The sequence below is a fragment of the Shewanella sp. Scap07 genome (assembly GCF_013394145.1).
Classification (GTDB): domain Bacteria; phylum Pseudomonadota; class Gammaproteobacteria; order Enterobacterales; family Shewanellaceae; genus Shewanella; species Shewanella waksmanii.
In genome coordinates this window covers 3,898,186-3,954,905 of the sequence record NZ_CP041329.1, presented here as the reverse complement: position 1 = coordinate 3,954,905, position 56,720 = coordinate 3,898,186, and the positions used below count along the sequence as shown (strand labels likewise).

At 46.6% G+C, this 56,720-nt stretch carries 55 protein-coding genes (1 of these 55 running past the window's edge); 24 read left to right on the top strand and 31 right to left on the bottom strand.

The features are described from left to right. Both FLM48_RS17325 and FLM48_RS17320 read right to left on the bottom strand, forming a co-directional pair. Positions 1-317 carry the 5' portion of a TetR/AcrR family transcriptional regulator gene (locus FLM48_RS17325; protein WP_028771527.1) on the bottom strand. 259 nt of this gene lie to the left of the window's left edge, so only the first 317 of its 576 coding nucleotides appear in the window; it begins with the start codon at positions 315-317; its stop codon lies beyond the left edge, outside the window. Between the two features lie 33 nt (positions 318-350). Further along, a complete protein-coding gene (locus FLM48_RS17320; protein WP_179025508.1) occupies positions 351-1,769 on the bottom strand; it encodes a coniferyl aldehyde dehydrogenase in 1,419 nt (472 codons plus the stop codon). A gap of 232 nt (positions 1,770-2,001) precedes the next feature. On the opposite strand from FLM48_RS17320, the gene FLM48_RS17315 reads away from it, so the two are divergent. Then, the gene (locus FLM48_RS17315; RefSeq protein WP_028771525.1) at positions 2,002-2,433 is read left to right on the top strand and encodes a universal stress protein; all 432 of its coding nucleotides are present in this window, start codon (positions 2,002-2,004) and stop codon (positions 2,431-2,433) included. 2 nt (positions 2,434-2,435) lie between these two features. Here FLM48_RS17315 and FLM48_RS17310 read toward each other — a convergent pair whose 3' ends face one another. Next, on the bottom strand, positions 2,436-3,023 hold the full coding sequence (locus tag FLM48_RS17310; protein ID WP_179025507.1) for a TetR/AcrR family transcriptional regulator: 588 nt from the start codon (positions 3,021-3,023) through the stop codon (positions 2,436-2,438). A 130-nt stretch (positions 3,024-3,153) separates the two neighbouring features. Between FLM48_RS17310 and FLM48_RS17305 the strand changes: the two genes are divergently transcribed. The 4 genes from FLM48_RS17305 (at position 3,154) to FLM48_RS17290 (ending at position 6,471) form a co-directional block, all read left to right on the top strand. Then, positions 3,154-4,209 (top strand): alkene reductase, encoded by a 1,056-nt coding sequence (locus tag FLM48_RS17305; RefSeq protein WP_179025506.1) that lies wholly within the window; start codon positions 3,154-3,156, stop codon positions 4,207-4,209. Between the two features lie 251 nt (positions 4,210-4,460). Next, positions 4,461-4,961 carry a hypothetical protein gene (locus FLM48_RS17300; protein ID WP_179025505.1) on the top strand — a complete coding sequence of 167 codons (501 nt, stop codon included), beginning with the start codon at positions 4,461-4,463 and terminating at the stop codon, positions 4,959-4,961. 88 nt (positions 4,962-5,049) lie between these two features. Beyond that, positions 5,050-5,745, top strand: coding sequence for a HupE/UreJ family protein (locus tag FLM48_RS17295; protein ID WP_179025504.1), 696 nt, complete (start codon positions 5,050-5,052; stop codon positions 5,743-5,745). 30 nt (positions 5,746-5,775) lie between these two features. Then, on the top strand, positions 5,776-6,471 hold the full coding sequence (locus FLM48_RS17290; protein ID WP_179025503.1) for a hypothetical protein: 696 nt from the start codon (positions 5,776-5,778) through the stop codon (positions 6,469-6,471). A gap of 104 nt (positions 6,472-6,575) precedes the next feature. Here FLM48_RS17290 and FLM48_RS17285 read toward each other — a convergent pair whose 3' ends face one another. From FLM48_RS17285 to FLM48_RS17270, 4 genes are read right to left on the bottom strand one after another with little or no spacing between them, the layout of a single operon-like run. Further along, complete coding sequence (locus tag FLM48_RS17285) at positions 6,576-7,334, bottom strand: sulfite exporter TauE/SafE family protein (RefSeq protein WP_179025502.1); 759 nt, start codon at positions 7,332-7,334, stop codon at positions 6,576-6,578. 18 nt (positions 7,335-7,352) lie between these two features. Beyond that, positions 7,353-7,907: a DUF924 family protein gene (locus FLM48_RS17280; protein WP_179025501.1), complete on the bottom strand. Its 555-nt coding sequence runs from the start codon at positions 7,905-7,907 to the stop codon at positions 7,353-7,355. A gap of 10 nt (positions 7,908-7,917) precedes the next feature. Further along, the gene (locus tag FLM48_RS17275) at positions 7,918-9,432 is read right to left on the bottom strand and encodes a PH domain-containing protein (protein WP_256870964.1); all 1,515 of its coding nucleotides are present in this window, start codon (positions 9,430-9,432) and stop codon (positions 7,918-7,920) included. Further along, entirely contained in the window at positions 9,413-10,159 is a 747-nt protein-coding gene (locus tag FLM48_RS17270; protein WP_179025500.1) for a PH domain-containing protein, read from the bottom strand. The genes FLM48_RS17275 and FLM48_RS17270 overlap by 20 nt, the downstream gene beginning before the upstream one ends. Positions 10,160-10,358: 199 nt before the next feature. On the opposite strand from FLM48_RS17270, the gene FLM48_RS17265 reads away from it, so the two are divergent. The 4 genes from FLM48_RS17265 to torR all read left to right on the top strand — a co-directional run bounded on the left by FLM48_RS17265 (position 10,359) and on the right by torR (position 13,465). Then, positions 10,359-10,664 carry a winged helix-turn-helix domain-containing protein gene (locus tag FLM48_RS17265; protein WP_179026413.1) on the top strand — a complete coding sequence of 102 codons (306 nt, stop codon included), beginning with the start codon at positions 10,359-10,361 and terminating at the stop codon, positions 10,662-10,664. A 223-nt stretch (positions 10,665-10,887) separates the two neighbouring features. Beyond that, on the top strand, positions 10,888-11,670 hold the full coding sequence (locus FLM48_RS17260) for an ion transporter (RefSeq protein ID WP_051484384.1): 783 nt from the start codon (positions 10,888-10,890) through the stop codon (positions 11,668-11,670). Between the two features lie 124 nt (positions 11,671-11,794). Continuing rightward, positions 11,795-12,532, top strand: coding sequence for a TorF family putative porin (locus FLM48_RS17255; RefSeq protein ID WP_179026412.1), 738 nt, complete (start codon positions 11,795-11,797; stop codon positions 12,530-12,532). 222 nt (positions 12,533-12,754) lie between these two features. After that, a complete protein-coding gene (torR, locus tag FLM48_RS17250) occupies positions 12,755-13,465 on the top strand; it encodes a two-component system response regulator TorR (RefSeq protein ID WP_179025499.1) in 711 nt (236 codons plus the stop codon). On the opposite strand, the gene torT is transcribed toward torR, so the two are convergent. Continuing rightward, entirely contained in the window at positions 13,462-14,526 is a 1,065-nt protein-coding gene (gene torT, locus FLM48_RS17245) for a TMAO reductase system periplasmic protein TorT (RefSeq protein WP_256870963.1), read from the bottom strand. The genes torR and torT overlap by 4 nt on opposite strands. Before the next feature lie 218 nt (positions 14,527-14,744). Here torT and torS point away from each other — a divergent pair, with 218 nt between their 5' ends. Continuing rightward, a complete protein-coding gene (torS, locus tag FLM48_RS17240; protein WP_179025498.1) occupies positions 14,745-17,765 on the top strand; it encodes a TMAO reductase system sensor histidine kinase/response regulator TorS in 3,021 nt (1,006 codons plus the stop codon). A 99-nt stretch (positions 17,766-17,864) separates the two neighbouring features. On the opposite strand, the gene FLM48_RS17235 is transcribed toward torS, so the two are convergent. Then, positions 17,865-18,062: a hypothetical protein gene (locus tag FLM48_RS17235; RefSeq protein WP_179025497.1), complete on the bottom strand. Its 198-nt coding sequence runs from the start codon at positions 18,060-18,062 to the stop codon at positions 17,865-17,867. A 275-nt stretch (positions 18,063-18,337) separates the two neighbouring features. On the opposite strand from FLM48_RS17235, the gene FLM48_RS17230 reads away from it, so the two are divergent. Next, entirely contained in the window at positions 18,338-18,874 is a 537-nt protein-coding gene (locus FLM48_RS17230) for a hypothetical protein (protein ID WP_179025496.1), read from the top strand. A gap of 83 nt (positions 18,875-18,957) precedes the next feature. On the opposite strand, the gene torD is transcribed toward FLM48_RS17230, so the two are convergent. Genes torD through torE form a run of 4 tightly spaced genes read right to left on the bottom strand, consistent with a single transcriptional unit; the run spans position 18,958 to position 23,488 of the window. Next, on the bottom strand, positions 18,958-19,593 hold the full coding sequence (gene torD / locus FLM48_RS17225) for a molecular chaperone TorD (protein ID WP_179025495.1): 636 nt from the start codon (positions 19,591-19,593) through the stop codon (positions 18,958-18,960). Continuing rightward, positions 19,590-22,082: a trimethylamine-N-oxide reductase TorA gene (gene torA / locus FLM48_RS17220; RefSeq protein ID WP_179025494.1), complete on the bottom strand. Its 2,493-nt coding sequence runs from the start codon at positions 22,080-22,082 to the stop codon at positions 19,590-19,592. Before torA ends, torD begins: the two co-directional genes overlap by 4 nt. 15 nt (positions 22,083-22,097) lie before the next feature. Beyond that, entirely contained in the window at positions 22,098-23,276 is a 1,179-nt protein-coding gene (torC, locus tag FLM48_RS17215; RefSeq protein WP_028771506.1) for a pentaheme c-type cytochrome TorC, read from the bottom strand. A gap of 41 nt (positions 23,277-23,317) precedes the next feature. Further along, positions 23,318-23,488 (bottom strand): trimethylamine N-oxide reductase system protein TorE, encoded by a 171-nt coding sequence (gene torE / locus FLM48_RS17210; RefSeq protein ID WP_028771505.1) that lies wholly within the window; start codon positions 23,486-23,488, stop codon positions 23,318-23,320. Positions 23,489-23,785: 297 nt separating this feature from the next. Here torE and FLM48_RS17205 point away from each other — a divergent pair, with 297 nt between their 5' ends. Further along, a complete protein-coding gene (locus FLM48_RS17205; RefSeq protein WP_179025493.1) occupies positions 23,786-24,160 on the top strand; it encodes a hypothetical protein in 375 nt (124 codons plus the stop codon). A 106-nt stretch (positions 24,161-24,266) separates the two neighbouring features. Here the strand turns inward: FLM48_RS17205 and FLM48_RS17200 are convergent, their stop codons facing one another. Continuing rightward, a complete protein-coding gene (locus FLM48_RS17200) occupies positions 24,267-24,758 on the bottom strand; it encodes a MarR family winged helix-turn-helix transcriptional regulator (protein ID WP_179026410.1) in 492 nt (163 codons plus the stop codon). A 349-nt stretch (positions 24,759-25,107) separates the two neighbouring features. Between FLM48_RS17200 and glnD the strand changes: the two genes are divergently transcribed. Then, entirely contained in the window at positions 25,108-27,693 is a 2,586-nt protein-coding gene (gene glnD, locus FLM48_RS17195; RefSeq protein WP_179025492.1) for a [protein-PII] uridylyltransferase, read from the top strand. Between the two features lie 29 nt (positions 27,694-27,722). Here the strand turns inward: glnD and FLM48_RS17190 are convergent, their stop codons facing one another. The 3 genes from FLM48_RS17190 to FLM48_RS17180 all read right to left on the bottom strand — a co-directional run bounded on the left by FLM48_RS17190 (position 27,723) and on the right by FLM48_RS17180 (position 30,173). Next, positions 27,723-28,049: a DUF2956 domain-containing protein gene (locus FLM48_RS17190; protein ID WP_179025491.1), complete on the bottom strand. Its 327-nt coding sequence runs from the start codon at positions 28,047-28,049 to the stop codon at positions 27,723-27,725. A gap of 104 nt (positions 28,050-28,153) precedes the next feature. Next, the gene (gene hutW / locus FLM48_RS17185) at positions 28,154-29,521 is read right to left on the bottom strand and encodes a heme anaerobic degradation radical SAM methyltransferase ChuW/HutW (protein WP_179025490.1); all 1,368 of its coding nucleotides are present in this window, start codon (positions 29,519-29,521) and stop codon (positions 28,154-28,156) included. A gap of 118 nt (positions 29,522-29,639) precedes the next feature. Further along, a complete protein-coding gene (locus tag FLM48_RS17180) occupies positions 29,640-30,173 on the bottom strand; it encodes a dihydrofolate reductase family protein (protein ID WP_179025489.1) in 534 nt (177 codons plus the stop codon). A gap of 132 nt (positions 30,174-30,305) precedes the next feature. Between FLM48_RS17180 and FLM48_RS17175 the strand changes: the two genes are divergently transcribed. After that, positions 30,306-30,866, top strand: coding sequence for a TetR/AcrR family transcriptional regulator (locus tag FLM48_RS17175; RefSeq protein WP_179025488.1), 561 nt, complete (start codon positions 30,306-30,308; stop codon positions 30,864-30,866). Between the two features lie 344 nt (positions 30,867-31,210). Here the strand turns inward: FLM48_RS17175 and FLM48_RS17170 are convergent, their stop codons facing one another. The 6 genes from FLM48_RS17170 to FLM48_RS17145 form a co-directional block, all read right to left on the bottom strand. Continuing rightward, positions 31,211-32,020, bottom strand: a complete 810-nt coding sequence (locus FLM48_RS17170) for a heme ABC transporter ATP-binding protein (RefSeq protein ID WP_179025487.1) — start codon at positions 32,018-32,020, stop codon at positions 31,211-31,213. A gap of 2 nt (positions 32,021-32,022) precedes the next feature. Then, positions 32,023-33,039 carry an iron ABC transporter permease gene (locus FLM48_RS17165; protein WP_028771498.1) on the bottom strand — a complete coding sequence of 339 codons (1,017 nt, stop codon included), beginning with the start codon at positions 33,037-33,039 and terminating at the stop codon, positions 32,023-32,025. A gap of 21 nt (positions 33,040-33,060) precedes the next feature. Further along, positions 33,061-33,969, bottom strand: coding sequence for a hemin ABC transporter substrate-binding protein (locus FLM48_RS17160; protein ID WP_179025486.1), 909 nt, complete (start codon positions 33,967-33,969; stop codon positions 33,061-33,063). Between the two features lie 45 nt (positions 33,970-34,014). After that, on the bottom strand, positions 34,015-34,428 hold the full coding sequence (locus tag FLM48_RS17155; protein WP_028771496.1) for a biopolymer transporter ExbD: 414 nt from the start codon (positions 34,426-34,428) through the stop codon (positions 34,015-34,017). Further along, on the bottom strand, positions 34,428-35,180 hold the full coding sequence (locus FLM48_RS17150) for a MotA/TolQ/ExbB proton channel family protein (RefSeq protein ID WP_179025485.1): 753 nt from the start codon (positions 35,178-35,180) through the stop codon (positions 34,428-34,430). Before FLM48_RS17150 ends, FLM48_RS17155 begins: the two co-directional genes overlap by 1 nt. Positions 35,181-35,311: 131 nt before the next feature. After that, on the bottom strand, positions 35,312-36,058 hold the full coding sequence (locus FLM48_RS17145) for an energy transducer TonB (RefSeq protein WP_179025484.1): 747 nt from the start codon (positions 36,056-36,058) through the stop codon (positions 35,312-35,314). Between the two features lie 284 nt (positions 36,059-36,342). Between FLM48_RS17145 and FLM48_RS17140 the strand changes: the two genes are divergently transcribed. The 5 genes from FLM48_RS17140 to FLM48_RS17120 all read left to right on the top strand — a co-directional run bounded on the left by FLM48_RS17140 (position 36,343) and on the right by FLM48_RS17120 (position 42,316). Next, positions 36,343-38,394 (top strand): TonB-dependent hemoglobin/transferrin/lactoferrin family receptor, encoded by a 2,052-nt coding sequence (locus FLM48_RS17140; RefSeq protein WP_179025483.1) that lies wholly within the window; start codon positions 36,343-36,345, stop codon positions 38,392-38,394. 133 nt (positions 38,395-38,527) lie between these two features. Next, positions 38,528-39,037, top strand: a complete 510-nt coding sequence (gene hutX / locus FLM48_RS17135; protein ID WP_037470261.1) for a heme utilization cystosolic carrier protein HutX — start codon at positions 38,528-38,530, stop codon at positions 39,035-39,037. Positions 39,038-39,072: 35 nt separating this feature from the next. Beyond that, positions 39,073-39,621, top strand: coding sequence for a heme utilization protein HutZ (gene hutZ, locus FLM48_RS17130; RefSeq protein WP_179025482.1), 549 nt, complete (start codon positions 39,073-39,075; stop codon positions 39,619-39,621). A 236-nt stretch (positions 39,622-39,857) separates the two neighbouring features. Further along, positions 39,858-41,711: an ABC transporter transmembrane domain-containing protein gene (locus FLM48_RS17125; protein ID WP_256871145.1), complete on the top strand. Its 1,854-nt coding sequence runs from the start codon at positions 39,858-39,860 to the stop codon at positions 41,709-41,711. An 86-nt stretch (positions 41,712-41,797) separates the two neighbouring features. After that, complete coding sequence (locus tag FLM48_RS17120) at positions 41,798-42,316, top strand: lipocalin family protein (RefSeq protein WP_179025480.1); 519 nt, start codon at positions 41,798-41,800, stop codon at positions 42,314-42,316. A gap of 60 nt (positions 42,317-42,376) precedes the next feature. Here FLM48_RS17120 and FLM48_RS17115 read toward each other — a convergent pair whose 3' ends face one another. The 3 genes from FLM48_RS17115 to FLM48_RS17105 form a co-directional block, all read right to left on the bottom strand. Continuing rightward, positions 42,377-43,975 carry an AMP-binding protein gene (locus FLM48_RS17115; protein WP_179025479.1) on the bottom strand — a complete coding sequence of 533 codons (1,599 nt, stop codon included), beginning with the start codon at positions 43,973-43,975 and terminating at the stop codon, positions 42,377-42,379. Between the two features lie 264 nt (positions 43,976-44,239). Beyond that, positions 44,240-45,712: a cytochrome c oxidase accessory protein CcoG gene (gene ccoG, locus FLM48_RS17110; protein WP_179025478.1), complete on the bottom strand. Its 1,473-nt coding sequence runs from the start codon at positions 45,710-45,712 to the stop codon at positions 44,240-44,242. A gap of 193 nt (positions 45,713-45,905) precedes the next feature. Beyond that, positions 45,906-47,312: a sigma-54-dependent Fis family transcriptional regulator gene (locus FLM48_RS17105; RefSeq protein WP_256871144.1), complete on the bottom strand. Its 1,407-nt coding sequence runs from the start codon at positions 47,310-47,312 to the stop codon at positions 45,906-45,908. A gap of 528 nt (positions 47,313-47,840) precedes the next feature. On the opposite strand from FLM48_RS17105, the gene FLM48_RS17100 reads away from it, so the two are divergent. After that, entirely contained in the window at positions 47,841-50,501 is a 2,661-nt protein-coding gene (locus FLM48_RS17100; protein ID WP_179025476.1) for a TonB-dependent siderophore receptor, read from the top strand. Between the two features lie 58 nt (positions 50,502-50,559). Here the strand turns inward: FLM48_RS17100 and FLM48_RS17095 are convergent, their stop codons facing one another. Then, positions 50,560-51,099, bottom strand: coding sequence for a thioredoxin family protein (locus FLM48_RS17095; RefSeq protein ID WP_179025475.1), 540 nt, complete (start codon positions 51,097-51,099; stop codon positions 50,560-50,562). A 133-nt stretch (positions 51,100-51,232) separates the two neighbouring features. Between FLM48_RS17095 and FLM48_RS17090 the strand changes: the two genes are divergently transcribed. Continuing rightward, entirely contained in the window at positions 51,233-51,847 is a 615-nt protein-coding gene (locus FLM48_RS17090) for a LysE family translocator (protein ID WP_179025474.1), read from the top strand. A gap of 72 nt (positions 51,848-51,919) precedes the next feature. On the opposite strand, the gene FLM48_RS17085 is transcribed toward FLM48_RS17090, so the two are convergent. Then, positions 51,920-52,240 carry a DUF3144 domain-containing protein gene (locus FLM48_RS17085; protein ID WP_028771483.1) on the bottom strand — a complete coding sequence of 107 codons (321 nt, stop codon included), beginning with the start codon at positions 52,238-52,240 and terminating at the stop codon, positions 51,920-51,922. Positions 52,241-52,364: 124 nt separating this feature from the next. Next, positions 52,365-52,904 (bottom strand): type II secretion system protein, encoded by a 540-nt coding sequence (locus tag FLM48_RS17080; protein ID WP_179026409.1) that lies wholly within the window; start codon positions 52,902-52,904, stop codon positions 52,365-52,367. A gap of 206 nt (positions 52,905-53,110) precedes the next feature. On the opposite strand from FLM48_RS17080, the gene ung reads away from it, so the two are divergent. Continuing rightward, positions 53,111-53,773 carry a uracil-DNA glycosylase gene (gene ung, locus FLM48_RS17075; RefSeq protein ID WP_179025473.1) on the top strand — a complete coding sequence of 221 codons (663 nt, stop codon included), beginning with the start codon at positions 53,111-53,113 and terminating at the stop codon, positions 53,771-53,773. Between the two features lie 152 nt (positions 53,774-53,925). Then, the gene (locus FLM48_RS17070) at positions 53,926-54,504 is read left to right on the top strand and encodes a hypothetical protein (protein WP_028771480.1); all 579 of its coding nucleotides are present in this window, start codon (positions 53,926-53,928) and stop codon (positions 54,502-54,504) included. Positions 54,505-54,521: 17 nt separating this feature from the next. Here FLM48_RS17070 and FLM48_RS17065 read toward each other — a convergent pair whose 3' ends face one another. Further along, the gene (locus FLM48_RS17065) at positions 54,522-54,989 is read right to left on the bottom strand and encodes a copper resistance protein NlpE (protein WP_179025472.1); all 468 of its coding nucleotides are present in this window, start codon (positions 54,987-54,989) and stop codon (positions 54,522-54,524) included. A 264-nt stretch (positions 54,990-55,253) separates the two neighbouring features. Here FLM48_RS17065 and FLM48_RS17060 point away from each other — a divergent pair, with 264 nt between their 5' ends. Continuing rightward, positions 55,254-56,027 (top strand): ABC transporter substrate-binding protein, encoded by a 774-nt coding sequence (locus tag FLM48_RS17060; protein WP_256870962.1) that lies wholly within the window; start codon positions 55,254-55,256, stop codon positions 56,025-56,027. Between the two features lies 1 nt (position 56,028). Here FLM48_RS17060 and FLM48_RS17055 read toward each other — a convergent pair whose 3' ends face one another. Then, positions 56,029-56,634 carry a 5-formyltetrahydrofolate cyclo-ligase gene (locus FLM48_RS17055; protein WP_179025470.1) on the bottom strand — a complete coding sequence of 202 codons (606 nt, stop codon included), beginning with the start codon at positions 56,632-56,634 and terminating at the stop codon, positions 56,029-56,031. Positions 56,635-56,720 lie beyond the last annotated feature (86 nt).

The window sequence follows — 56,720 nt, the reverse complement described above, 5'->3', positions numbered from 1 at the left end:
GAGTATTGACTAAAAAACTCCTGCTTTAACGGGTTCTCCATGGCCCAGCCAATGGCGCCCAGCCACAAGGTTCGTGCGTCGGCTTGTAAATCGCCACTGGCTTGCAAATTGTCGACCATGGCGTCAGCAAACTGCTGCTTTATTGACAAATATAAGTGATTCATCAGTGCATCTTTCGATGCAAAATGATGAAACAAGGTCCCTGTTGCGACCCCTGCTTGGCGCGCGATTGAGGCGGTAGATGTAGCATAAAATCCCTGCTGTACAAAGAGTTCAAGGGCAGTATCGAGCAAGGCCTGTTTTTTATCTTTTGCCATAGTTTGTTTACTTCTTTAACGGTGACACAGCGCTTAGCGCACGAAAAATTTCATCAACATTTGCTGCAGTTTATTGCCATAAGGTGGATGAACTATCTTACCTGTATTGAGCTTACCGCGTTGTAAAATGGTTTTGGCATGGCTCATGGTCAGGAAACCTTCTTTACCATGATAATGCCCCATACCTGACGGACCGATCCCGCCAAATGGCGCATCGTCAGCAGCCACATGGAATATGGCATCATTGATACATACGCCGCCGGAATGAGTTTGGTTGAGGATCTGTTGCTGTACTCCAGAATCGAAACTCATGATATATAAAGCCAGCGGTCGTGGGCGTTGATTTACATATTCAATGGCTTGAGCTAGACCGTCGTATTCGATAATTGGCAGTATCGGGCCAAAGATCTCATCTTGCATCACCAACATGTCATCATTGACACCACTGATAAGTTGGGTGGGCATTTTTCGGTGAACGGCGCTTTGAGTTTCATTGCTAGCAGCGACCACCGTTGCGCCTTTGTCTTTCGCATCTTGCAGTACCGCTTGCAGTCTATCAAATTGGCGTTGATTGATAATGGCGCCGTAATCGTCATTATTAGCGACTTGGCCATACATGCTGGTAAATTTGGCTTGGTAGGCTGCAATAAAACTTGCCGTTTTTCCTCGTGGTACCAGTACATAGTCTGGTGCGACACAGATTTGTCCCGCATTGAGACACTTTCCATAAATCAAACGTTCGACCGCTGTCGCTATCGGCATATCTTCGGCAACTATCACCGGTGATTTGCCCCCAAGCTCTAACGTGACCGGAGTGAGGTTATCTGCGGCAGCGCGCATTACGTGACGGCCTACAGTGGTTGAGCCAGTAAATAACAAGTGATCGAACGGCAGCGCTGAAAATGCCGCAGCAACATCGGCTTCACCTTCAATTACCGCCACGCTATCTTGCTCAAACACTTCTTCGAGCATTGCGATGAGTGCTTTGTTGGTTTGCGGTGTAAATTCAGACAGCTTCAACATGGCTCGGTTGCCGGCTGCAATAGCAGTGATTAACGGGCCCACTGAAAGCATGACCGGGAAATTCCACGGCACAATAATTCCTACTACTCCAACTGGTTGATACTGAACCTTTATTTTTGCAGGTGCCAGCAGCAAGCCGGCATGGCGACGGCTAGGTTGCATCCACTTTTTAAGATGTTTAAGACTGTAGTTAATGTTATTGATGCAGGGCATGATGTCGGAAATCATGCTGTCATCCACCGACCGGTGACCATAGTCTTGTTTGAGTGCGTTGGTGAGTTTGTCTTGATGGGCAATCAGCGCCTGCTTTAGCGCTTGAAGTTGAGCGACACGCTGCGAGTATTGCGGCGCTGGGTCAGCTTGAAATGCTTGACGTTGGCTCTGCAAAATAGCGGTTAAGGTTTGTTGAGCTTCAACGGGCATATTCATAGCATCTCCTGAAAATCTTATAACCAATATTGACTAGACTGACTAGTTAGTCGGTTTATATTAAGCGACAAATAGCTTGTGGTCAAATTTAGATCAATTTGCACTAATTTTATGCGCCAAGATCATAATTTTGTCACTTATATCGGCTACAATTACATTGAATCAAAGAGTACTGTCTGGGGGAGACGGCGGAAACTCTAGCAATCAAACCACTATGGTCTAGGAGGTTGTTATGCGTACAGGTCAAATACTATGTCCTACTGACTTTTCAGAAACTGCATCACATGCACTAAGGTATGCGGTTGAAATGGCAAACTTTTATCAAGTAGGTTTTAGACTGCTGCACGTCGTTGAGCAGCCAATCGGTGATGAAGGTTTTCAGATATTGGCAATAACCCCAGAAGAGCTAGCGCAGAGCATGGAAGCGGAAGCAGCTGAAAAAATGCAGCAGCTGCTGGCACAACTTGATAGCGAACTCACCATAGAAACTGTGGTACGCCGCGGCGATCCTGCTGAGCAGATCATCAACGAAGCAGTGGACAGCAAAGCGGGTATGATAGTGATGGCAAGCCATGGCCGCAGTGGACTCTCTCATTTTTTGCATAACAATGTGGCTGAAGCTGTGGCTAACCGAGCGGCTTGCCCAGTATTGGTTGTCAAATAAGTCTAACGATTAGCACAAATATCCTTGAGCAACTGGGCGGCCAGTTGCTCAAGCTCGCAAGCCTTAGGGTGTGTGTGGGCAAAGGTGCGTAAGCCATATATTCCCATCACAATATAGCGACCCAGATGTTCAGTATCTTTGCTTGGGCTTATGTCGCCTTGCGACTGAGCCAAGGCGATTTGCGCCGCGATTGCCTGTTGCCACGTGGTGAGATGTGAGCAGATAACCTGTTGGACTTCTTCATCTTGCTCGGCAATTTCATTCAGCGCTTTGGTGAGTAAGCACGCCTGATTAGTGTCACAGCTAAGGCACTGACTCACAATGAAATCGAGGTAGTGTTTTAGATTGATAATCGCCTTGTTATCCGCATCAAAAAACTGTTCAAATTCGCTATTTCTGTCAAGGCGGTATTGCTCCAATGACGCCAGCAGCAAACCACGTTTATTTTCAAACGCGCAGTAGATAGAACCAGGATGTAACCCCGTTGCTTTAGTGAGGTCTTGCATGCTGGTCTTGCTATAACCTTTAGCTGAGAACGCGGTCATTGCTGAGCGCAACACTTGCTGTCTATCAAATTCGGCTTGGCGCATAAATTTATGTTGGCTTCCTATGGTGGCTTAAAGGCGATTGTACTTAATTTTGAATGTTTGTTCAAAAAATACTTGAATGATCATTCAAGTAAGTTTATCTTGAATGAATATTCAAGAAAGGGACAGCACCATGACGCAGCAACTATTTGATTCATACCAACTCAATGACACCTTAACGCTTAACAATAAAATTGTGATGGCACCACTGACTCGCTGCATGGCCGATGATGATTTGGTGCCGACAGCGGCAATGGCCGCTTATTACGGTCGCCGTGCACAGGCTGGACTGATTATTTCTGAAGCGGTGGTGATCCGCCCAGATGCGCAGGGATATCCCAATACTCCTGGTTTGTTCACCCCGCAACAAATTCAAGGTTGGCGTAAAGTGACTGATGCAGTTCATGCTGGAGGCGGTAAGATATTTGCTCAACTTTGGCACACAGGTCGTGTGGCTCACCCGCACTTTTATCAAGATGTCACCGGTTATGATGCGGTTATGGCACCTTCGGCAGTCGCAGTGGAAGGCAGTGTGCCGCGCATGCGTGAATTAACCTATCAAACCCCTACGCCAGTTAGTCATGAACAAATTGCTCAGTTAGTGGCTGATTATTCTCAAGCTGCAGCAAATGCCATAGATGCCGGGTTTGACGGTGTCGAGATTCATGGTGCCAATGGCTATTTAATTGATCAGTTTTTGCATCATGACAGCAATCGTCGTGAAGATGAATATGGGGTTACACCAGTCAACATGGCGCGTTTCCCTCTTGCTGTGGTTGACGCTATTTGTGAGCGAATTGGTGCCGATAGGACGGCACTGCGAGTATCGCCGGGCGCATATTTTAATATGAGTGGTGATAGCCGCGACCGCGAGGTATTCGACTACTTACTTCCTGAGTTAGAGCTACGTAACTTAGCTTATCTGCACATTGGTATTTTTGATGATGCGATGGAGTTTGACTATTTAGACGGTAGCGCGTCTAGTTATGTGCGTAAACACTATGCCAATACCTTAATGGGTGTGGGCAGCTACAGTGCTGAAACAGGGGCAGCCGCTATTGCCAATAACCAGTTTGATTTGTTAGCTATTGGCCGGCCGTTTATTGCCAACCCTGATTACGTTGAGCGAATAGAGCAAGGTTTGCCAGTGGTTAGTTATAGCGAAGAGATGCTGACTTCACTGGTTTAATGTTTGATTGAATGGTTTTTTCACCTCGTTGATCCTCATCATCAACCCTTTGCCACTGACTTGCACTGTCGCTAGTCAGTGGCTTTTTTGTTATTAAGCATTCGATGAATCTTTGGTTAGTAACTAGTAGTTAAGTTAATTATCTGTTTTAATCTTGGCTCGCATGTTCGACGTCAAATTCATTTTTGTAGGTATTTATCATAACGTCCCTAAGGCAATCTAACCGAGAATTTCGGTCAAAGAGATCAACGATGATGCTAACGTTATTGTTAGTGGTATTGTTGTGCCAATTACTGGCGACGGGAATGAAATTGTCATTGCAGTATCCCAGTGGTGAGCACCCGCTAGGCAGCGAAATTAGCCATCATCACAGCCATGAGCTAGGCAATAGCCATGAGCTAGGCAATAGCCATGAGCTAGGCAATAGCCATGAGCTAGGCAATAGCCATGAGCGGGATAACAGCCATGGGCGGGATAACAGCCACAATACTCAACATCATCATCCCATCGCCTTCAATGCTGTCGAGTCAGTCGATACCTTGGCAGACTTTACCACTACAACGTTAGATGCTGCCGGTGAGCAGATAGAACATGAGCACCAAAACCATTCCCACATGCCATCACATCCACCGATGGAAGTGCAGTTTGTCAGTTTGTTTGCCCAAATCGACATATTAAAAATTGTCGATGTAGCCCATCAATATCGTCGCGACCCGCCGCCCGTTCGTCCGCCTTTTATCCAATTAGTTTAAATCTATTTTCGATAGCTAGAACCCTGGGTTCTATCTGCAAGATATTGCTATGTCTAACGCGGCATAGCCTAATTGGAGTATTAAATTTATGAGCCGTTCTTTAGCGACTGCCGTTATGGCATTGCTGACGCTACTGTGTCTGTTGACCTCATGGTCCATTGCCGCCCACGGTGTCGATGAGACTACTGGGCAATTTCTCACTGTCAATCAAGGCGTGGCCATCGTGCCATTTATCTATATTGGCGCCAAACACATGGTGACAGGTTATGACCACCTGCTGTTTTTAGTGGGGGTAATTTTCTTTTTGTTTCGTGGCAAAGATGTCTTGCTGTATGTGAGCCTATTTACTCTCGGCCACAGTATTACTTTGCTTTTTGGGGTGTTAAATGAGGTGCAGCTCAATGCCTATCTCATTGATGCCATTATTGGTTTTTCTATTGTCTATAAGGGGTTTGATAACTTAGGTGGATTCCGGCGAATGTTGGGGTATCAACCTAACACTAAGTTGGCGGTCATTATATTTGGCTTGTTCCATGGGTTTGGCTTAGCAACCAAAATCCAAGAGTTTCATTTGCCGCAACAGGGGCTGGTGAGCAATATTCTCGCTTTCAATCTCGGTGTCGAAATTGGCCAGTTTTTAGTGTTGGCAGTGGTGCTCATTGGCATGAGTTTTTGGCGTCGCCATCGCAGTTACCTGACTTTTTCTGTGGCGACTAACACGCTACTGATGAGTTGTGGCTTGATGTTGGTGGGCTTTCAGCTAACCGGCTATCTACTGAACTAAGCTAACAAGCAATTTGCAAAGGATAATATTATGAATTCGATACACCAAGAACAACACTCTCACATCCCGGTACACACAACAGCAACGCTAATCAAAGCCAGTATCATTGCCCTTTTGGTGGCCATAGTGGTGTTGCTGCTGGCCATTTTGCCCGCTGAGTACAATATCGACCCAACTGGCCTTGGAAAAGTGGCTGGATTGACTCAACTGGCCCAAGCCGCAGAGCAGCCAGCAACCGCTTCCCAAGTAGACAAACCCACCGCGCTAGCAAGTACCTTGGTACAGTCTCCCACAGCATCGACAAAGCTGATGGCAAATGAAGAAGCGCCGTTATTGTTTGCCAAACCAGCAACTCACTTGGCCGATGCCCCTAGTGTGGCGGACATCAAAGCCGCGCGGCAAACAACTGGGGTACGCACCGATACAGTCAATATTACTATTGCTGCAGGTAAAGGCTTGGAATATAAGTTGTTGATGGATGCAGGGATGCATTTAACTTACCAGTGGCGCAGTGATAGTGCAGCACTGTATTTTGATTTTCATGGCGAGCCTCAGGGAGATAAAACCGGTTATTATGAGAGCTTTTCACTCACCACAGCCAAAGAGATGAAGGGGTCGTTGACCACACCGTTTGCTGGCTCTCATGGATGGTATTGGAAAAACAAAACCGACAAAGCAGTGGTCGTTACTCTGACCACCACAGGAGACTATCGCGTTAAAGGTTAGTGGCTTAGCAGCTAGCTATTTTAAGGTACTCACAGCGCTATCGGTGGGCAGTACGCGCCGATAGCGTTGCGGGTAATTGTTTAAGGTAGCATTCGGGCTGGCGTTTAAGACAGCATTGCCGCCACACTGCCGCATAAGGTCATAATAAATAAAAACCACTTTAAGGTATCAGCTTTGACTTTAATGGCCATTTTTACCGCCAGATGAGCGCCAATCATGGTACCCGCTGCGAGTATCAAGCCCGGTAGCCACAAAATGAGGTCTTCAATAATAAATATCACCACCGAGGCTAAGGTAAATACCAAAGTACACAACACTTTGAGTGCATTGGCTCTAACTAGATCGTAGCGTAAAGAGCCAGCTAAAGCCGCGAGCAATACAAAGCCAACCCCGGCTTGAACAAATCCGCCATAAATACCCGCAATTAATAACCACCACCAGGAACTCGGGGTATCTTTTACGCGTTTGTTGGGGGTGCCTAGCTCAGGTGAGATAAGCGCTGGGCGCACTAATATAACGGTGGCCATTGCCAGCATAGTGCCCAGTAATAGTGGTTTAATCCACTCAGATGGTGCGTAGGCTGCGGCTATGGCACCAATAATGCCGCCCACAATGGTGGGCAGCAAAATAGGCCCGGTATCTTGGCTATCAAGTTTGCCATGTTTTTTAAAGCCAAATAACGCGGTGACTGATTGCATCAATACCGCGACTCGGTTGGTCGCATTCGCGACCTCTGCCGGCATGCCCATTACCATTAAAGAGGGTAAGGTGAGGTTAGAGCCGCCCCCTGCAAGGGTGTTAATGATTCCGGCTAAAAAGCCGGTGACAAGAAGCAAACAACCATAGGAAAAACTGACATCCATATACTGCTCTCAATTTAGTTAGAAGCTTGATCCCGGTTGCGATAAAAACACTAACTCATCTTCGGTAGAAGGGCGGTTAAGAATGTGGTTGCGATGTGGATAGCGGCCAAAACGATCGATGATGGCCTTATGGCGTCGCTCAAACTCTAAGTTGCCCTTAGCGGCATCACGGCTAAATAGCACCATGGCAATTTCATGAATTTTGACCGACTCACTGTGCATGTAAGGCATATACAGAAATGGAACTTGATTTGGCTTCAGCTCTTTATCTGCGCCTTGAGCGACCGCTTCTTGTGCTAAGGTTAGCGCCATAGGATCGGCGGCAAACGCACCTGGCGTGTCGCGATAGATATTGCGACTAAACTGGTCGAGCACAATGATCTCTGCCAATCGACCTTGTGGTGTGGTGCGCCAATGATAGAGTTCAGCCTTTTTGGCTTGCTCAAGCAGTCGTCCAAAACGTTGGCTTAACTGTTGATCAAACGCTGTGTCTTTCACCCACCAAAGCTTTGGATCTATTTCATCAAACCAAAATTGAATAATGTCATCTGGGGTGTATGGCAAATTCGTCACAGGCGATCTCCTATATCCAGTTATTGTGGTCTTGCTTGGTTAAATAAAGCGCGCGCTCTGCAATATAGCGCGCATCAGCCAGAGGGATGTAGGGAATAGTTTGCTCGCCGCTGGCTAAACCTAAGGTAATGGTGGCGAGTTGTTTTTTCCGTTGCCCCTTAGTTTGGCTTATTTCAACATGCTGTACTTTACGCAGTGCCACTAAATTCCAGTTTTGACTGAGCATACCGCTGTGTATCCAACAGTCATCACCTTGCAGTAAAAAGCCCCACTGACGATAACGCAAGTACAACCCCAGTACAAACAGTGCTGCCACCGTAGCCATGACTTCTGTAACGGGATTAATGCCAATACCCAACATATTCACTAGTACAATCACCGGCGGTAACCACATCCGGCGCCAAAACCAGCCAATATCAATGGATTGATACTGTTTTGGTAATGATTTCGCTTGAGCACATAGTCCGCTAAGTCGCGGTAGCAGCGTATCGATTTGGTCGCGACTCATACTGGGGATCAACATATGTCGCTGATTGACTTGCTCAATTTCGTTGCCTTGAACTTGTTTGAAGCTGACGGTCCAAAGCTTGAGCAGTCGGCCGATGAGTGGCTGATGAAAGCGTAGCAGTTGCACCCGAGGCAGGCCAAGAGCATCGTTTTGTTTGGCAATGATGCCGCCGGTGCGGTGCACGGTTTGCTGCTTCAGGCTGAGCTGGTAAGGGTGGTATTTTAAAATCGCTGCGGCAATGGAGATCAGCGATAGTAACAAGTAGATGATGATGAGACCCACTAAGGTGATAGCTACCTGGCCTAAAATACTGATGGCCGCAACTTGATCGTACCAAGCCTGAAGTTGCAGCAATAGCGGACTAAACTGTGATGACTCCCAATCTAGCTGCCCCAATATGGAGCCGGAAATCACCGAAAACCAGATTAGGTTGTTTTGATAGAGCCCAAATAAGATTAAATCCTTTACACTTTTTTGCACCACAGGCGTTTGCTGATTGTGCTGGCTGGTTGGGCTTTCAATGTCGCCGTCTTCAACTGCGCTAGCAGGCTGCTGTTTTTGCTCAAACAGTCGCTGTTTGAGCTGCAAGGCTTGCCGATAGTTAACTGCGGCTAGCACGGCTTCATCTTGTTTCGAGCCGGCGGTCTCAACCACTAAACTGTATAAGCCCATAGGTCGGAAATAGAGCGGCTGCTCCAGGCGAACATTTTGAATTCTGTTGAGGGGAATTTCGTGAGTACGTTTGAATACCAGCCCTTGGTTAATGCCTAGCTTGCCGTCATGCAGCCGGTAGCGATATTTGAGCCATTGGGTAATTGCAAAGCTCAAGGTTAGCAGTATTACCGCGACAATGGCGACTATTATCCAAGGTGAGTCAAAGCCTTTTTGCCAACCGGTATAGACCACGGGGATCAGGGCGTAGCCATTACTGAGCATCGCTTTTATGGTGCCTAGGCTAAAACTGATAATTGACCAGGGTGATAGTGCTGACCACTGGCTAAAGCGGCTTGTTGTCATAGTCACTATCCTTGTCACTGTCCTTGTCACTATCTTTGTCATCCTGAACGCTTGGCTCAGTTGCTGGGGCATTCACTGTATTGTCTGCTGGCACCTGTGCCTTTGGTGGTGGCATGTGGGTTGGTGATTGAGTGTCAGACTGGCTCGTCAGCTCATTATGCGGTTTCTCTGCCAGAGGCAAATTGGTTTTTTGTCGTAGCGCCGCTTTTGCCAGTAAGTGCTGGCGCATGGGCTCAGCACTTGTGGTGTTGATGCCGGGTAAACTAATTTCCGCATGGCCGCTACCGGCACTAAAACACTTTAAAGTATGTTGGGCAAAGTGACGCTCTATCGGGCCTTGGCTTAAGGTCACGTGTTGCAAACGACTATAAGGTAGCGCCGTTTTTTTGCGCCAAATGACGCCTTTTTGCATCACAAGCTCATCTTCAAAAACACCAAAATGAATGGATTTAGCGTGGCAAAAACGCAGGTAACTTATGGAACCCAAAACAATAAGCATGAGGGTGACTATTACCAGTAACACGAGTATCGGTACGTTAATCAGCACAGGTACTACAATCGCAAGGGTTAATAGTGGCAGCGCGACTATCAGGTTTTCAGTATTGACCTGCTTGATATAATCTTGGTCGACAGCGATTAAAGGTAACTGGTCAAAACTCAGCCATTGTTGCTGTGGTTGCGGTGTCTCATTGGCTCTTGGTGGGGTCGGCATCGACTCACTGTGCATATGTAGCGTCCTTTTCTGCTTGCCTTAAACCACTATATCAGCATTAAAATCAAGGATGCCATAGGCAGACATATTGGCTAACAATATCTTTGAGACGCTCAGGTAGGACCGCTAACGGTGATTAACATTGTGGCTGATAACTGCTAAATTAGGCGCTATATCAATACTATAATTGGACTGTCAGCGCGTGAACACCCTGATGCAACACCCAACGAAACAGAAAACCGCCTTTCTGCGTAAACTGTATTTAGCTAATCTTATCGCCACGCAGCCACACAACTTGTTGTCGTTAAACAAGCTTACGGGGATGCCACGCAGAACCTTGCAAGACGCCATTGCTGCCTTTGCTGATATCGGTATCGAGTGTCAGTTTGTGCAGCAGGGCGAGCGTAATAACGCCGGTTTTTATCAGATCAATGCTTGGGGACCTATTGATCCTCAATGGCTATTGGCGCATCAAGATAGTTTGCAGCAGTTGTTTGCGCCCGTTGACGAAGCGCAGTAATAAACAAGATTAAACTTGCTTCACATACTCCCAAGGCAATTGTGTTCAGGCCTTGGGTTAAGCGATACTTAAGTCTATTTTGTTAGCGTAACGCCCTTGCGGCAAAACGTGATTGTCATCCCCCCTTTATTTATTACCCACTACTACCTTGGTTAAGGAGAATATCGTGCTGGCGAATGTTTCTGGCATTCAGGAAAAACTCAAAGTGATTGATAGCAGTAAAATGTTTCAAGGCTTTGTTATTTTTGTGATTATTGTTTCAGCTCTATCTATTGGTGCGCATACCTATCATCTACCTTCATGGATGGAGCAAGGGCTATCGCTGCTTGATATTGGCATCACCGTATTTTTTGCCATCGAAATTGTGATTCGCTTCTTGGCCAGTGATGGACCGAAGAAGTTCTTTAAAAATGGCTGGAATATTTTCGATACTATCATTGTTATTGGCAGCTTAATTCCTGCTGGTGGCTCAGCCGTATTGCTTGCGCGTCTATTACGTATTTTCCGCGTACTGCGTTTGGTATCGATGATCCCTGAACTTCGTATGCTGGTTAATGCGCTACTCAAAGCCATTCCACGCATGGGCTACATCGCGTTATTAATGTTTGTTATTTTCTACATTTACGGTGCTATCGGTAGCATGTTATTTGCCCACATCAACGACTTTTTGTGGGGGGATGTATCGGTGGCGATGCTGACCTTGTTTAGGGTATCGACCTTCGAGTCCTGGACATCGGTGATGTATGAAACCATGGCGGTTTATCCATTGAGCTGGATTTACTACCTGAGCTTTATCTTCTTAACCGCATTTGTGTTTCTCAACATGATGGTTGGCGCTGTGCTTGATGTTATGACCCAAGAAACCGCTGTGATGCGTGCAGAAGAGGAGCAAGATGAAACTGAGCAGCAAGATGCCAGTGACAAGCCTGCCAGTGCAGCTGATGTTGCTGAGTTGAAAGCGCAAATCGCCGAGCTAAAAGGCTTGCTGACGCAAAAGGCCAGTTAGTTAAGGCTGTTCATATCCTTTCATATAGTTAGTTTATCGGTTCATATCTACTCCCAAGTTCATTAATAACTTGGGAGTAAGCTTTCCCCCATACAAAAAACGTTTATTAGATGGGGTAAAGATGATGAACAAATCCGTAACGGCGCTGCTTACAAGTGCTCTGTTAGCCACTGCAATACCGGCCAGCGCCAACGATGATAGCCAGCTATTTGGTGGGCAAATCAGCGGCAATGTGAAAATGGCCACCGACTATGTTTTTCGTGGCGAGTCAGAAACCATGGATGGCGAAGTGCCCGTAGTTCAGGGAACGCTAGGTTGGAGTAATGATGACGGTTGGTACACCGGGGTATTTGCTTCAAATATTAAGTTTGCTGACCCCAATCTAGAGATTGTTACTGCGCCTTATATTGGTAAAGCTGGCGAATTCGGCAACAGTGGCTTTACCTATGATGTCATGGTGTTCTCCTACCTTTATGCTGGCGCATCTTATTCAAACTATACAGAATTGTGGATGAAAGTTGGCAAGCAGTTTGGTCAAGCCCATGTGCAGCTGGAAGTCACGCCGACACTAGATGATTGGTTTGGGGTGTCTGGTTGGCAAGGGGTTAACTATGCTATCCACCCGAGCTATGATTTTAACAATGGGGTTAAAGTCTCAGGCTCGTTTGGTTATCAAGACTTAGATGGCGAAGGGGCAGAGGGCTGGACTCACTGGAACTTAGGTGTTGAAGCCCAGTATGTTGGCCTTAATTTCGACCTTCGCTATCACGGAAGCTCAGTTGATGAGAGCCATCTTGTCTACGGCACTCAAACAGAGATTTTTGACGACCGCGTGGTATTCGGCGTCAGTAAAAGCTTCTAATCTTATTGTGAATAGTCAGTGTAAAGCCAGCATGTAAGTGTTGGCTTTTTTATTGAACGATGACCTAAGTTTAGCTATCGGTACAGTGAAAAAATCACCCAAGCAGTATATTATGGAGCGCTAAAGCCTGGGTTTAGGCTAGGTGACTGTCAGCGTCACCACAGTGTGGTAAATGTAAGCCGGATTAATCAATAAAGTGTTAGGCAAAACATAGGGTAAGTTATGGGCTATCGAGTGCTAGTGGTTGATGATGAAGCGGTAATTCGCGCCAGACTTAAAGGTTACTTTGAGAAGGAAGGTTATCAAGTTGTCGAAGCACAAGATGGTGAACAAATGTGGCAGGCTTTCGAGGCACAAGCCATTGATTTAGTCATGCTAGATATCAACTTACCGGGTACCGATGGTTTGAGTTTGGCACGGCAACTGCGCAGCAAAAGCGATGTGGGGATCATACTGGTAACCGGCCGCGATGAAACCATAGATAAAATTGTGGGTTTAGAGATGGGCGCAGATGACTATGTGACTAAACCCTTCGAGTTGCGTGAGTTGTTAGTCAGGGTGAAGAACTTACTGTGGCGTATATCGTTAGTGAAAAAGGCATTAGCCGAGGCCAGTCAGCCCGTCGATGCTGATGACAATATTATCGCGTTCAATGACTATGTATTGGAATTAAACAGTCGTCAGCTAACCTGCAATGGTCAGCCTATTAAGCTAACCAAAGCGGAATTTGAGCTACTTACCGCTTTCTCTTTACACCCACAACAAGTGTTATCGCGGGAGCGTTTGATGTTGCAAACCAGCCATCGCGATCAAGATGTCAACGATCGTACTATTGATGTGATCATTCGACGCCTACGTAACAAGTTAGCTGCAGAGCTATTTGTGACTGTGCATGGCGAAGGGTATTTATTTGCCGCAAAAGTGAAGGACTAGTCGCCGCTATTGACGCGGTATAGTGGGTAATAATCTGCCGGTGCCAAGCTTTGGCTCAAGACGTCCTCACTGATATGGTCGATACGCTGCTGATTAATCCGTGGGCCGATATCACCAAAGGCCGGCTCTCCCTGAAGTTCACGAACCGTCACATCAATGGCGAGCTTACCCTGTAGTACCACACTGTCATCGTTACTGTACGCAATGCGCTTGCGGTAGATCCCGCGTAGCACTGCGGGTGATAAATAACTGCTTAATAGCTGCACTTTTTGTTGTAACTGACGCTGTTGGACGATGGCGACCGCTGCCTCTATGGCCACCGCGCTACCTAATATATAATCTGGCGTTGCACTGGCAAGTAATTGATTAATTTGGTCTCGGTATAGGTTGCGGTTATTGTCAGTATGATGCACTGACATGATTTTCACCGTACTTTCAGCCAAGGCCGCTGTTAAGCCTTGCTCGACAAGATCGCTGCCACCTTGTTTATCTGGGCCTGTAAATAGCGCAACCTGACTATTATCTGCTGCATGTTGCCGCAGATACTGACCCGCGTGATAACCCATTTGGTACCAATTAACGCCGATACGAGTGTTGATTTGTGGGTGGTTAACTCGATTGACTAACGCTATCACTGGTTTGTTGATTGGTGGCTGGTATCGGTCCAGTAAATCGGGCACGACGCTGCCCAATAAAATCGCATCAAATTGATGCTTTAAGCAGTAATCTAGCTGGCTCAATTGCTTGTCGACTTGATAATAACCACCGGCTTCAAATAGCTGCATATCAAGCTCAAGGGCTTTTGCTTGCTGGACCAGTCCATAATTGATTCCGGTCCAATAGGTGTCTTTAAGGTGGGGCATTAACACGCAGATACGCCAATGTTGTTGAGCCGAAGTCAACGGCGTGTATTGTAATTCGCGAGCTTGCTGTAACTGCTGATCAAAAGGGTGACGTTGTTCAACCGGCCAGGTGTTTGCCGATGAGGGTGTTACCAGCAAAGCAAGTAATACAATCAATGAGCGTATAAACAACTTACCCATAAATAACAACTTAGCCATAAATGTGGCATCCCTATCAATGACAGCAATGAATGATGAATACAGGTCAGTATAACAATCTAGCCACTGCCTAAGCCGCTGGAATAGTGAGGTATTGGTCTATCGCAGCAATGATTGACTAGTCGTAAAGTTGCTGGGTAAAAAACACGTGTAGCCAGTCAACTTCTTATACTGATTGGTATAATATTGTAACAGCTTAACGTAAAAGAGTGATCGCCTTGTCGCTACCGCAACTGTCTTTGTTTGCACTTCCCTTGTCTCGCAAAAGCTTGATTGGTCGACTACTGCTGGCATTTGCCTTATTAGCGGTGTTGTTATTGCTGCTGATTAGTTTAGGCAGTGTCAGTTTGCGCTGGGTACAACAAGCTGACAAATATCTGTATGAACAAGCGTTGCCAGCCTCAGAGGCGGCGCGTAAATTGGTGCTGTCGAGCAATGCGCTGGCTGACAATGCCAAGCAACTTGGTTTGTCAGATGAAGAAGCGCAGCGACAACTTGTGGGGCGCAAGTTATCACTCAATAGTGCTTCGATGCTGGCCGCTATTCGCGCGCTTAAAGCCAATGATGTCGATTTTGATGTCAGCTTGGCACAAAGCGCAGCCGAAATTATTGCCGATCTCACCCAGCTTGGTGAGCTAGTGGGTGAGCGTATTCGCAGTGCGTATCAATTGGAGTTACAGGGCGAATCATTGGTGGATGCCGCCGCAGACAGTACCCGGCTGTTGCAAGCTGAGCTGGCAATTGTAGATTCAACTATTTTGTCAAAGTTAAGCTTGGCCTACCCGCAAGCGGTAGGGGAAGCACAGACGGCTGCGTTATTGGATAGCTTGATAGAGCAAGATCTTGACCGTCAAGAACAGCTCAATCGGGGCTTAAAAATCATTCATAATGTGGCGTTGCTGGGGCAAATATTTCAGTCTCCTGAGTTAGATTCCGGCCTCATTGCTGGCATAGAGCAAGTTGAGGTTGCCCAAGGTGAATCGCAGCCCTTAGCACTAGTTGGTGCCGACTCAAGTTTACGCTACTTAAATTCGTTGCAGCAGCTCAGTAGTATTATTCGCGATCCGGTGAGAGCCAAGGCATTGCAAAGTACCATCACCGAACTTTTACAGGTGCCACAAAGCTTGGCATTACAACAGCAACATAATCAGCTCTACCGTGCCCAAGAATTGCAGCTGCAAACCCTGATGGACAAACTTAGTCGCTTGAATCAGGCGGTAGACAGTGCCATGCGCAATCAAGCCTCTGAGGCTGATAATGCTCGCCAAGCCTATTTGCAGCAATTACGCTGGGCTAAGTGGGGACTGTGGGTGACTGGACTTTTGATTTTACTCGTCATTGCCACTGTGGTGTATCGGGTGATTTACCGAGGCATCGCCCTTAAGCTCGATGCCGCCACCAAAGCCTTAGCCCAGTTAAGCTTAGGCAATACCAATGTCACCATTGATACCCAAGGTGACGATGAATTAGCAGCGATGGCTAGCACCATTAAGGCGTTTAAACAAAAAACCGACCATAACCTTAAACTACAAGCACAGTTGCGGGATACCGCTGCCGAGTTATTCGAACATAAACAAGCGCTTGAGGCCAAAGTTGAAGAACGTACTTTGGCACTTGCTCAGGCTAACGAGCAGTTAGATAAAGAGGTTAAGGGCCAAGAAATCGCGCGGGAGATGGCCGAGCAAGCCAATCAAGCTAAGTCTCTGTTTTTAGCCACTATGAGCCATGAGATCCGTACCCCTCTGAACGGGCTATTGGGCACGTTGACCTTGCTAGGCCATGCTAATTTGCCCGCCGCACAACAGCGGTTGTTGGCGTTATCACAATATAGCGGCACCTTGCTGCAAACAGTGCTGAATGACATTTTAGATTTCTCGCGGCTAGAACAAAGTAAATTGGCCAATGAACCACGAGCAGTGGATCTCAATCAGCTACTAGATGAAGTGACTGCGATTATGTTGGCCGGTGCAGGGCTAGCGGGATTAACCCTGCGAGCTAATCATGACAACCTGCCTAAGTGGGTGTACCTCGACGGCCCCAAATTACGTCAAGTATTGTTTAATCTGCTGGGCAATGCGATTAAGTTTACCCCCCAAGGCCGCATAGAGTTGTCGGTGATGCAGCAGGGACAAAGGCTGGAATTTACTGTTACTGATAGTGGCATTGGGATTGACCAACAAGCCATGAGTCAGCTGTTTAAAGCCTACAGTAACGAACCCTCTAAAGGCCGCGATCGTGGTACTGGATTAGGCTTGGCGATCAGTAAGCAGTTAGTGCAACTAATGGATAGTGACAGCCCATCGCAAAACCATGGTTTGTGGGTGCGCAGTGAGGTGGGTAAAGGTAGTTGCTTTGGCTTCTCTTTGCCGCTAATTGAGTGCCAAGGGCCGCAAACCGAGCAAGATGAGCAGGTACAGTTGGTCGAACCCAAGCGGGTACTGGTGGTTGAAGACAATAAAATCAACGCCATGGTTGCTCAAGGATTCTTGGCCCATCTTGGCCATGATTCGGTGTTAGTGGGCAGCTGTCAGCAAGCACGTCAATGCTACACCGCAGAATGTGCCGCGCAATTCGATGCCATTATGTTGGATATTCAATTGGGAGATGGCTCCGGCTTAGATTTGCTCAAACAATTACAGCAAGTCAATCAACATGCTCAGCTTAGTACCCAAATCGCCGCATTTACCGCGCAGGTGCAACCTCAAGATATGATGCGTTATCAGCAGTTGGGGTTCGATGAAGTGTTAATGAAGCCTCTCGATATGCAGGCATTGCAGAACTGGCTTGGGCGCGGCAAAGCGCTTGCTGATGTGACCGATGTGCCAGGCGACGGTGTCGATATACTTCGCAGTAATGTTGAGGTACGACAAGATGACGTGCTGTTAAATGAACAGCCGCAATCTCTATACGCGAACTTACTGGATTTAAGCCAGCTTGAACAAGATGAGCAGTACTTGGGGATTGACGCCATAGAGGAGATTTATCAGCTGTATCTTGTCTCTAGTGAGCAACATATTGCCAGCCTAGCCAGTGGTGAGAGTGACTATCTTAAAGTTATCCACGCCCTGAAGGGCAGCAGTGCCAGTATGGCTATGCAGCAATTAGCGCAGGAGTGTAAACAGGTTGAGTTACTTGGCCTGAATGCACAGCAATATGTGAGTGAGCAACATGAGCGGATTTGCCAAGTTTGGCAGCAGTCAATACAAGCGTTAGCAGCTTGGTTAGCAGACAATAGATAGTTGATTGTATAGCTTTGATTAATAAGCTTGGTAGAGTTGCAGGCTACTGCTAAAAAGCCATCTACTCCAAGCTTAATATGGTAGATCACATATTACCGGTTAGCATTTAGCAAGGCATTGTTGGCGTTTTTGCTCACATACTTGTGGTGAGCTCCATGGTGTAGCAGTACAGTAGCCGTAGCCACGATTGCAATCAACCGCACATTGAGAGATTTCAGCGACCACAGAAGTTGATGCCATAGACATCCCAAATCCCATAGACATAGCAACCAGGGCAAACTTAAGTTTATTTTTCATTATTCATCCTTACGTATTATTCAATCTATCGCTCTTCAGTGAGCAACAATCAACCTAGCAAGCTGCTTTTTAGCTGACAACACAGGTGCGAGTAAATCATCATGATTGCTTTGAAACGTATCTGTTTTTTCTTGGCTTTTTGAAAAAATACTCGGTTAATCTAGTACTTTAAGTTAATTGCGCTGCTGTTGAGGCATGGATAGGATCCATTCATCGATATACTAAGGTCGTCATTGCCCTGAACGTCGGCTGAAATTAAAAGGAATTAGGGATTAATGGCTAACTTATTAAAACTTTTACTACTACTTGGTTTAGCGCTGCTGGGTTATCAGCAGTGGTTTGCCGCACTGCCGCTGCAAACATACTCTTTTACTAATGTGCCGGTCACAGTGGCGATGTTAGAAGGTGCCCACATTAAGCGAGACACCGATAGCCGTACGGATATTGAGTCAATCATTTCACAGGGTAAGTTCACCATGGCCGCGTTGTCAGTGAGCTCTGAAATGGAGAAGTTCGAACAAGCTGATATGGAGTTTATCGCTGACGATTTTGATGAGTTCGAGATGATAAGCTCAGCTTATACAGGCTTGAAAAACGGTGCCGCGACTGAGATTGACCGTGGTTATATCTCTCATAATGGCAAGCGTGGTTATCAAATGACATTACAATTCTCTAATGGCGAAGATGAGATCACCATGCAGCAGCGCATTTTTATCGTCAATGACTATTTATTGGTCTTTATCGGTGGCTACAATAGCACCCAGCAGCAACGAACTGTGTCGCAGTTTCTTGATTCAATTAGTTTTGGCTAACGGTGGCATTTAAGCAAAGGCCAACCGCTATTTAGGGTTGGCCTTTTCAGTGGAGATACGGTGATACAAACCGTGTGTAAGTATTACAACTCGCCTTGCATCCATTGCAGATCTGATTCCACCCATGACTGAGTCAGCCGCGCTAGTGGAAGGTAGAAACTGCCTTGATCGACTTCTGCAACTTTATTGACAAAATTGGCCAGCCAATTTGCCAGGTTATGTTGCACAAACTCGCACTGCTGCGCTAAGTCTTGGTTCACACAGATGTGTGCAACGTAGGCAAGCATTACCGCAATGTGATCAGCTGGCTCTGGAAATACACTCTGAACCTGCAATTGGCTCTGTTTGAGAAATTGACTCATTTGCTGATGCTGCTCACCAAACAGTAATGGTTGGTCATCATCGCTGCTCGCTTGTTTTTGTAAGTACAAGCTGGCGTAGGGTGAGGCGCTATGCTTGGTGCCCACCAAAAATAAGCCGCAGTAATCTGCTGCCAGTTCTAGCAATGCTTTATCGGATGTCAGTGTTTGCAGCTTGGCGACAATCATCTCAACATCTTGACTAAAGCTAGGCTCACTGCCGAGCTGTTGCCAAAATGCCATTGCCTGAGTACTGGTTAGCTCATGCAATATTTGATGATCGACCTCTTTGGCAAATAAAGATGACAGTAGCTGATAGATACTGGCTCTAGCTTGGTTCACTGATTGTTGTTGGCTCATAGTGCAATCTCTACTGGGCCGCTAAAAGCACTCACTTGAGGTACTTTGCCGCGATACTTTTCAAACTCAACTAAACAGGTATAGGCAGCACATGCCTGCGCTAATTTAGATGTACCGATATCCTGAGTTAGTGTATTGGGGTCGCCGTAACTACACAAGGCGCCAATTTCTGCTCCGCCTTCTTTGCTGCCATCTTCACCTACTGGGCCATACCATGCGCCTTCGTGGATACGAATCACACCTTGCGGGAAGTTATCAGAGACTACGGCTCCGGCAAGCAACTGACCACGGTCATTGAAAACCCGCACGATATCCCCTGATTGAATGCCGCGTTGTTTGGCGTCAATTGGGTTAAGGTAAACCGGCTCACGGCCATTAACCGCATAAGACTCACGGTAGGCTTCAGATTCACACATTTGTGAGTGCAAACGTTTATCTGGATGGCAAGACTGCATCCACACCGGGAATTTATCCGAGCCTGGGCCACCATGACAGCGCTCAGATTTCTCCATCCAAGTAGGATGACCTGGGCAATCGTCATAGTTGTATTGGGCTATCTTGCGGCTGAAGATCTCAATTAGCCCGGACGGTGTGCCCAGTGGGTTAATCTCAGGATCTTCCCTAAATGCGGCATGACGAGTCCAAGGCTTACCTTCACCAAAGTGCACATAACCTTGTTTCCAGAAGGTGTCAAAGTCAGGCATGTCGAATTTTTCAGCATTGGCTGCCTTGCAGTCATTGTATAGATTAGCTATCCATTCACGTTCAGTCAGGCCGCGTGTGTACTCCTTCTCTTTGCCAAGAAGACGGGCAAAGCGAGTGAAGATCTCAAAATCAGATAGACTTTCAAATAATGGCTCCACCATTTTCTGCATCGCTAAAATGCCACGGTTGGCATAGCTACCATAAACATCAATGTCGTTACGCTCAAAGGTGGTACAAGCTGGCAATACGATATCTGAGAATCGGCAAGTAGCCGTCCAGTTCATATCAATGGTCACCACGCACTCTAACTTATGGAAAGCTTGCTTCATGCGATTGCGATCTTGGTGATGGTTCCACGGGTTGTTGCCGGAGAACACCATCATTTTGATATCTGGATAGGTGACCTTGCTACCATTGGCATCGATAGTTTTACCAGGTTCCAAAATGGCATCAATCCAACGTGCTACTGGAATGGTGCTGCTGGTGCCTTTAAAGTCATTGTTATCGAAAATGGGCTTTTGGCCTTCATCTAAGTTGCGCGGGAATGCGCCCGGCGCGGCGGCGCCTGATGATGGTACACCAATACTTGAGTAATGGTGACCATAGCTAATTCCCCCACCGGGTAGTCCAATTTGGCCAATCATGGTGGCCAGTACAGCCGCCATCCAATAGGGTTGTTCGCCATGTTGCTGACGTTGAATACACCAGCCCATTAGCATTTGGGTGCGATCTTGGGTCATCACTTTAGCGAGATCGCGAATGATTTCTGCCGATACGCCGGTAATATCTGCCGCCCATTCTGGGGTTTTTTCGATGCCGTCGGTTTCACCTTGAAGGTAAGGTAAGAAGCGATCAAACCCAAGGCTATAGCCGTCGATGAAGGCTTTATCATGTAGGTTTTTAGCGACCATTTCATTGGCAATACCTAACATTAACGCCACGTCAGTTTGCGGGTTAACGTATAGCTGTTCGCAACCTAAATATTGCTGAGTTTTAGTCACAACCGGATCAATACTGATCACCCGTATTTCGCCTTTGGCCACTTTATCCTTTAGTTGAGCAAGGTAAGCGTAAGACTCATGGGTCTCAGCATTCCAACCCACCTGCAAGTTTTTGTAAGGATCATTGGACCATAAAATAATGGTTTTGCTGTTTTCTAAAATCAGCGGCCATGAGGTACCCTGAGCGTACACTTCGGTTGAGCCCAAAATATAAGGCAAGATGGTTTGCCCTGCACCAGTAGAGTAATCCCCGACTTTTTTTACAAAGTTACCGTGCATGCCAACAGCACGTTGCATATGGCTGGTACTTGAGTGCAGCTGGCCGGTTGCACGCCAACCGGTTTGCCCGGCGTGCAAGCCTGATGGCCCATATTTGGTTTGTACTTCATCCAATGAGTCTTTAAATAGCGATAGCGCTTTGTCCCAAGTGACGCGTACAAAGCGGAAATCACCGCGCTGTGTCGTATCACTTTTGTGGCCATTCAAAAGGAAGTCTAAACGCACCATGGGGTAACGTACCCGAGATGGGTTGTAGACTAAGCCCTTAACACCATTGATCATGTCTGTCGGGTATTTATCGCTATCAAAAGGTTTCACCTCGGCAATAACCCCGTTTTTGCGCTTCATTTTGAACGCGCCAAAGTGCGAACCTGTGGTCAGCCAACCATCGCTAGCTCCGGCGCCGCTGGCTGCTAGGGCATTAAGCGGGGCCAATACTGATGAGCCACTAAGCACAACGTAAGAAGTGCCGACTAAGCCTTTTAGAAAATCTCTTCTGTTCATAATACGTTGTCCTAATTAGTGCGCTGACTTATCAAAGGTTGATGAATGCTCTTGCAGATACTTCTGCACCAGTGCTTGGGTATCTTGGTCCATGTTGACGAAGGCAATCATGCCTTGGAACATGCCTGGCCAAGTGTTGGCGTCAAAATGGGCGGCATCGGGCTGGGTATGACACACACTACACGCGGTGTTATAAGTGCCGCGAGCATAATCCCAAAGCGGCTGTAGATCGCTCAGTAGGTAGTCAGTATCGGTCCAGATAGCCGCTTCAACACGTTGCCATTTTAGCCCTGTCATTGGATCTTCTTGCTCTTCAAATGTGGTGATAACCCCTTCTTCAAGTGCGGCATCTTTGGTGAGCTGTGCACTTAAAATATTAAGACCGAAGTCATAGTAGATAACGCGTCCAGCACCAATTTTCTTGCGCCAGCCATCAATGCCAATCTTGGCGCGATTGCCTTTGATTTCGAGGACTTTAACCTTGGTCGCAATGTTCAATGTACCCGCTTCAACGTCCGTTTTTTCATTGAAGTAAAGGGGTTTAGTGAGCGCAGTAAAGTAGCTTTGGTCGACCTGCAAACTACTGACCCCTGAGCCAACTTGGCCAATGAGTTCAGGTGCACGGGCTGTCCCCATATCGGGTAGCTTATGGGCAATCCCTTTGTGGCAATCAATGCAGCTCTGGTCAAGCTCTGCTGCGCGTTTCATCTGCTTTTGCGCCAGCTGCGACATATCTTCCCATTTCATGGAGTCGTAGTTGTGGCAGTTTTTACATGCTAATGAATTGTCTCTATCGAAACGTTTCCATTCACGACTGGCCATCTCTAAGCGCTTGTCTTCGAATTTCTCTGGGGTGTTGACGGTTTGTAGCAACCAACCCCATACATCGTGAGACGCTTCCATTTTGCGGCCAATCTTACGGCTCCACTCGTGAGGAACGTGACAGTCTGGGCAAGTCGCCCGTACGCCTGAGTGATTAGACCAATGCACAGTTTCTTGTAGCTCTTGGTAGGGCTTACTCTCCATGCTGTGGCAGCTAATGCAGAACTCTTCAGTATTGGTCGCTTCCAGCGCGGTGTTAAACCCACCCCAAAAGATAATGCCCATTAGAAAAGCGGAAATACTGATTGAGCCCAGTGTTAGATATTGAGCTGGTTTGTTTAGTGTGCGCCAGATGTTGATAAGCCATCTCATAATCGCATCCTCTTAATAAAATATAGTGACTGATTGCAGGGCTAGTGGGCGACAACGCCACCAAAGGCTTGAATCATCCAAATGATGAATCCATAGGCGCTGACAAAGCTGGCGCTGAGGACGGGAAATAAAATGAAGATGATGAAGCCTAGGGCCTTCAACTCATCAGATTTATTGCTAAGCGATTGACTCGCAGATTGTTGCTTGGCCATGGTGCTGACTCCGGCTCAATGTTCAATTTCGATGGCGCCATTATAGGTAGCAGATGTGAACAGCGATGGCAGTGGCGATGAATGGAATGCGACAACTTATGACAAAATATGAATGGATTTTTGTTGTGGATATTTTTTGCATTAAATCAAGTGCTTACATCGTTACTTGGGAGGGGTTTTACCAATCAACTCGTGAGAGGAGGTGCTTTTCTATGAAAAATCAAATTAGTTCCTCATTATTGCTAGCCGGCAAACCCCGCTAGGCTTGCGAGTTTTTGTATACCTGTAGGAACCGCCATGCCATCAACAGACCTCACTTGCCGACTTGCATCACTGTGTGCCGATATTCGCCGAGCTTTAAATCAGGAGGTTATCGACTATAACGAAGTCGCGCTCTACGCTGAGTTTGCCCTGAGCCGCGCCTATGAAATGCTGTTACTGAACGGTGGTGACTTTGCACTGCGACAAACCGAAGCGATCATTGAACGGGCACTACAAGTGATGCCCTGCTTAACGGACTTTTTAGCCGAAGCAGAGCAACTGCTGTGCAAGTTAGCCAGTGTTAACGGCCAGGCTGAACTTGCCGATGTTTGCGCGCAGATTGTTGAGCCGTTATTGCATATTAAAGTGATTGCGATGAGTAAGATGAATAAAAGCGAGTATCTGATTTAACACGGCAGGTACTTACGCTGTTTTTAACGTGCAGTCCCGCCGTTCAAACAGTCGGTTTAGCACGTTAAATCAGCAACAAAGCTGCAATTGATAGGGGTTATGGCGCCTAAGGGATAGGCTTACTGTTGCAAGCCTGCAAAGGGTTAATTTCTAGTACTGGGGCAGCGTCTAGCTCGTTGGCATCCATCATAGTTGCAATGCGCTGCATTGAAGAAAGCAGTAAAGTTTGCTCCCACTCGGGCAGGACTTGAAACTTTTGAATAAAGTGCTCTTGTAAAGGCTGCGGCGCATCAATCAGACTGGCATGGCCCTGCTCAGTTAAAAAAAGGCTCACTCTGCGTTTGTCTTGATCACTGCGGATGCGTTGTATTAAAGCTCTGCTTTCTAGCCTATCTAAAATATTGGTGACAGTGGCAGCGCTCAGATTAATATTTTTGGCTATCTGACTGGCGGTGATCGCCTCTACATGGGCTATTTGCTGCATGATAAGCAACTGTGGCCCAGTTAACCCTGATAGCTTGTTCAATTGTTTCGAGTGCAAATCAATGGCTCTAATCACTTTTCTTATAGAGACAAGTAGCTCTTCATGTTTTTCCATTGGCGATAACATCAGACTTAAAAAGTTAGAGTACATGAATATTATCGCGATTGGCAACTGACGTTTGGCCTGCTGGTTAGTGTTTATTGATGTGAGTTAGCGTGCCGATTTATCACTGTTTTTATCGATGAAAGAAGCGTTTTAGCTAGGCTTACAGCTAAGGCCAATATTGACATGTACAAAAAAACACCTCAATATTAGTTAGAGTTAAAACTATTTTAATTCTAACTAATTGTGCCTGTACCACTGCAGAACATGTTCAGCATTGTCGCTTATTGATTGCTGTCGATTAGGGTTAATTAACGAGTTTGAGCAGCAACATGGCAAACGCTTAGGAATACTAAATTAGATGCGCAATGGTTCAACTGACACTCAAGTACCTTCGTTGAAGTCGCAAGTAGAGGCGTTTGATCAACAGCTCAATGAACTGTTTTTGACCGAATCTATCCAGTCATTAATGGCGAAGCGGTCCGACTTTTTCGATAATCTTCTCAGCCAGTTATGGCAAGATTTTGGTTTGCATCAATACCCCATAGCCTTAAATGCGGTCGGTGGGTTTGGTCGTGGCGCGCTGCATCCTAAATCAGATATTGATATCACCATCTTATATGACGGTAAATTGAGTATTGAAGCGGAAATTCAACTGAGTGATTTTCTCACCCGTCTATGGGATTTAGGTGTAGATATTGGTCAGTCGGTACGCTCAATTAAAGAGACTATCACCTTCGCCCAATCCGACATCACCATTGCCACCAACTTACTCGATATTCGCGTTATTTGTGGTTGCCAGTCTTTCGCCGCCAATGTGCTTAGCAAAATAGGCAAAGAAGGTATCTGGACCATGAAAGACTTCTATGATGCCAAGCTCGAAGAGCAAGAGACACGACATAAAAGAGCACGTAATACCGCTTTGTACTTAGAGCCCAATATTAAGAATAATCCCGGCGGCATGCGCGATCTGCATACCATTGATTGGTTGGCGCAAAAACACAATCAAACGCCGCTCGACCAACAACAGTCACTGGCTCAGTACCTGTCGGCAGAAGAGATTTTTGAACTCTCTGAGGCCTATGATTATATTTGTCGAGTCCGCTGGGCATTGCACGTTACAGCCAAGCGTGCCGAAGAGAAACTGTTGTTTGACCATCAGGGAGAAGTGGCGCAGTTTATGGGCTTTGGTGGCCAAAACAATCAGCTCGCCATTGAAAATATGATGCGCCAGCTGTTTAGGGCCATGACTCGTGTGCGTGAGTTTAATCAGATCATTATTGACTCACTGACCTTTACCTTAGGTTTTCATTCTCGGCCGGTTGCTAGTATTGAAATTGATGAATATTTCAGTATTAAAAACGGACTCATCTCGGTGAATTTCGACCAAGCATTTATTGATAAACGTCAGGTGATGCGCTTGTTTTACCTGCTTGCAGACCATCAGCAAGCGCAAGGGATCGCCCCTGGCACCTTAAGATTGCTTAGGCAAAACAGGCGTCGATTGTTAGGCGAGTTGATTGACTATCAAGGTTGTAGGGAAGAGTTCATACGCCTAATTACCCATAAAAATGGTTTGAAGCTGGCGTTTAGTTTGATGCATCGCTACGGTGCGTTGGCGTCCTACAGTGCCCATTGGCGCTGGATTGAAGGTAAGATGCAGTTTGATATGCATAACGCCTACACGGTAGATGAACATGCGTTTCGGGTGGTGCAAGCGCTTGATGGTTTTTGGGATATTGGTAATGAAACCTTGCTGGTTAACCAAGTCTGTAAGCGTGTCAGAGATAGAACAGGGCTTATTTTAGCGGCGTTGCTGCATCATATTTCCGGTCAGCAATCGATTGATAAAAATGAGCTCAGTGCGATTCAGGCCAAAGAGTTTGCTAGTCAGCATACAGAAAAGAAATCCACCATAGATTTAGTCTATTGGCTGGTGGCCAATCAAGACTTGTTAGTCTCTGCGATTCAAACCGTCGACATTGCCGACCCCAATGTGATTAAAGATTTGGCCAAGCAAGTGGGCAATGAAGATAAGCTCAATGCGCTGTACTGTTTTACCGTTGCCGATATGATGGCAACCAATGAAGAGTATTGGAATGACTGGCAAGAAGCGCTGCTGAACAAGTTGTATTTAGAGGTACGAAAAGCCCTTAAAAGCGGCATTGAGAACATTTTCGAAACGAGGGTGTTGCTTAGAGAAAACAAGGCGACAGCCAAGCAGCAGCTACTGGCACAAGGTGTCGAAGAGGTCGATGTTATTGCGCTATGGTCACGATTACCGAATCACTTTTTTAGTGCAAATACTGCCAGCTCCATCGCGCTGATCTCCCATCAGTTGTTGCGCAACATTGAGCAGAATATTCAAGTGTTCTTTGTGCAAGATACCGCAGAAAACTACACGCAACTGATTGTTTATACAAATGATAGAAATAACCTCTTTGCCGATATTTTTAATGTGCTGTCCGCAGCCAAGTTGAGTGTTAAAGATGCGCAAATAATGAAAAGCAAAGACGGCAATGTGTTAGAGATCATTAAACTGCTGGATGCCGACAATCAGCCCATTGTTGAACCCATGCGTTTGCAGCGCTTAAAGAAAAGGGTCACGGAAGTTATTGTTGATGGCAGTAAAGCCAAGTTAGCGGCGAGCCCACGATATGTGCGCAACTTTGATAGTGACCCCGAGATTGATCTGTTAGAGAGCACCCGCAAAAACAAAGTATTGCTGAAGATAAATACCTTAGATAAACCCATCTATATGCAAAGTATTTGCTCTGCCTTTTCTGCATTGGACTTAACGATTCACTCAGCAAAAATCACCACACTGGGTGAGTCGACCGAAAACGTGTTTTTGCTCTCCAATCGTGATGAAGAGCCGATGACAACCAAAGAGAAACATCATATTAAGGGCGCAATCAATGCCAGCTTAATGGCGTTACCGTCGTGACTTTAGCTGCCATGACACTCAGGCGGACACTAGCTTAATAAGGTCCAGCAGATGAAGCCTACCCAGCTAATCAGTAATAGTCCCCAAGGTAGGTAGTGGCTTTGGGAGTTGTTGTTGCTCACCTCGACTGAGGTCTCAACATCTTCTTGGCTACGCGCTTTGGCTTTAATGGCCTGTTTACGCACTTTATCTCTCTCGCGGGCCTTACCTTTTTGTAGCTTCTTATATTCAGCAATGCCTTTTTCAATGCCCTGGGCGATCAGTTTAGTTTGCTCTTTAGTCTGCCCAGGTTTTTGAGTTGCCTTGGCAACCTTCAGTGCTTCATTCTTGGTTTCGTTAGAAGTTGTTTTAGCCATGTTGTTGCGAGTTTAACGCCTGTTTTAGCGAGTCGATAAGCGCACTATATCAGGTCTAGAGACCAAAATGCAGTGCGCTATTTTTCCCGTTGACATTGCGACTTTTAAGCGGCTAAATCTTGTTTTAGCGGATTGGCTGCGAGAAACTCAAATAAGCCTGTTTGCAAATTGACATTCCAAAAACGGCCTGCCAAAGTCAAACTCAGCAAAGGTGAGCTAAAATCGGCGAGGCCATTGTGCTGCCACTGTTCAAATAGTGGGGTTAAGTGCTTAGCTAGCTTGGCTGGAAGCAAGCGGGTATCGAGCAAACCGGTATCTAATCCGCGTTTGATAACCGCATCGAGCGCGGCTGAAGGGTTAGGGGTCATGATCATTTGCGGCACCTGAGCTGGGACAGTTTGCACAGTGTCAGGTGTACTATTATGTGCTTGATGCCATTGCTTTAAATCGCGACCATTCATACAGCCGTGGCCATGAATACTGCCACCGGCTCCGGCGCCAAACGGCAGGATTTCAATACCGCTTTTCGCTAAGGTGTTATAAATACTCCGCTCTCTGGCATCTCTGCGCCAATGGCAGCTCGATAGTCTTTGCCAGTTATGAGCTTCGAAGTGGTTCGCGCCAGTGGCGTACATATTGGCGCGGGTTTGGCTATCGGCTTGATATTGGCTATTGGCAGGCGCTATCACCTTACCTTTGCCCTTGGCATGATCCATTCGTGAGCCAGACAAACCAATTAATTGATATAGATCGACACCATGCACACCCGTCTCAATGACCGCCTGCAGATCTTGCTGCCAAACGTCCATGGTCTGCCCAGGTAAGCCAAAGATAAGATCAATGACCACACTGGCACTGGGGTGCTGACTCAGTTCTGCCAAGCGATTCAGTAGCACTGTTTTGTCGTCGAAACGGCCGGCGGCAATGCGCACATCGGTATCGAAACTCTGTACTCCAAATGAAAAACGATTGAAGCCACTTTGATTGGCTGCCTGCCATTTGTCATCGTCAAAGCCGTTGAGCCTACCCTCAAGGGTTATCTCCACATCGTCGACCAATTTAAATCGCTGAATAGCTTCACCTAGTCTGAAAATTTCATCGGCCTGCATGTCAGTGGGTGTACCGCCGCCAACGTAAACAGTGTCGAACGCTCGACTGTTGCCCAATGGGGTATCAGCGGCAATAAGCAGCTGCTCAACGAGTGTATCTACATAGCGGCTGACTTTTTCTGGGTTGGTGCCATTTTCAAAAAAGTTACAGAAACTGCAGCGTTTGCGACAAAAGGGCAGGTGGATATATAGCGCCCGCTGCGTGGCTTGGCTAGGTTGCTGCCACCATTGTTGCCATTGCTGACTGTCGAGTGTAAGTGGACGACTATTGCTGCGTCCTGCGTGGGGAGCACTCTTCACTTTAAAAGCATGTTGCAGCGGGTCGGGACTGTTAATTCCCGTCATTGTGGGGGTAAATTGCATAGCAACCTCATGGTAATCTCTAATCCCGTAATGATAATCATTATCAAGTGAGAAATTGTTGCTATGGATCAAATTTCAACTAAGAAGAGTGTAAATCTGTGTCAATTTTGGCCGGTAATTATCGTTGACGGGTGTAAGTGTTTTTCACGATATAATCGAGTAATGGTTCGGCACTAACATGACGAAATTTCAACGGTTGTATTAGCTCGCCAAACAAGGGAGTACCGGCACCGAGAAGCACAGGAATAGTGGTAATAATCAGTGTGTCGATAAGATCGTGTTGTAAGAATTGTTGAATGACATTGCCGCCGTCAATATACAAGTTGTGGTGACCTTGCTGATGAATATCGTCCAGCACTTGCTCAAGAGGGCCATTAACAATAAAGACCTTACCCTTAAGTTCAGCAGGTAGCGAAGTTAAGCTATTACTGAGAACATAAACCGGTTTGCTGTAAGGCCAGTCGATGCCAAAACTCAACACCACTTCAAAGGTATTTCGCCCCATAACTAACGCATCAACACTGTCCATAAATGCGCTAAATCCCAAATCATCATTTTGCGGATTCGGAATATCGTGCAGCCAGTCCAAATTATCATCTTTGCCGGCAATGAGACCATCAAGGCTGGTAGCGATATAGACAGTGTTAGTCATGGTATTTCCTCTTTTATATTGACGATGATGATGCTCTTATCGCGTCACAGTTATCGTTTAGGCTTGTATTAACTGCGGTGATAACTTAAAATTCTACAGTGTAGAAAAATGGTATTTTATCGAGACATTATAATGACTGTCAACACCAAGAAACGTGGGCGACCTTCAGCGGCAGGCCAGCCTCTCAATCAGCAACGCATATTGGAACAGGCCAAGCAACTTTTGCTAGAGCAGGGCAAAGTGCCCAGTATTAGGCAGTTAGCCGCGCAGTTGCAGGTCGATGCCATGTCGATCTATCACTATTTTGACAACAAGAATTCGTTATTAGAGGCATTGGCCATCTCATTAGTTGACGAAGTAACGTTTGATGCAACAGCTGAGGATTGGCGGGCAGCACTGCTGCTTCTGTGTCAGCGCTATCTGGTGCTACTCGATAAGTATGCCGCTTTATTGGAAACCTTATTAACCATGAAATCCACTGGACCTGCCGAGGTGTTTTCCCGTCAACTTGGGCAAGTGCTGCGGCCGTTGCAGCTTGGTGAGCAGCAATTTAACGATCTACTGTGTTTACTTGCTGATTACTTGCATGGTTTTGCTTTAGCAATGCGCAGCGACACAACCGGCAAATTAACGGTTGAGCAAATTGAAGGGCCCATTACGTTAATTTGCCGTGCTATCACACTAGAACACTAATACCAATCAGTATAAGAATTTGATCTACTCAGCGCGCTTTTTGCAAACTAATTCAAGGCCGGCTAATTCAAAGTGAGTACTGAAACAATGGTTGCTCCCTTGTGAGGTTATTCAACGCAGAAGTAGGTAGCCAAAAACGCGCCAGAATGGCGAGTTTTAGCGATTCTGATGCTGTGTTAACGAGCTTAACCGTAGAATAACTATGCTCTTCACTCGTTGCAAGCCACATGGATGTGGTGAATGTCATTAATGCAGGAGCATTTAATTACCTTGCCTCAGAACCGCTAAACTCTCGCTGAGTGACTAAATGTTTATACTGATTGGTATAAGCTTGTTTTGGTTGGCTAAAATAGCAAAGGCGTCGCGCTATTAGGTTGGTTAACGACAACGGGGTCATAGTGCCAAACTTGGCGAATAGTCGCCGGGGTTAACGTTTGCTCAGGGCTGCCATCTTCTACCACTTGGCCTTGCTCTAGTATCACTAAGCGGTCGGCATAGCGTGATGCTTGATTAAGGTCGTGAAGCACCACGATCACCGCATACCCTTGCTCATGGGCCAAGCGTTTTGCGAGCGATAACACTCGGTGTTGCTGGGCTAAATCCAGCGCCGATGTTGGCTCATCGAGTAGCAAGATAGGTGATTGGGGGGCTTGGGCCAATTGGGTTAACACCCGCGCGAGCTGTACTCGCTGCTTTTCACCCCCTGACAGCGTTGGGTAACTGCGGTCTTTTAAATGCAGTAGGTCCACTTGCTCAAGTTGCGACAGCACCAATTGCTTGCCTTGTTGCTGACTGAGGCTAAGGGGGTAAAGTCCCATCTCCACCACCTCATGCACTTTAAACGGGAAGGTTAGCGATGCGTGTTGTGGCAATACTGCCATCGATTTTGCAAGTTGCTGCCTATCCCATTGTTCAAGCTTAGCGCCAAACACATCAATGGTGCCATTATCAGCTGCAACCTCTTGGCATAAACTCTTCAGCAAGGTCGATTTACCTGCCCCATTGGGTCCGAGTAAAGCGGTGACTTGTCCGGCTTGAATATTGAGGTCGATATGACTCAATACCGTTTTTTGACCGATGCGCACCGATAGCTTATTGACTTGCAGTACCGTCTTACCTGAGGGCTCGACGTTAGGTGAGGTTTGATTTGTCATTGCTATATCAACCTATGACGCTGCTTGAGCAGTAGTAGAATAAAGAATGGTGCACCTAGCAGCGCAGTGACTAAGCCCACAGGCAGCTCAGATGGCGCCACCAAAGCGCGGGCACCGATATCGGCTAAAGCTAAAATCGCTGCACCTAGCATGGCACTGAGTGGCAGTAACTGCTTGTGATCTGGGCCTACCATCATGCGCACTAAATGCGGCACCACTAGGCCTATGAAGCCAATAATTCCGGTAGCAGCCACAGCAATTCCGACACCAATGGCACACAGTACGATGAGCTTAAATTTGAGTTTATCCACATCCAGCCCTAAGTGACGGGCTTCAGCCTCGCCAAGCAACAGGGCGTTGAGGGCTTTTGCATTGCGGTTAAACTGCCAGCTGACCAAGGCCAAGGCAAGTAAACTGAGAATCACATAATGCCACTGCGCACCAGCAATCGAGCCCATTTGCCACAGGGTGAGATCGCGCAGCGCCATATCATCGGCCATGTATGTTAGCAGGCCAATCCCCGCTCCTGCGAGTGCAGCAATAGCAACCCCAGATAACAGCAGAAGCACCACCGAGGTACCGCTTGGGCTGCTAGCCAGTCGGTAAACCGCCAATGTAGTTAATAGTCCGGCCACAAAAGCCGACAGTGCCACCATGTACTCACCACCTTGGGGGATAAGTACAATGCAGATTGCGGCGCCAAGCGCAGCGCCGGATGACACCCCAATAATGCCAGGGTCGGCCAATGGGTTACGGAATAAGCCCTGCATTACCGCGCCGCATTGTGCTAACACTGCGCCAACAGCCAATGCCAACAAGGTGCGCGGCAAGCGCACGTTGTTGATAACCAACTGCTCATGGGGAGCAACGCTACCCACTTCTAACTGCGTGGCCCAATTGACAACCGCCTGCAGGCTAACGGTAGGGCTTATTTGCAGTGGACCTATGCTGACAGACATCAAGCTTGTGATCACCAACGCGCTCAGTAATCCAGGCCACAGCCAACGACGATTATCCATGATGTTTCCTAAAGGTTCAGTTTAATACTGTTTAACGTTGATGAAGTCGCTGGCGAGCTTATCGGCGGCTTCAATAGCGCTCAGACCTAAACCACCCAATAGGGCTTGTGGTTTAAGTGATTGGATTTGCTTATTTTCCCCCGCTGGTGTGTGTGCCAGTAAAGGCATGGCTTTGAGTAGATCACCAACAGGATCATCTACAGCTTTGTCTGAACGATTAGAAATAAGAATCACATCTGGGTTGAGGGCTAAAATGCCTTCTTGTGAAACGGACTTATAACCACTAAACCCCGCTATGTTGTTGCCACCGGCTAATTTAATAATAATGTCAGCGGCGGTTTCATCGCCTCCTACGCGGGCAGGTCTGTCTGCTTGTAACAGTAAGAACAGTACTTTGGGCGCATCACCTTGTTGGGCGATTTGCTGTTGCTTTTGCGCTATATCTTTAAAAGACTGCTTAATGTTGTTTTGCAATACCTCAGCCTCGCCTTGGCGCTGCAGTAACTGACCAATTTGCTCGATATTGCTGAGCAGTTGCGATTGAGTATTGGCGTGTGGCAGCTGTACAACATTGACTTTGGCACCACTGAGCACATCTAAGGTCGCTTTCGGGCCCATGGCATCGGTGCCAAGCAGTAGGTTTGGCGATAATGCCAAGATGCCTTCGGCACTTAGCATACGGTGGTAGCCAAGCTTGGCAATATCATCATGTCCTTGAGGTAAGTGACTGGTGGAATCCACAGCCACCAGTTCATCAACAGCATCGAGCGCTACAATCAGCTCTGTGACCCCAGCACCAGCACTGACCACGCGTTGCGGTGATTCATCGGCCGCGGCGTAACTACTCAATAGCATCGCGGTGACGAAACCCAGCGCAGATACTAGCTTAGGTTTAAGACTGTTGGACGTAAGGAAAGATGGGTTGTGCATAGAGTTCTCCAAAAATAAGTCGATGTCGGTCACTTAGTGCTTAGCCTAAGGTTCCATTAAAATTTGGGTGTCGCTGATTTGCTGGCGTTGCAATAGTGCCAACACATTCATCAGTGGCTGTACGGGGGCGGATTTGTCAGCGGCTACCACTACTTTAATGTCTGGCTGCGCGTCAAAAGCCTTAATAAACTCCGCTTCAAAATCATCAAAACTGTTAAATTGTTGGCCATCAATTGCCCAATGGGGTTGCTCCACTAAGATATTGATAGCGATATGCTTATCTTGTGAAAGCGCACTGAGCTCAGAGTCTGCTTCTGTGGGAACCTCAACAGGCAGCGTCAGCAGCTGGGTATTTGCCGTCAGCAGTAAGAACACCAACACGATAAAAATGATATCGATTAAGGGGGTGAGGTCGATGCCCAAAGAGGTTGAGGACTTGTCGGTATTAGCGCTAATCATTAGGCTTGCCCTGCCAAGGTTTGGCCGCTGGCGGAACGAGAACTGCAGCACTGGGCTTGCTCACAGGTTGCGGCTTTTGAGCAAATTTGAGCGGTAGTATCACGACCGATACTCAGTGCGCCGTCAAAACCATCAAGCCACAAATTAAGCAAATTAAGCGCATGGGCCAACTTCTCACAGCGTCGTTCCGCCCACAGGGTAAATAGATGAGCTAAGGTGATGGCTGGAACCGCAATAATTAGGCCTGCCGCAGTCGTATTCATCGCCAGACCTAAGCCTGAAGCGAGTTGAGCCGGGGTGACTGGGCCATCTGATACACCGAGCTCACCAAACATTTCAATCAGACCCAGTACCGTACCGAGTAAACCCAGTAGTGGCGTGACAACCCCAATAATCTGCAGGATCTTTAACCCTGATAGCAAGCGGCCTTTTTGTCTGACTAACCATAAGCTAACGATCTCCTCACGCATGGCGCGAGGTTGATCGCTATGACTCAGCAGTAGCGCGGTACCTTGAGCCAACATGCTGCGACCTTTACTGATATTGGTCATTAACTGTTGCTGTTCTTCTGCGGTTGCCGAACGTGCCTGGGCACGCAATTGTGCCAACCATTTGTCTCGTTTGGGAAGTTCAAATAGCACTAGTGCTAAACGTTCTAAAGTGATTAATAGCGTAATGAAAGCACAGATAAACAGTGGCCAGCTTAGGTAGCCCAGTTGCTCTGACCATTGTTGATATAGTGGTTGCGACATATTTTCTATCCTTTGCGATGAAGGTCATCGCCTTGGTAAATCAAATTGGGTGTGGTTATCCCTAAACTGTTTGGCATCACTATTTGATGCAGCCTAACTCCGAGTTAGGTAATAGCGTTTGCGCCACTTGGCTAATTAAGGGCAAATTTAATTGGTACTCTGACCGTGTAGGCTAAAGCTGTTTGTGGAGAAGGGGCGGCAAATTGCCATTGCTTTACCGCAGCTAACGCCGCCTTGTCTAACAATCGATATCCAGAACTATCTACTAGTTCAAGTGAGAGTTGTTCGCCGAGTTGGTTGAACATCACCTCAATAGTGGCCGTACCCTGTAATCCGCGCTTACGTGCTTTTTTGGGATAATGAGGTTGGGCTGGTGGCGCAGCAAAGGTGGGCTGCTCAATGACCACGTGTTGTTGCGACACGCCTTGTTTAGCCTCACTTTGATTCTGTTCGTGAGCCGGTTCAGTATCGGCTTGGCTTTCAACCATTGTGTCTGGTTCTGGCTTGTTTTTAGCCACTTGAGTCTGTTGTGGTTTGGCTTCAGTTGGCTCTGTTTTGGGGACTTCAGGTTTCTTAACTGGCGGCTTTTCTGCTACTGGCTTAGCCTGTTTGGCTTTTTCAACAGCCTGGGGTTTGCTCGGTTTTTCTATTGGGGAGGTTGATTGTTTTACAGCTTGGTCGTCAGTCACTGCTGGCTGCGAAGGTGTTGCCGCAGTAGCTTGGCTTGCGCGCATTGCAATAGAGACATTGACAGCTTGCATTCCCATTGCGCTGCCTGCACTTAAGGTGAGGTCGGGCTCACTATTTTGTGACGCAAGTACCACTCCTTGCAACAGGACAGTGATACAACCAAAAGCAAAATATCGTTTAGGAGTCATGAGCAACTATCTTAGCTAAAGTCACAACAAACCAAATTTTAGTCCTTAAATTCAGTATGTTAATAATCAATCCAATCCATCATCCAATGGCTGTTTTAACATTAAGTACCGCTAGACTATACGAATAGAAATAAGATCGCAAATGATAATGATTTTCATTTGATCTATATTTTGTTCTCAGGTAAAGTGCCGGAAATAATGATAACGGGTGCCGAATCTTCACGCTTAATGGACTAAATGAGTCGACGTAAGCTACCCCTTTTTGACCATTTGAGGATTGAAACATGACCAAGAAGCCGATAGTTGTCGCCATTGCTATGGCAATAAGCGCGAGCGCAGTTGCTGAGCAAACCACAACAGTCACTGAGTTTGACCAAGTACTTGTGACGGCAACCCGAGTCACTGAAAAAACTTCTGAAACTAGCCGCAGTGTGGCTGTTGTGACCGAAGAACAGCTACAAGAGTCTCAACCCGCATCGGTTGCTCAAGCTTTGAAAAACGAAGCTAACGTCAACGTGACTAACGGTCCTCGTGCGTCGTCTCAAGGGGTTGAAATTCGTGGTTTAGGTGGTCAGCGGGTATTACAAACTATTGATGGTGCTAGACAAAACACCAACTCAGGCCATCGCGGCACTTATTTTATGGATCCGGAGTTACTCAGCTCTGTTGAAGTAGTACGTGGCCCTGCCAGTAGCTTGTGGGGCAGTGGTGCTATTGGTGGCGTGGTGGCGCAAAACACCAAGTCGGCTCAGGATTTCCTAGAGCAAGATGACACTTTTGGTGGTTACTTAAAGCAAGGTTTTGAATCCAATGGCGACCGGTTAAAAACCAGTGGCGCCATCTATGGCTTAACCGACCAAGTCGGTGAGGGCAGTATCGATTGGCTCATAAACGGTAGCTACTACGATAGCAATGATATCAAAATAGGTAATGATCAAACCCTTGAAAACAGTGCTTCTCGTGGCAGTAGTGGTCTGGCGAAGTTAGGCTGGGAGCCAAGTGATGATCAGCGCTTGCAACTTTCTGCACGCTTTTCAGATATCAACGAACTTGTGCCAAGCAACCCAGCAACTGAAGTCGGTAGTTCGGTGCCACTGGTACGCCGTATGACGACAGACACCAATGTCACTTTAGACTACAGCATCAACCCTACTGACAATGCATACTTAGATCTCAACGCGACACTCTATTGGAATGGCACAGATTACGATGAAGACCGTGTCACCAAAAATCAATTTGATAGCACTAAGTACGAAACATTAGGTTTTAGCCTTAACAATAGCTCTGATTTTGGTATGACAAAGCTGACCTATGGTGTTGATGGTTACCAAGACACCATAAAAACAGTCCGGGATGACAGTGGTCAAGCCGGAGAGCGCCCAGACAGTCTAGATGGTGAAACCACAGTATGGGGTGCATTCACCCGTGCCGATATCGCCCTATCTGACAGCTGGGCTGTTGATGCTGCTGTGCGTTACGATGCCTTTGAAAATCAAAGTAACAACCTAAACGCGTCTAGTGATGACAATGCCTTATCACCTTCTGTGGGCTTAACTTGGAAGACCACCCAATGGTTAACCTTAAGTGCGCGCTATGATGAAGCATTCAGAGCGCCGAGTATTGAAGAGATGTACTCTACTGGTACTCACTATTGTATTCCTTCCATTCCAGGGTTCTTGCCAGACGGCTTATGCAACACCTTTGAAATCAACCCTGATCTGCAAGCTGAAAAAGCGCAGAACAAAGAGATCAAAGCAGATTTTCGTTTTACGAAGTTAGCGGGTGATGATGAGCTGGCGATGACCTTGAGTGTGTTTAGAAACGATGTTGACGACTTCATTGAACAGTCTGTATCTAACCCGCTAATGGGCATTCCAGGCCTTGAACAAACCACCTCGTGGGACAATGTTGACGAAGCGCAGTTGACTGGTTTTGAGTTTTCAACTCGCTATCGCTTTGAACAAACTCGTGTCAGCCTAAACTACGGTCAAACCGAAGGTAAAGATAAGGCTAGCGATGAGTATCTGTCTAATATCCCAGCTAAAAAGCTTGCCATCGATCTATCTCAAGGCTTGATGGAAGGCGATGTCAAAGTGGGTACTCGCTTTACCTATGTGGCCGAGCAAGACCAGCTACCTGAAGAAAACCTCAATCAGTATGACGCTTACAAATTGTGGGATGTCTACGTAGCTTGGGAACCAGCCGTAGGAACATTTGAAGGCTTAAGAGTAGATTTTGCAATAGAAAACATCGGTGATGAGGAATATCGCCAAGCGTGGCAAACCTTGTATGAGCAAGGCAGGAACTACAAATTGTCGGCGCGCTATAACTTCTAAGTCAGCCAGTTTGGCCGCTTAGTGAGTGAATAACATTGGAGGTTTTCTTGGCATGTTTGCTGGAAAACCTCTAAGTCATTGTTAAGAAGTCAGTCTTTTTAGGCTGATGCTATTACTATTTTGGAGATATTCCATGTCTGTAACCGTTGCACAAATTCAGCAATACATCACCAATAACCCAGCGGCTATGCCTGCGCAAATTGCCACAGAGCTTAATGTGAGTGAATTTGCAGTGGTGTCCGCACTGCCGACAGAGCAGGTTGCTCTGCTGCCTTTAAGCGAAAAAGATGCCTTGTTAGCAGACCTTCCTCAGTGGGGCACCATGACCACTATTGTGTCTGCTTCAGGCAGCATTTTTGAATTTAAAGGCGCGTTTCCAAAAGGCAAGTATGCCCATGGTTACTACAACCTAATCACCAAGGGTGACGGTCTTCATGGTCACTTGAAACTAGATGACATCAGTGCCATCGCGCTGATAAGCAAGCCTTTTAGAGGCACAGAGAGTCACTCTATTAACTTCTTTGGCGCACAAGGTGAAGTGGTATTTAAGGTTTACCTAGGCAGAGATAAAAAACGTCAGCTGCTACCAGAGCAAGTAGAACGTTTTGCGGCGTTGCGCCAATCGGCAAGCCTAGCCGCTTAAATTACTGTGTGAGCAATATTAACGAGGATAACAACATGACTACGGAAAAAGAGCAGCGCCTGCGAGATAAATTACTGCCAGAAATTGAAGCGTTCAAGCAGGAGCGCCACTCACTGCAACTGGCCACCCAAGATGCGGAAGGTGTGCCTAATGCCAGCTATGCGCCGTTTGCTGTTGCTGATGATGGTTTTTATATTTTAGTCAGTGAGCTGGCTCGTCATGGAACAAATTTGAAAGTATCTGACAAGGTGTCGGTGATGCTAGTTGAAGATGAAGCTAGCGCTAAAAGTGTATTTGCTCGCAAGCGATTGACCTTTGATGCAACTGCACATTTGGTTGATCGCGATAGTGAAACCTTTAGCAAAGGCGTTGATTTATTGGCTCAGCGTTTCGGCGAGATGATAGACAATTTATCGACGTTAAAAGACTTCAATTTGTTCAAGTTGTCACCGCACCATGGGCTTTATGTGAAAGGGTTTGGCCAAGCCTTTAGTCTATCTGGTAACGAACTATTGGACGTGGACTGGAAGCGCGATGGGCATCATGGCACGCCAAAATCTGAACTTGCAGATGTGGCCAATTAACGCACAAGCCTAAGGTGCGTTAGCGAGTTTATTTAAACTAACGACAAAAGGGTGAAACCCCGCACATATTTCTATACAAATTATTGCGACATAAACAATGCCCGCCCTTGTGCGGGTTTTGTTATTCTAGTGCTTAAATTAGGTATAGATCTCGATTCTATCTTTAAGGAATAACTTTGAGTGATTCTACAGCCTCTGCACAGCCGTTAGCGGATAAAGCGGCAACAGCAGACAAAATCCATTCTTCTCCAAGCGCGAAACAGCGCGCTATTTTACCATGGATTGGTGCATTTCTAAGGCCTTATCGCTGGCGCGTAGTGGCTGCGATTGTGTTTTTATTTATTGGCTCTTTGGCATGGTTGTCGTTGGGTCAGGGTGTACGGCTAATGGTCGATGAAGGCTTCTTGGCTGACAACGGCGCTAGGCTCAATGAGATTATTTTACTGGTCATCGCGATTACCGCGTTGAGTAGTTCGGCCATTTTTTGTCGTTTTTATTTGATGACTTGGCTTGGCGAGCGTGTCAGTGCCGATATCCGTTTGCAAGTCTACGATCACTTACTGAAATTATCGCCAGGGTTTTATGCCAAATTGAGAACTGGTGAAGTGATTTCACGCTTTACAGCCGACTCGACTTTGCTGCAATCGGTGGTGGGCCAAAGTTTATCGATGGCTTTGCGTGCCAGTGTTACCGTGATTGGTGGCATCACCATGATGGCATTTACCAGTTTAAAGATGACGGGACTGGTGCTTTTAGCTGTGCCTATGGTGTTAGGGCCTATCTTTTTCTTTGGTCGCAAGGTGCGAGATCTATCCCGTAAAAGCCAAGATAAAATGGGTGACTTAGGCGCCTATGTTGATGAAACATTGCATGAAATTCACACCGTGCAGGCTTATTCTCATGAGGATAAAGATCGCGAGTTATTTAACGACCGTATTGAAGCTATCATGTCAGCGGCCAGTGGACGGATTAAATACCGCTCTATCCTTATCGCATTGGTGATGTTTTTAAGCATACTTGCCATTGCATTGGTCACTTGGGTCGGCGCCCATGATGTGATGAGTGGCAATATTAGTGGCGGTGAGCTGTCTGCATTTATGTTTTATGCGGTAATGGTAGCTGGCTCTGTAGCCACCATTAGTGAAGTGATTGGTGAAATTCAACGCGCGGCAGGTGCCACCGAACGATTGATAGAACTTGTTGAAACACCTATTGATATTCCTGTTGTTGCCCAGCCGGCAGCGCTACCCGCCAAAGTACGCGGCGAGCTACAAGTGCAGCAGATTAACTTTAGCTACAACAATATGCAGCAAGCCCTTGAGGGGAGTGCCGACCAAGGACGCCCACCAAGTCGTGTTATCCATGATTTGAGCCTGCATATTACACCTGGCGAGCGAGTGGCATTAGTGGGTGCCAGCGGCGCAGGCAAAAGCACATTGTTTGAATTACTGCAGCGTTTTTACGTGTTGGACAGTGGCCACATAGCATTAGATGGCATTGATATCGCCACCTTGTGCCCGCAAACGCTGCGTCAGCAATATGCCTTGGTGCCGCAAGAGTCAGTTATTTTTGCGACCAGCGTGTTAGAGAACGTACGCTATGGCCGCTTAGATGCGAGTGAAGAGCAGGTCAAACAGGCCTGTGTTGCAGCGAGAGCGGATGAGTTTATAGCTGAGTTCAGTGACGGCTATCAGACCTATCTCGGCGAGCGAGGCGTGCGTTTGTCCGGCGGTCAAAAGCAGCGTATTGCGATTGCTCGGGCCATTTTGGCTGACCGTCCTATCTTGTTACTTGATGAAGCAACCAGCGCACTTGATGCCGTTAGCGAGTTAAAAGTAAAGCAGGCGCTTGATACATTAATGGTTGGCAAGACCACCTTAATTATTGCGCATCGCTTAGCAACGGTCATTAATGCTGATCGGATTCTAGTTATGGATAAAGGGCAGCTCGTTGCCAGCGGCACGCACCAAGAGTTAATGCAAAGTAGCAGTCTGTATCGTGAGTTCGCTAGTCTACAGCTATTAACCGACGATGGTGACCAGCTTGCGAGTAAGCCTGCTGACGCTCTACCCGAGACAAATGTGTCCTAATCGTTGATTTAACTTAAAATAATGAACCTTTTGTTGGCATAGTACGTACAATTAAGCAGTCGTTAAGCTCAGTTGAGGAAGCCATCATGGCAAAGTGGATAGGTATCATCATGTTGTTATTGTCGGGGTGTACCAGTTTACCCGACGATATTACCCCAGTAGATAACTTTGAGTTGTCAAAATATTTAGGCACTTGGTATGAAGTTGCTAGGCTAGATCATAGTTTTGAGCGCGGAATGTCGGCGGTAACTGCGACCTACTCCATGCGTGAAGATGGCGGTGTTAAGGTGCTTAATCGCGGCTTCATTGATGCCGAGCAGCAATGGGACGATGCCCAAGGTAAAGCCTATTTTGTTGACGGCACCGATGTGGGCCACTTGAAAGTGTCTTTTTTTGGTCCTTTCTACGGTGCCTATGTGGTGTATGAACTCGATGCCGAGTATCAGTACGCATTTATTACCAGCTATAGCCGCGACTATCTGTGGTTTTTGTCGCGAACTCCCACAGTGGACGAGGCATTAATGGCGCGCTTTAGTCAGCAAGCCAAGCAGATGGGCTTTGCCAGCGAGCAGATCATCTGGGTCGATCAAAGCCGCAACAACTAACAGGAAACAGGGAGCGAAAGCTCCCTGTTTTTTTATTGTTATTTAGCCCAGACCACAGGACTACTTTCTTAGTTCTCGGCGCAAAATCTTACCGACGGTCGACTTGGGTAAGCTGGCAACAAAGTCGATGATTTTAGGCACCTTATAAGCGGTAAGTTGTTCACGACAATAACCTTCTATTTGCTGTTTAGCTGTCGCTTCATCGCTATTAGGGTCGCTCAGTACAATGACCGCTTTCACGGCTTCGCCGCTGTGTTGATCGTCGACTCCGACAACCGCACATTCCAATACCGCATCATGGTTAGATAAGATATCTTCGACTTCATTGGGGTAAACATTAAAGCCTGAAACAATAATCATATCTTTCTTGCGATCGACAATCTTATGTAGGCCATCAGGCGTGGCCAGTGCCACATCACCGGTTTTAAAATAGCCGTCTTGGGTCATCACCTTGGCGGTCTCTTCAGGCTTGTTCCAGTAACCTTGCATAACCTGTGGTCCGCTGACAGCCAGTTCTCCAATCTCTCCGATTGGCACTTCGTTATCATCTAAATCGAGGATCTTAACTGAGGTTTCTATAACCGGTTTGCCAATGGTACCCAGTTGCTCCAGCCCAGGGGCATTAAGCGATACCACCGGCGAGGTTTCAGACAAACCGTAACCTTCACTAATGGTACAGCCAGTAGTTTGCTGCCACATAGAAGCTGCCGCTTGGGTTAGCGCTGTGCCGCCGGAAATAGTGACCTTAAGGTGGCTAAAATCAAGGGCTTTGAAACTGGGCTGGTGGCAGAGGCCAACAAACAGGGTATTGAGGCCGGCAAAACCAGTAAACGGGTGCTGGCTAAGGGTATCAATTAAGCCTGAAATATCACGGGGATTTGGGATCAGTACCGAGCAGCCACCTTGCTCAAAATACAGTACCAAGTTCACCATGAATGCGTAGATATGGTACACCGGCAGCGGCGCAACAAACACCTCTTCACCCTGAATAAGTCGCTCGCCAATGCGTGATTTAATTTGCATAGCGTTAGCAATCAGATTGCCATGGCTGAGCATCGCGCCTTTAGACAGTCCGGTGGTACCGCCGGTGTATTGCAGCACTGCAAGATCGGATAATGTCGCTTTTACTGGTTGGTAATCTAGTGATAGGCCGGTGTCGATAGCATCCATTAAACGGGTAAAATTGACATTACCTGTTTCAATGTCTTGCGGTGCATGCATATCAAGCGCGTGGGTGGCAAAAACATAGTCAATGTCGGTGCTGGCGACGACATCTGTTAAGGTTGGCAGCAGATCAGATAATACAATCAGTGCTTTAGCACCTGAGTCATTATATTGGTGAATAAGCTCTCGAGGCGTGTATAGCGGGTTGGTGTTGACTAAGATCATACCGGCGCGCATGGCGCCGTAGGCTGCAATGGCAAATTGGGTAATATTAGGCAATTGAATTGCGACTCTATCACCTTTCACTAACTCGGTATGCTGCTGAAGATAGGAGGCAAAGGCACGAGATAGACGCTCAACTTCGGCAAAGCTGGTGGCTTTTTTTAAACAGCAATAAGCTGTTTTGTCACCATAGCGCTGTGCTGATTGTTCGATCAGATCAATCATCGATTCATATTGGGTCATATCGATGCTTGTATCGGCGTCATAAGCCATAGTCTACCTCGTAAGTTAATATTATTGTTGTCGTTGGCGTAATTTGAGCTACGGTATTTATTTTCAAACAAGTGTTTAGATTAGAGCTAAAATTCACCATAGGTCAACAGCTAATATGCACAGCGCAACTGGTAAGATGAGTGTGGTCGGCACGGGGAAACAGCTGGTGCAAAAGCTGGTCAGAGGCTTAATTCAGGCCAGCTAGTTAGCACAAAGGCCAGTGCATATCACTTGTCGGTGTATGCACTAGCAGTGGGGATAGTTTTATGGACGATAGAAGTTAGTGTCTTGGGCAACCTGTTGGCTGTAGTCACTAATGTCTTGCACTATGAGGGTCAGTTTACTGAAGCCGTGGCTATCCATTGGCGCGGCTTGCACTATGGTGACGGGGTAGGTGAGTTGCTCACCAGCCTTAATAAACAACTGGGTATCTGCGTTAATCACATAGGTTTGTTTCGCCGTGGTAGCCAGCTCATAGTGTCGATCTTGTTGGGTTTTATTGCGTATCTTCAAGGTGTAACTGTTTTCTATTTGGGCGTCGCTATTTTCGCGATAAAGGGCCTGCCTGTCGCGAAGAATATTAAGCTCAATTGCCGATTTTTGTTGCAGATCGACAGCAAAAATAGCTATGAACGCAGCAAAGGCAAGGCCATAGCCAACAAACTTCAATGACATAAATCGATTCACTTTTATGCCCGCCATCTCGTTTTCACTGCTGTAGCGAATCAGGCCCTTGGCATAACCAAATTTGGTCATGGTTTCATCGCACGCATCGGCGCAAGCACCGCAGTTAATGCACTCATATTGCAAGCCATTGCGAATATCTATCCCGGTTGGGCATACATCTACGCATAGGTGGCAATCTACACAATCACCAAGCTCAGTGGCCTGATTACGCTTGCGCGGGCCGCGAGATTCACCCCGCTGCGCATCATAAGTTACCGCAAGCGTGTTGGCATCATACATTGCTGATTGAAATCGGGCGTACGGGCAGCAGTGCAAACACATCTGCTCGCGCATCCAGCCAGCATTTAGGTAAGTACAGGCGGCAAAGAACCACACCCAAGCGCCAACCCAAAAGGAAGTACTGAAACTAAACACATCGACATAGAGTTCAGTTGCTGGCACAAAATAGGCGATAAAGCCGCAACCGGTAAGCAGGGCTATCACACCCCAGAACAGATGCTTACTGGCTCTCTTAAGCAGCTTTTTTTGGCTCCATGGCGCTTTGTCGAGTGCGTGGCGTTTATTGCTACTGCCTTCAATTTTCTCTTCTACCCAAACATAGATAAACGACCAAGCGGTTTGCGGACACAGATAACCACACCAAATGCGTCCCCAAAATACCGTGATAAAAAACAACAGAAAGGCTGCGGCAATAAATACCCAGGCAAGTAAGGTAAAGTCTTGTGGCCATAAGGTGGTACCAAAAAAGCGAAACTGTTGCAGATCTAAATCAAATAAAATGGCTTGTTGGCCTTGATATTGAATAAATGGAATAGCAAAAAATAGCGCGATTAAAAGGCTATTAAAAATAGTGCGCAGTTTTTGGAAGTGGCCCTTTTGCGACTTGATGTGGATTTTTTTAGTTGTATCTAGGTTTTTTACTTTAATGGCTTGCTGTTGATATTTTTGATTCACCTTATTGCTTGCGGAAATAGCCACAGCATCGCTACTTTGTGCATTAAGATGATATTTAACCTTGTTATTTTTGTGGTTAAAAGCTTGATTAGTCATTGTTAGGTTCCAACTGCTGACATGCCTAGTAAGTAAGCCTGTAATAGCAAAGTCGATACCAAGTTTTTAGTTATATAAGCTCATGATTATTAGTGTTTTTATTTTTAGTTGTTTATTGAGAAATCACGATATATCGTTATTTGGCGATATATCGTGATTTTGGGCGTAATAGATCGAGGTTAAATAGTGTGGATTAGTCGCGCTTGATACCCAACTTAGCCATTTTTGAACGCAACGTGCTTGGTGGGAGCCCAAGTGCATTGGCTGCACCATTTGGCCCAGAAATACGCCAGCTAAAGCGTTGCAATACCATTTCTATATGCAGCTTTTCAGCTTCTGCAAGCAACAGGACATCGTCCGGTTGGGTGCTAGCTTGTGGTGTTAACTTTGGCAGGTGTAAAAGCTCGCCTTGGGCTAAAATACTGTAGCGTTCCAACAGGTTTTGCAGCTCGCGCACATTGCCAGGCCAGCCATAAGCGGCGAGATGTTTCAGGCTAGTCTTGCTAATGCCAGTAATTTTCTTTCCGAGCTTCTTATTGATATCTAACAAGATATCTTTCACTAACAAGGGTAAGTCATCTAAACGGTCCCGTAGTGGCGGCACATGGATAGGGAACACATTAAGGCGGTAGAATAGATCCATTCTAAACAACCCTTGTTCAACGCGTTTGTTGAGATCATGGTGAGTGGCGGCAATTAAACGAATATCAACCTTAATACTGCGGCTACTACCAACACGCTCAAACGCTTGTTCTTGTATTACTCGCAGTAGTTTCGATTGTGCTTCAAGGGAGAGTTCGGCTACCTCATCAAGAAACAGGGTACCGTTGTCAGCCAGTTCAAAACGGCCTTTGCGGCGACTTGATGCGCCGGTAAATGCGCCTTTTTCATGGCCAAATAGCTCGCTCTCAAGCAGGCTAGGAGTGAAAGCGGCGCAGTTTACACTGATGAGCGGCTTATCAGCACGGTCGCTGAGTTGATGAAGGTTTCTTGCAACCAACTCTTTACCTGTACCATTCTCGCCGCTGATCAGCACAGTGCTATTGGTGTGGGCGACTAACTTTATCTGCTGGGCAACTTGCTGCATTTTAGGGCTGTCACCCGATAGGCTAACATCGCCTGTATGGCTGGCTAACTCGCTTAACAGGTAGTGGTTTTCGGTGGCGAGCTTTTCAGACAGGGCTTGGACCTGCTCTAACGCCTGACGTAATGAGTCCTCAGTTTGCTTCTGAATACTAATGTCACGAAATATCGCGACTACACCAATCAGTTTGTTGTCGCGATACACAGGGGTCGAGGTGTAATGTACTGGAAAGCTGCTGCCATCTTTGCGCCAGAACACGTCATGGCTGATCTCCCGCGCCAATCCATCATGCAAGGTGTTGTAAATTGGGCAATCTTCCTGCGGGTAATGGCTGCCATCTGCATGGCTATGGTGATGGCAATCATGAATATTTTTGCCAAGTAGTTCTGCACTATCCCAGCCGGTCATCTTCTCTGCGGCCGGGTTGATAAATACCGCATTGCCGTTGAGGTCAAAGCCATAAATTCCCTCGTTAACTGCGTCGAGAATTAATTTATTTTCTGGCAAAAACTGCATGAGTTGCTGATTAGCGTCATTAGGGTGAGTGCTATCGATGCGCAAATTTGAAGTGGCCATACTGAGTCCAGCGAATACCGATTATGGAGCTAGTATAGTGGTATTGGACAAAATTGGCGATATATCGCGAAAGGAGTAGGTATTGGCTTGAATAGCCCATGTTGCGCTGCGGTCATTGATTAAATTTGGTCGCGGCAAGGTATTTGTTAACAATTGACGCTTCGAGACAAAATATTTGCCCAACTGGTCAGATCTTGCAAAGTTATTATTTGATGGTTATTTACACTGAACTCATGGTTTTTATTCATTATTTATTAGCGTGGTGACGTAATTGTTTAAATTATCAACCTATACCTTAGTCTTGCCTGGCTAATTTAGCATTAGCTTTTATGGTTTGTTTGTTATAAAAAAGTAAATGAAATGTTTAATTTCATTTCTGGGGAAGATCCTAATTGCTGTAAAAATCGCCGTTAAATAGAGCGAGTCAGTTAGCAATCGGGTCAAGATTCTTATAAACAAACGAGAATAATGATGACCTTTGACAACAATAACAATGCAACCAACATAAGTGCGCTTAGTTTAGCTATTTCTATGGCTTTATCTGGTGCGAGTTTCGCCGTTCAAGCTGAAGAGGAAGTTAGCTTGGAGGACGTAGAAAAAATCGCTGTGGTGGGCTCCAGAGCAACACCCAGATCTATCGGTGATTCACCGGTTCCCATCGATATCATTGGCGCCGATGAGCTGACCAAATCTGGTAACTCAGACATGCTAGAGGTATTAAAGGGCTCAGTGCCATCACTTAATGTGCACTCAAACCCGATTAGTGATGCCGCCAGTTTGGTGAGACCAGCTAATTTACGCGGCTTGTCTGCCGACAGTACTTTGATTCTGCTTAATGGTAAGCGTAGACATCGCTCATCGGTAATTACCTTTTTGGGCGGCGGTATTAACGATGGTGCCCATGGCCCTGATATTTCAGTGATCCCTAGTATTGCTTTAAAGCAGGTCGAAGTGCTTAGAGACGGTGCTGCAGCCCAGTACGGATCGGATGCCATTGCGGGCGTGATTAACTTTGTGCTTAAAGACAATGCCGAGGGTGGCAGCATTGAGGCCAAAGCCGGTGAGTATTATGAAGGTGATGGCCAAACCACTGAGGTGTCTGGCAACATAGGCATGCCACTGACTGAAAACGGCTTTGCTAACTTTAGCTTTCAATATAAAAACGCCGATCCCACCAGTCGCAGTGTACAGCGCCCTGACGCACAAGCGTTTAATGATGCAGGATTAGAAGTTGCTGATCCTGCGCAGATTTGGGGCTCGCCAGAGATTAAAGATGATATCTCTATTTTTGCCAATTTTGGTATAGATTTAGACGATAAATCAGAAGCCTATATGTTTGGTAACTATTCTGAACGTGATGTTAAAGGCGGTTTCTATTACCGTAATCCCAACAGTCGCGCGGGAGTATATGGCGGTAATGTACGCAGCGTCGGCGGGGTAAATATGTATCGCCCAGGCGATGATAACCCAAGCGGCCAAGAAGCCTGGGATAATGCGACCCCCACAGTGTTGGTCGGTTCACTCGATGGCCGCGACCAGCAACTCAATTGTCCATTGGTAGAAATAGGTGCTAATGGTTTACCTAATCAAGCGGCACTGGATTCACTGGCGGCAGCAAACTGTTTTGCATTTAACAATATGATCCCCGGTGGCTTCACGCCAAACTTTGGTGGCAACATCAAAGATAGCTCGCTGACCTTAGGTACCAAAGGTGAGTTTGAAATAGAGTGGTTAAGCGGCGTGCTGTATGATTTTAGTGCCAATATGGGCCGCAACGAATCACGCTACTTTATCTATAACACGGTCAACGCTTCGCTCGGTCCCGATACGCCAAGAGACTTTAGTCCGGGTAAATACATTCAGTCAGAAACTAACTTCAATGCAGATTTCGTTAAATTTGCCGATTTTGGTTTAGCTGACGATGTGTCGATTGCTGCAGGTCTAGAGTGGCACGATGAAACATTTGAAGTGGTTGCCGGTGACGAGCCATCCTTCATTGCTGGGCCGTTAACAGACCAAGGCTTTGGTATTGGCTCCAATGGCTTCCCAGGTTTCCAACCTTCAGCAGCAGGCGAGTATAGCCGTAATAACTCCGCTATTTATTTGGATTTCTCGCTGCCGTTTACAGAAAGCTTACTCGCTGAATTGGCAGTCCGTTACGAAGACTACGATAGCTTTGGTTCGACGGTGAACTACAAAGTGGCTGCCAACTACGCCATCACTGATAATATTGCATTACGTGGCTCATACAATACTGGCTTTCGTGCGCCAACGGTAGGTCAAGCTAATGTGAGTAATGTGCAAACTAACTTATCTAACGGCCAGTTGGTTGACTCTGCGCTGCTGCCACCCACCAACCCGATTTCGGTGCAACTTGGCGGTACAGAGTTAACCCCAGAAGAGTCTAAAAGCTACACCTTTGGTGCGGTTTATAATCAAGGCGATTTCTTCCTAACGGTGGATTACTACAATATCAAAGTGGAAGATCGCATTAGTCAGTCTGAAAAAATCACCTTATCTGAAGCAGATAAAGAAGCGCTCAAACAAGCGGGTGTGCCTAATGTAGATGGCTTGTCGCAGGTAAGTTTCTTTACCAACGATTTCGATACCACGACAGAAGGTCTTGATGTTGTTGCCAACTACAGTGCAGATTTACTTGCAGGTGATTCAACGTTCTCACTGGCCTACAACTGGAACGAGACTCAAGTTGATAGTTATTCAGATATTACAGGTGACTTTAAAGTCTCTCGTTTAGAGAACGATCTGCCCAACCATCGTGCCACCTTTACTTGGGCGTCAAACTGGGATCATATTGGTCTGTTTACCCGGGTGAATTACTTTGGTGAATATCAAGGGGTTCACGTCGATTATGATGCCACTATCAACACAGGTGAAGCGGCAGTGACGGTTGATATGGAACTGAGCTACTTTATCAATGAGTCGTTTACGGTCTCAATTGGTGCGCAAAATATCTTTGACCAGCAAGCGACAGAAATTAACTTTACTGAAGAAGGTGCTGCGGCCTGTGGCGGTTGTGTTAATAACCAGTGGGGCGGTAAGTACTATGAAACCTCGCCATTTGGTTTTAATGGTGGCTACTACTACCTAAAAGGGGCGTATAACTTCTAATTGCTAAGCGGTTAGTTTTTACAACAAGCCCTGCACTTAGCAGGGCTTTTTATTGTCTTTATTGCACATAGGCGAGGGCTTGCTCAACATCGGTAATGGTTAAACTGCCTGGCAGCACTACACCATTGGGCGCATTCGGGCCATAGACACGGTTATAAGGAATGCCTGACTGGCCCTGACTTTGCAAAAACGCTTCAATTCTGGGGTTGGGTTGACTTAAATCACCGCGCATCAATATTACATGACTTTTAGCCAACTGCTGTACGATGACTTCTCGGTTTAGCACGCTGTCTTTATTGCGCTTGCAGATGCTACACCAATCGGCAGTCACATCGATAAATACTGTGTTGCCTTGCTTCACCAATGTGGCAATTTCTGTTGGCACCAAAGGCTGCCATTGCAACTGTTTATAGGCTTGAAAATCCTCTTTGGGGTAGACAAAGTAGCACACCGCGGCGTTGCAGCTACTAAAAATCAGCAATAACACGATCACTGCAGTTGGAATAGGCTGACCAGTCAATTTTTTATAGCTCAGCCATAAACTTAGCAATATGAGCAAAGCTAAGCTGATTAGACTGACAATAACGATAGCGCTCATAAGCACCTTGGTGTGTGGAAAAATGCTAGTGTAGCAAACAAAAGCCTAAATAATTACTCTGCAGCTTTTGCTCAGTCACAAAAATCACGATAAGCTGGCGACCTTATTTTTAAGTGTAATAGGGAAAGTGTTAATGACATTGAGTGCATGGTTTGGGCTGCTGGCTATTTGTTGTTTGGGTGCGATGTCACCGGGACCGAGTTTAGCCATGGTGGTGCGTCATACGTTAGGTGGCGGCCGCGCTAAAGGCATTATCTGCGCATGGGCTCATTCTATTGGTATTGGCATTTATGCACTGATCACTTTGCTTGGGTTAGCGGTACTGCTCAAGCAGGCACCGATGGTTTTCAATGCGATTGCGATTTTAGGGGCACTCTACTTGGCTTGGATGGGCGTTCAAGCATTACGCTCTAAGGGCGGCATGTCTGAGAAGCTGCAAGCTGGCGAGCAAACCGATGCTTGGACTGCGGCCCGAGATGGGATCGCAATTTCACTGTTTAACCCTAAAATCATGTTGTTCTTTTTGGCTTTGTTTAGCCAGTTTGTCATGGTGGCAGATGATCTGTGGGGGAAATCACTGATCGTGTTGACGCCGTTAGTTGTCGATGGATTGTGGTACACGCTTATCGCGTTGGTATTGTCTCACAGTGCGGTGCTGCCCAAATTACGCCAGCGCGCAGCGCTAATCGATAAGCTTTCAGGTGTGGTACTGATATTACTGGCGGTGCGAGTCCTAGTGACTCTCTAAAGCCAGGTTAGATGACAGAGACTAAAAAGCCATCAATGATGATGGCTTTTTTTATTGGCTTAAGCGGCGAGATTATTGACCGTTAAAAACCTGTACAGATTCATCTTTCTTAGGTTCTTCTGCTGATCTTGGCGGGTTTTGAATGTGGTCATCTAAGTTGTCACTTAGCATGTCGTGGTATTCTTTGGTGAACCACTCAAGTGCATTGTCTTTTTCAGCTTGTAGATCAGAAGACTTAATGGCTGCTTCAAACGCATTGAATCGTGACGCAGCAAAACGCATTGCCGTGCCCACTTTGCCAACATCTTGTTCTTGGTTGTTTAGCTCGTTTGCTAGCGCGATGAACTTATCGGCTAGTTGAAAAATCGTTGTCGCTTTCTGTTCTTCTGACATGCTTTACTCACTCTAAAATGACAAGTTTGATGTTATTTTCGTGGATGAATACTAACGTAATTCAGCAATGAATGAATCATCAATTTTAAGTTTATGGGATCTAACTCAAGATGAAGCTAATAACTTAGCTACTAGGGTCGTCGTCTGTGATCACAGTCCCGTCGCGCGAGTCATAGTAAATAGAGAGAGTCGGCAAGGGGTTATAAATATAGCGGCACTGATCTGGTGAAATATAGGTGGCGCGATAGGTTGAGTCTTCGGCGTCAGTTGAGGTAGAGATGCTTGGTGCATCTTGCAACACCGTTTCCCACACCGATATGCAATCGTTGGTGTTGTTAAGTCGAGGACTGGACTCAAAGGGCGGGTAGTTTTGCGCAGGAAAGCCCCATAAGTTCATATCGAGTTGTCCTTCGCTTCCACCGGGGAAAATCTGCAAATTATCGGCAGGTCCGGTATTGCCTAAGGTTGCCCATTTTACATTTGCCAGGGTGATGCCGCCGCTAAATGCCCCTCCCATACCTTGCACCGTGGCAACTTCGGCATCTTGTTTAATATTAATAAACTTAGGTAGGGCAACCACGGCTAATATGGCCAACACAATAATAACCACCACCAGTTCTATTAAGGTAAAACCGTGCTGTGTTGTTTGCGATTTAGTCGGCATATTGAAACTCACGTGACATCCTGTAATTACTGACAAGAATATTAGTATAACACTGGTGTTTTCAATCAGATAGCCAAGCATTTAAATTATTTAACATTGACGCTGCAAAGTTTGCGGTTAAGTGAGCGGGTTAGCTCGCTTGCATCGCTTGTTGACGGGCCTTAAGCTTGTGAGCATTGGCGGTATTGGAAACAACAGAGATAACAATGAAAGATTGGCAAAGCTTTATCGAGCAGCAGCAACAGCAAAGCTATTTTAAGCAGTTACAAGCTTTTGTCGCGGCAGAACGTGATGCGGGCAAAGTGATTTACCCACCTCAATCTCAGGTATTTAGCGCCTTTGATGTCACGCCATTAGATAAGGTTAAAGTGGTGATTTTGGGGCAAGACCCCTATCACGGCCCTAATCAAGCCCACGGTTTATGTTTTTCGGTGCAAAAAGGGCAAAAAGTGCCGCCTTCGCTGGTGAATATCTACAAAGAACTGGCGGATGATATCGACGGTTTTAGTATTCCAAGCCATGGTAATTTAAGTCAGTGGGCAAGCCAAGGTGTGTTGTTGCTCAATACGGTATTGACCGTTGAGCAAGGGCAGGCGCACTCGCACGCTAAAGCCGGTTGGCAGGTGTTTACTGATCAAGCCCTGATGCTGCTCAATCAACAAACGCAGCCGATTATCTTTGTACTTTGGGGGGCCCACGCCATTAAAAAGGGCAAGTTAATCACAGCCTCGCAGCACCAAATAGTGTCGGGCCCGCATCCATCGCCACTGTCGGCTTATCGCGGTTTTTTTGGTTGCAAACACTTTTCTAAAATCAATCAGCTACTGAATAACACGCAACAATCAGTGATTGACTGGCGGTTAGATTAACGCTGCTCAAACTTGCCGTATCAGCGAAAGCTGATTATAGTTAATAGGGTTGGCAGTTCAATGGATGTACTGACTGCACTGGCTTTGTACAGCGAGTGAAATTTACCTGATTAATGGATTAACCTCCGCGTGATGGAGGAAGGTAGTGGCTTATGTTTTTTGCAATCAAGCGTGGATCATTAACCAAGTGGGATGGTCATAGTCATGTGGGCTTTATTGCCCCTGATGATGGCTCAGAGCCTCTGATGGTCGCAGCGAAACATATCGAGCCCATAAATTACTTACCTAAAGTTGGCGACCGCGTTGCTTACCTTCGTACTTCTAGCACCCAACACCCCCTGCTCAGTGTTCGCGCACAAATAGATAACGGTGAACCGATTCGACTTAGTCGCTTTAAGCGCCAAGGTTTTGATGTTGATTGGTTATCAAGAATGAATCTGTTGTTGGTGGTGGTGTTGACCGTTGGGATGATTTTCTTAAGCCTTAATGTGGAATATAACCCGTTTGTTAGTGATCGAGTGCTGCCGCCAGCAGGGCTGTTTCCTGCCGGTTCTGAGCACTATGTGGGTAAAACTGATACTAGCGATATGGTGTTTAACTGCGAGGGTAAAACTCAGTGTATGCAGATGAGCTCTTGTGGTGAAGCGCGGCACTATGTGGCGCATTGCCCCAACATGCAAACGCAAGTGGGACAATCGTCCTGTTTAAGCTTGTGGTGCATCAATCCATAGCAGCATGTAGAGATTGCTTAAGGCTGAACTTTTTCTAAGCGGTAATGCTCAGCCAATGCCCCGGTAATCCGATTGCCTTGTCTATCTAACATAAATAGCTGGTTTTCACCCACCAGAAACAGTGGCTGTGACTCGCCTTCACCTAAACGAATAATATTGCCACGCCCAAGCCAAAATAATTTCCCTTCTGAGCTAAACACTTTATCGTCTTCACCTAGGTACTGACTGCTCATAGTGAAACTATTGTCACGATTTAATTGCACTGTGGTGGCAATGCCCTCGCAACTGGCACAGGGAATGGTGCCTTGATAGGTACCATTCCAGTCGAGCGCATTTTGGCTGGTATCGCCAACAGGCGTTAACTCGGCGGGCTGCAAGGCGGCATTTTGATTAACGCTATCCGTTGTAGCTGGATGATTGTCATGTTGGCTAGTCGTGCAACCTGCAATTAATAATCCGATTGAGATCAGTAAGATTGGTTTCATATTGATTCACAGCAAGATGATGTCGGTAAGTTTATCATCAGAATTAATCGCACGGATGTCTAGTCTTTTTGATACCAACTGCCAGTTGGGCAGCGGGGTTAATCGCACATTTAAAGCAAAGCTGACTATACTGAAAGTTCAATGGTCTAACTCAATTTTACTCAGCAGCAGCGACTATTGAAGCCGTCACTTAAGCTTGATGGGCTTAGGTCTATGAGGGAGAGGTCTAGATTGCAAAGCGTGAAAAGTGTTGTTGGTGAAGTTATGCTTTTATTAGGCCGCTTGCTGTTACTGTTGGCGGTCATCCCTACTGTGCAGGCAACATCACTGAAAACCGTCTCTAATGACTATGCGCCTTTTTACTCGCAAAATATGCACTTAAATGGTGTGGTTTATCAACTTGCCAACGAGGCGCTTGAGCAAAGTGGATATCAAACATCACATCAATTTTACCCCTTTGTTCGTGCTACGGCCTTAACCCAAAATGGCATAGCCGATGGCATCATTGGCTTATGGTACCGACAAGAGCGAGAGCAGTGGGCGAGTTACTCAGAACCGCTGCTATCGGTCAATATTGTGTTACTCAAGCGCAAAGATCGCAATATTCGCTATCAGCAGCTGCAAGATCTCAGTCCATACCGTATCGGAATTGGGCGAGGTTACGCTAACCCCGCGGCATTCAAACAGGCCAAATTAAATACCGAAGCGGGCAATTCCGATAACGAAAACCTTAAAAAGCTATTTTTGGGTCGGGTTGATTTAGTGTTGATCAGCGAAGATGTTGCCCGGCATTTAATTGCATTGGGGCCCAGCGAGTATCGACACGCTTTTGAGGTTGTTGGCCAGCCGCTCAGTGTTGAGCTGTTTCACTTTGGCGTATCTAAACATCGCCAAGATCACTTACAAATTGTCGAGCAGTTTAATTTGGCGCTAAATAAGATGAAAAGCAGTGGCCGGGTAGGGGATATCCTGCGGCTGCATGGCTTTGAGCACAACAGCTATTGGCAGCAAGAACTTGCCGGTTTATCTGCAAACTAAGTTACTGACTAAAATCAAATATTTGCTTTGGAGTCACTATCATAGGTAATGGTACGTCCCAGTGTGCTTGGCTGAGAGCGTCGACCTGCTGACAGTTATGCGCATAACCGACCGGTAGTGGTTTACCTTGTTGCTGCCAATTAGCTAACGTTCTGTCGTAGTAGCCGCCGCCCATTCCCATGCGTGCGCCATGGGCATCGAATGCGACCAACGGCGTGACAATCATGTCTAATTGGTGGGGCAGCAGCATCTGAGTGATATCCAGTTTGGGCTCTTTGATTTTTAACTTGTTAGTGATGAGCGTTGTTTCGGGTGTGTAGGCGAGAAAAATTAAATTACCGCGACTAAACGGATGCAGTCTTGGCAGGTACACATCGATATTGTGTTGCCATAGTGCATTGATTAAAGGCTGCGTATCTAGCTCGCCATCATTGGTTAAATACACTGCGACTCGCTGAAAGTCACCTTGGGTGATCACCGGCAGCAGTTGTTGCACGGCTTGATGGGCAAATTGGACCTGCTCAGCACTAGACAATGCATTTCTTTGGTGGCGAACATCACGTCTTAGTGCATCTCTTGCGGCTTTGTTGTGCATATTTAAACCCATTAATCATCCTATCGGAGTAACCGTTACACTCACTGGCGATTATCAGTGAAATTAGATTTAGCATCAACATATCACTTGAGTATTCA

What these genes read in the sequence shown, in the direction of transcription:
- FLM48_RS17320 (WP_179025508.1), bottom strand. Translation starts at nt 1,769, where the DNA reads ATGAATATGCCCGTTGAAGCTCAACAAACCTTAACCGCTATTTTGCAG.
- FLM48_RS17315 (WP_028771525.1), top strand. Translation starts at nt 2,002, where the DNA reads ATGCGTACAGGTCAAATACTATGTCCTACTGACTTTTCAGAAACTGCA.
- FLM48_RS17310 (WP_179025507.1), bottom strand. Translation starts at nt 3,023, where the DNA reads ATGCGCCAAGCCGAATTTGATAGACAGCAAGTGTTGCGCTCAGCAATG.
- FLM48_RS17305 (WP_179025506.1), top strand. Translation starts at nt 3,154, where the DNA reads ATGACGCAGCAACTATTTGATTCATACCAACTCAATGACACCTTAACG.
- FLM48_RS17300 (WP_179025505.1), top strand. Translation starts at nt 4,461, where the DNA reads ATGATGCTAACGTTATTGTTAGTGGTATTGTTGTGCCAATTACTGGCG.
- FLM48_RS17295 (WP_179025504.1), top strand. Translation starts at nt 5,050, where the DNA reads ATGAGCCGTTCTTTAGCGACTGCCGTTATGGCATTGCTGACGCTACTG.
- FLM48_RS17290 (WP_179025503.1), top strand. Translation starts at nt 5,776, where the DNA reads ATGAATTCGATACACCAAGAACAACACTCTCACATCCCGGTACACACA.
- FLM48_RS17285 (WP_179025502.1), bottom strand. Translation starts at nt 7,334, where the DNA reads ATGGATGTCAGTTTTTCCTATGGTTGTTTGCTTCTTGTCACCGGCTTT.
- FLM48_RS17275 (WP_256870964.1), bottom strand. Translation starts at nt 9,432, where the DNA reads ATGACAACAAGCCGCTTTAGCCAGTGGTCAGCACTATCACCCTGGTCA.
- FLM48_RS17270 (WP_179025500.1), bottom strand. Translation starts at nt 10,159, where the DNA reads ATGCACAGTGAGTCGATGCCGACCCCACCAAGAGCCAATGAGACACCG.
- FLM48_RS17265 (WP_179026413.1), top strand. Translation starts at nt 10,359, where the DNA reads ATGCAACACCCAACGAAACAGAAAACCGCCTTTCTGCGTAAACTGTAT.
- FLM48_RS17260 (WP_051484384.1), top strand. Translation starts at nt 10,888, where the DNA reads ATGTTTCAAGGCTTTGTTATTTTTGTGATTATTGTTTCAGCTCTATCT.
- FLM48_RS17255 (WP_179026412.1), top strand. Translation starts at nt 11,795, where the DNA reads ATGAACAAATCCGTAACGGCGCTGCTTACAAGTGCTCTGTTAGCCACT.
- torR (WP_179025499.1), top strand. Translation starts at nt 12,755, where the DNA reads ATGGGCTATCGAGTGCTAGTGGTTGATGATGAAGCGGTAATTCGCGCC.
- torT (WP_256870963.1), bottom strand. Translation starts at nt 14,526, where the DNA reads ATGGCTAAGTTGTTATTTATGGGTAAGTTGTTTATACGCTCATTGATT.
- FLM48_RS17235 (WP_179025497.1), bottom strand. Translation starts at nt 18,062, where the DNA reads ATGAAAAATAAACTTAAGTTTGCCCTGGTTGCTATGTCTATGGGATTT.
- FLM48_RS17230 (WP_179025496.1), top strand. Translation starts at nt 18,338, where the DNA reads ATGGCTAACTTATTAAAACTTTTACTACTACTTGGTTTAGCGCTGCTG.
- torD (WP_179025495.1), bottom strand. Translation starts at nt 19,593, where the DNA reads ATGAGCCAACAACAATCAGTGAACCAAGCTAGAGCCAGTATCTATCAG.
- torA (WP_179025494.1), bottom strand. Translation starts at nt 22,082, where the DNA reads ATGAACAGAAGAGATTTTCTAAAAGGCTTAGTCGGCACTTCTTACGTT.
- torC (WP_028771506.1), bottom strand. Translation starts at nt 23,276, where the DNA reads ATGAGATGGCTTATCAACATCTGGCGCACACTAAACAAACCAGCTCAA.
- torE (WP_028771505.1), bottom strand. Translation starts at nt 23,488, where the DNA reads ATGGCCAAGCAACAATCTGCGAGTCAATCGCTTAGCAATAAATCTGAT.
- FLM48_RS17205 (WP_179025493.1), top strand. Translation starts at nt 23,786, where the DNA reads ATGCCATCAACAGACCTCACTTGCCGACTTGCATCACTGTGTGCCGAT.
- FLM48_RS17200 (WP_179026410.1), bottom strand. Translation starts at nt 24,758, where the DNA reads ATGGAAAAACATGAAGAGCTACTTGTCTCTATAAGAAAAGTGATTAGA.
- glnD (WP_179025492.1), top strand. Translation starts at nt 25,108, where the DNA reads ATGCGCAATGGTTCAACTGACACTCAAGTACCTTCGTTGAAGTCGCAA.
- FLM48_RS17190 (WP_179025491.1), bottom strand. Translation starts at nt 28,049, where the DNA reads ATGGCTAAAACAACTTCTAACGAAACCAAGAATGAAGCACTGAAGGTT.
- hutW (WP_179025490.1), bottom strand. Translation starts at nt 29,521, where the DNA reads ATGCAATTTACCCCCACAATGACGGGAATTAACAGTCCCGACCCGCTG.
- FLM48_RS17180 (WP_179025489.1), bottom strand. Translation starts at nt 30,173, where the DNA reads ATGACTAACACTGTCTATATCGCTACCAGCCTTGATGGTCTCATTGCC.
- FLM48_RS17175 (WP_179025488.1), top strand. Translation starts at nt 30,306, where the DNA reads ATGACTGTCAACACCAAGAAACGTGGGCGACCTTCAGCGGCAGGCCAG.
- FLM48_RS17170 (WP_179025487.1), bottom strand. Translation starts at nt 32,020, where the DNA reads ATGACAAATCAAACCTCACCTAACGTCGAGCCCTCAGGTAAGACGGTA.
- FLM48_RS17165 (WP_028771498.1), bottom strand. Translation starts at nt 33,039, where the DNA reads ATGGATAATCGTCGTTGGCTGTGGCCTGGATTACTGAGCGCGTTGGTG.
- FLM48_RS17160 (WP_179025486.1), bottom strand. Translation starts at nt 33,969, where the DNA reads ATGCACAACCCATCTTTCCTTACGTCCAACAGTCTTAAACCTAAGCTA.
- FLM48_RS17155 (WP_028771496.1), bottom strand. Translation starts at nt 34,428, where the DNA reads ATGATTAGCGCTAATACCGACAAGTCCTCAACCTCTTTGGGCATCGAC.
- FLM48_RS17150 (WP_179025485.1), bottom strand. Translation starts at nt 35,180, where the DNA reads ATGTCGCAACCACTATATCAACAATGGTCAGAGCAACTGGGCTACCTA.
- FLM48_RS17145 (WP_179025484.1), bottom strand. Translation starts at nt 36,058, where the DNA reads ATGACTCCTAAACGATATTTTGCTTTTGGTTGTATCACTGTCCTGTTG.
- FLM48_RS17140 (WP_179025483.1), top strand. Translation starts at nt 36,343, where the DNA reads ATGACCAAGAAGCCGATAGTTGTCGCCATTGCTATGGCAATAAGCGCG.
- hutX (WP_037470261.1), top strand. Translation starts at nt 38,528, where the DNA reads ATGTCTGTAACCGTTGCACAAATTCAGCAATACATCACCAATAACCCA.
- hutZ (WP_179025482.1), top strand. Translation starts at nt 39,073, where the DNA reads ATGACTACGGAAAAAGAGCAGCGCCTGCGAGATAAATTACTGCCAGAA.
- FLM48_RS17120 (WP_179025480.1), top strand. Translation starts at nt 41,798, where the DNA reads ATGGCAAAGTGGATAGGTATCATCATGTTGTTATTGTCGGGGTGTACC.
- FLM48_RS17115 (WP_179025479.1), bottom strand. Translation starts at nt 43,975, where the DNA reads ATGGCTTATGACGCCGATACAAGCATCGATATGACCCAATATGAATCG.
- ccoG (WP_179025478.1), bottom strand. Translation starts at nt 45,712, where the DNA reads ATGACTAATCAAGCTTTTAACCACAAAAATAACAAGGTTAAATATCAT.
- FLM48_RS17105 (WP_256871144.1), bottom strand. Translation starts at nt 47,312, where the DNA reads ATGCAGTTTTTGCCAGAAAATAAATTAATTCTCGACGCAGTTAACGAG.
- FLM48_RS17100 (WP_179025476.1), top strand. Translation starts at nt 47,841, where the DNA reads ATGATGACCTTTGACAACAATAACAATGCAACCAACATAAGTGCGCTT.
- FLM48_RS17095 (WP_179025475.1), bottom strand. Translation starts at nt 51,099, where the DNA reads ATGAGCGCTATCGTTATTGTCAGTCTAATCAGCTTAGCTTTGCTCATA.
- FLM48_RS17090 (WP_179025474.1), top strand. Translation starts at nt 51,233, where the DNA reads ATGACATTGAGTGCATGGTTTGGGCTGCTGGCTATTTGTTGTTTGGGT.
- FLM48_RS17085 (WP_028771483.1), bottom strand. Translation starts at nt 52,240, where the DNA reads ATGTCAGAAGAACAGAAAGCGACAACGATTTTTCAACTAGCCGATAAG.
- FLM48_RS17080 (WP_179026409.1), bottom strand. Translation starts at nt 52,904, where the DNA reads ATGCCGACTAAATCGCAAACAACACAGCACGGTTTTACCTTAATAGAA.
- ung (WP_179025473.1), top strand. Translation starts at nt 53,111, where the DNA reads ATGAAAGATTGGCAAAGCTTTATCGAGCAGCAGCAACAGCAAAGCTAT.
- FLM48_RS17070 (WP_028771480.1), top strand. Translation starts at nt 53,926, where the DNA reads ATGTTTTTTGCAATCAAGCGTGGATCATTAACCAAGTGGGATGGTCAT.
- FLM48_RS17065 (WP_179025472.1), bottom strand. Translation starts at nt 54,989, where the DNA reads ATGAAACCAATCTTACTGATCTCAATCGGATTATTAATTGCAGGTTGC.
- FLM48_RS17060 (WP_256870962.1), top strand. Translation starts at nt 55,254, where the DNA reads ATGCTTTTATTAGGCCGCTTGCTGTTACTGTTGGCGGTCATCCCTACT.
- FLM48_RS17055 (WP_179025470.1), bottom strand. Translation starts at nt 56,634, where the DNA reads ATGGGTTTAAATATGCACAACAAAGCCGCAAGAGATGCACTAAGACGT.